Annotated in this window: 60 protein-coding genes (2 of these 60 running past the window's edge); 16 read left to right on the top strand and 44 right to left on the bottom strand. The window is 68.0% G+C overall.

Annotated elements, in window-relative coordinates; translation table 11 throughout:
* From ACTZQ5_RS07970 to ACTZQ5_RS07960, 3 genes are all read left to right on the top strand, one after another.
* Positions 1–452 carry the 3' portion of a prolyl hydroxylase family protein gene (locus ACTZQ5_RS07970; RefSeq protein WP_443584641.1) on the top strand. It extends 256 nt beyond the left edge of the window, so only the last 452 of its 708 coding nucleotides appear in the window; its start codon lies beyond the left edge, outside the window; its stop codon occupies positions 450–452.
* A 423-nt stretch (positions 453–875) separates the two neighbouring features.
* Positions 876–2,786 carry a ribonucleoside-diphosphate reductase subunit alpha gene (locus ACTZQ5_RS07965; RefSeq protein ID WP_443584640.1) on the top strand — a complete coding sequence of 637 codons (1,911 nt, stop codon included), beginning with the start codon at positions 876–878 and terminating at the stop codon, positions 2,784–2,786.
* A 155-nt stretch (positions 2,787–2,941) separates the two neighbouring features.
* On the top strand, positions 2,942–3,334 hold the full coding sequence (locus tag ACTZQ5_RS07960; RefSeq protein ID WP_443584639.1) for an endonuclease domain-containing protein: 393 nt from the start codon (positions 2,942–2,944) through the stop codon (positions 3,332–3,334).
* Positions 3,335–3,411: 77 nt separating this feature from the next.
* On the opposite strand, the gene ACTZQ5_RS07955 is transcribed toward ACTZQ5_RS07960, so the two are convergent.
* Positions 3,412–3,663 carry a DUF2171 domain-containing protein gene (locus ACTZQ5_RS07955; protein WP_443584638.1) on the bottom strand — a complete coding sequence of 84 codons (252 nt, stop codon included), beginning with the start codon at positions 3,661–3,663 and terminating at the stop codon, positions 3,412–3,414.
* An 80-nt stretch (positions 3,664–3,743) separates the two neighbouring features.
* On the opposite strand from ACTZQ5_RS07955, the gene ACTZQ5_RS07950 reads away from it, so the two are divergent.
* Genes ACTZQ5_RS07950 through ACTZQ5_RS07935 form a run of 4 tightly spaced genes read left to right on the top strand, consistent with a single transcriptional unit; the run spans position 3,744 to position 6,424 of the window.
* Positions 3,744–3,944 carry a hypothetical protein gene (locus ACTZQ5_RS07950; protein WP_443584637.1) on the top strand — a complete coding sequence of 67 codons (201 nt, stop codon included), beginning with the start codon at positions 3,744–3,746 and terminating at the stop codon, positions 3,942–3,944.
* Between the two features lie 33 nt (positions 3,945–3,977).
* Positions 3,978–5,039: a ribonucleotide-diphosphate reductase subunit beta gene (locus ACTZQ5_RS07945; protein ID WP_443584636.1), complete on the top strand. Its 1,062-nt coding sequence runs from the start codon at positions 3,978–3,980 to the stop codon at positions 5,037–5,039.
* 5 nt (positions 5,040–5,044) lie between these two features.
* Complete coding sequence (locus tag ACTZQ5_RS07940; RefSeq protein ID WP_443584635.1) at positions 5,045–5,320, top strand: AlbA family DNA-binding domain-containing protein; 276 nt, start codon at positions 5,045–5,047, stop codon at positions 5,318–5,320.
* Between the two features lie 6 nt (positions 5,321–5,326).
* Entirely contained in the window at positions 5,327–6,424 is a 1,098-nt protein-coding gene (locus ACTZQ5_RS07935; protein WP_443584634.1) for an ATP-binding protein, read from the top strand.
* 7 nt (positions 6,425–6,431) lie between these two features.
* Here the strand turns inward: ACTZQ5_RS07935 and ACTZQ5_RS07930 are convergent, their stop codons facing one another.
* Positions 6,432–6,857 (bottom strand): ExbD/TolR family protein, encoded by a 426-nt coding sequence (locus tag ACTZQ5_RS07930; protein ID WP_443584633.1) that lies wholly within the window; start codon positions 6,855–6,857, stop codon positions 6,432–6,434.
* A gap of 117 nt (positions 6,858–6,974) precedes the next feature.
* On the opposite strand from ACTZQ5_RS07930, the gene ACTZQ5_RS07925 reads away from it, so the two are divergent.
* Entirely contained in the window at positions 6,975–7,163 is a 189-nt protein-coding gene (locus ACTZQ5_RS07925; RefSeq protein ID WP_443584632.1) for a hypothetical protein, read from the top strand.
* A 210-nt stretch (positions 7,164–7,373) separates the two neighbouring features.
* Positions 7,374–8,018, top strand: coding sequence for a hypothetical protein (locus ACTZQ5_RS07920; protein WP_443584631.1), 645 nt, complete (start codon positions 7,374–7,376; stop codon positions 8,016–8,018).
* Between the two features lie 66 nt (positions 8,019–8,084).
* Here the strand turns inward: ACTZQ5_RS07920 and ACTZQ5_RS07915 are convergent, their stop codons facing one another.
* The 5 genes from ACTZQ5_RS07915 to ACTZQ5_RS07895 form a co-directional block, all read right to left on the bottom strand.
* The gene (locus tag ACTZQ5_RS07915) at positions 8,085–8,420 is read right to left on the bottom strand and encodes an HNH endonuclease family protein (protein WP_443584630.1); all 336 of its coding nucleotides are present in this window, start codon (positions 8,418–8,420) and stop codon (positions 8,085–8,087) included.
* Positions 8,421–8,523: 103 nt separating this feature from the next.
* Entirely contained in the window at positions 8,524–9,171 is a 648-nt protein-coding gene (locus ACTZQ5_RS07910) for an opacity protein (RefSeq protein ID WP_443584629.1), read from the bottom strand.
* A gap of 190 nt (positions 9,172–9,361) precedes the next feature.
* A complete protein-coding gene (locus ACTZQ5_RS07905) occupies positions 9,362–9,976 on the bottom strand; it encodes a hypothetical protein (protein WP_443584628.1) in 615 nt (204 codons plus the stop codon).
* A gap of 96 nt (positions 9,977–10,072) precedes the next feature.
* Positions 10,073–10,426, bottom strand: coding sequence for a DNA primase (locus ACTZQ5_RS07900; protein WP_443584627.1), 354 nt, complete (start codon positions 10,424–10,426; stop codon positions 10,073–10,075).
* Between the two features lie 63 nt (positions 10,427–10,489).
* Complete coding sequence (locus tag ACTZQ5_RS07895; protein ID WP_443584626.1) at positions 10,490–11,758, bottom strand: multidrug effflux MFS transporter; 1,269 nt, start codon at positions 11,756–11,758, stop codon at positions 10,490–10,492.
* A gap of 105 nt (positions 11,759–11,863) precedes the next feature.
* Here ACTZQ5_RS07895 and ACTZQ5_RS07890 point away from each other — a divergent pair, with 105 nt between their 5' ends.
* Positions 11,864–12,352, top strand: a complete 489-nt coding sequence (locus tag ACTZQ5_RS07890; protein ID WP_443584625.1) for a hypothetical protein — start codon at positions 11,864–11,866, stop codon at positions 12,350–12,352.
* 12 nt (positions 12,353–12,364) lie between these two features.
* Here the strand turns inward: ACTZQ5_RS07890 and ACTZQ5_RS07885 are convergent, their stop codons facing one another.
* Together ACTZQ5_RS07885 and ACTZQ5_RS07880 are read right to left on the bottom strand one after the other, a co-directional pair.
* Positions 12,365–12,820 carry a peroxiredoxin gene (locus ACTZQ5_RS07885; protein ID WP_443584624.1) on the bottom strand — a complete coding sequence of 152 codons (456 nt, stop codon included), beginning with the start codon at positions 12,818–12,820 and terminating at the stop codon, positions 12,365–12,367.
* Positions 12,813–15,488, bottom strand: coding sequence for a bifunctional [glutamine synthetase] adenylyltransferase/[glutamine synthetase]-adenylyl-L-tyrosine phosphorylase (locus ACTZQ5_RS07880; RefSeq protein ID WP_443584623.1), 2,676 nt, complete (start codon positions 15,486–15,488; stop codon positions 12,813–12,815). The genes ACTZQ5_RS07885 and ACTZQ5_RS07880 overlap by 8 nt, the downstream gene beginning before the upstream one ends.
* Positions 15,489–15,546: 58 nt before the next feature.
* Here ACTZQ5_RS07880 and ACTZQ5_RS07875 point away from each other — a divergent pair, with 58 nt between their 5' ends.
* On the top strand, positions 15,547–15,717 hold the full coding sequence (locus ACTZQ5_RS07875) for a hypothetical protein (RefSeq protein ID WP_443584622.1): 171 nt from the start codon (positions 15,547–15,549) through the stop codon (positions 15,715–15,717).
* 15 nt (positions 15,718–15,732) lie between these two features.
* Here the strand turns inward: ACTZQ5_RS07875 and ACTZQ5_RS07870 are convergent, their stop codons facing one another.
* The 3 genes from ACTZQ5_RS07870 to ACTZQ5_RS07860 form a co-directional block, all read right to left on the bottom strand.
* Complete coding sequence (locus tag ACTZQ5_RS07870) at positions 15,733–16,383, bottom strand: sigma-70 family RNA polymerase sigma factor (RefSeq protein WP_443584621.1); 651 nt, start codon at positions 16,381–16,383, stop codon at positions 15,733–15,735.
* Positions 16,384–16,474: 91 nt separating this feature from the next.
* Positions 16,475–16,612 carry a hypothetical protein gene (locus ACTZQ5_RS07865; RefSeq protein WP_443584620.1) on the bottom strand — a complete coding sequence of 46 codons (138 nt, stop codon included), beginning with the start codon at positions 16,610–16,612 and terminating at the stop codon, positions 16,475–16,477.
* 51 nt (positions 16,613–16,663) lie between these two features.
* Positions 16,664–17,473 carry a response regulator gene (locus ACTZQ5_RS07860; RefSeq protein ID WP_443584619.1) on the bottom strand — a complete coding sequence of 270 codons (810 nt, stop codon included), beginning with the start codon at positions 17,471–17,473 and terminating at the stop codon, positions 16,664–16,666.
* A 124-nt stretch (positions 17,474–17,597) separates the two neighbouring features.
* On the opposite strand from ACTZQ5_RS07860, the gene ACTZQ5_RS07855 reads away from it, so the two are divergent.
* The 3 genes from ACTZQ5_RS07855 (at position 17,598) to ACTZQ5_RS07845 (ending at position 19,907) form a co-directional block, all read left to right on the top strand.
* Entirely contained in the window at positions 17,598–17,885 is a 288-nt protein-coding gene (locus tag ACTZQ5_RS07855; protein ID WP_443584618.1) for a NepR family anti-sigma factor, read from the top strand.
* Between the two features lie 8 nt (positions 17,886–17,893).
* Complete coding sequence (locus ACTZQ5_RS07850; RefSeq protein ID WP_443584617.1) at positions 17,894–19,486, top strand: sensor histidine kinase; 1,593 nt, start codon at positions 17,894–17,896, stop codon at positions 19,484–19,486.
* A 286-nt stretch (positions 19,487–19,772) separates the two neighbouring features.
* The gene (locus tag ACTZQ5_RS07845) at positions 19,773–19,907 is read left to right on the top strand and encodes an entericidin A/B family lipoprotein (RefSeq protein WP_443584616.1); all 135 of its coding nucleotides are present in this window, start codon (positions 19,773–19,775) and stop codon (positions 19,905–19,907) included.
* A gap of 87 nt (positions 19,908–19,994) precedes the next feature.
* Here the strand turns inward: ACTZQ5_RS07845 and tatC are convergent, their stop codons facing one another.
* The 31 genes from tatC to ACTZQ5_RS07690 all read right to left on the bottom strand — a co-directional run bounded on the left by tatC (position 19,995) and on the right by ACTZQ5_RS07690 (position 53,277).
* On the bottom strand, positions 19,995–20,774 hold the full coding sequence (tatC, locus tag ACTZQ5_RS07840; protein ID WP_443584615.1) for a twin-arginine translocase subunit TatC: 780 nt from the start codon (positions 20,772–20,774) through the stop codon (positions 19,995–19,997).
* A complete protein-coding gene (gene tatB, locus ACTZQ5_RS07835; protein ID WP_443584614.1) occupies positions 20,771–21,148 on the bottom strand; it encodes a Sec-independent protein translocase protein TatB in 378 nt (125 codons plus the stop codon). The genes tatC and tatB overlap by 4 nt, the downstream gene beginning before the upstream one ends.
* 25 nt (positions 21,149–21,173) lie before the next feature.
* A complete protein-coding gene (locus ACTZQ5_RS07830; RefSeq protein WP_443584613.1) occupies positions 21,174–21,422 on the bottom strand; it encodes a Sec-independent protein translocase subunit TatA in 249 nt (82 codons plus the stop codon).
* Positions 21,423–21,449: 27 nt separating this feature from the next.
* Entirely contained in the window at positions 21,450–22,025 is a 576-nt protein-coding gene (scpB, locus tag ACTZQ5_RS07825; RefSeq protein ID WP_443584612.1) for an SMC-Scp complex subunit ScpB, read from the bottom strand.
* Positions 22,022–22,747 (bottom strand): segregation and condensation protein A, encoded by a 726-nt coding sequence (locus tag ACTZQ5_RS07820; protein ID WP_443584611.1) that lies wholly within the window; start codon positions 22,745–22,747, stop codon positions 22,022–22,024. The genes scpB and ACTZQ5_RS07820 overlap by 4 nt, the downstream gene beginning before the upstream one ends.
* A gap of 2 nt (positions 22,748–22,749) precedes the next feature.
* Complete coding sequence (locus ACTZQ5_RS07815) at positions 22,750–23,751, bottom strand: glycoside hydrolase family 3 N-terminal domain-containing protein (RefSeq protein WP_443584610.1); 1,002 nt, start codon at positions 23,749–23,751, stop codon at positions 22,750–22,752.
* Between the two features lie 80 nt (positions 23,752–23,831).
* The gene (locus tag ACTZQ5_RS07810; RefSeq protein WP_443584609.1) at positions 23,832–24,551 is read right to left on the bottom strand and encodes an SPOR domain-containing protein; all 720 of its coding nucleotides are present in this window, start codon (positions 24,549–24,551) and stop codon (positions 23,832–23,834) included.
* Positions 24,551–26,275 carry an arginine--tRNA ligase gene (argS, locus tag ACTZQ5_RS07805; RefSeq protein WP_443584608.1) on the bottom strand — a complete coding sequence of 575 codons (1,725 nt, stop codon included), beginning with the start codon at positions 26,273–26,275 and terminating at the stop codon, positions 24,551–24,553. The genes ACTZQ5_RS07810 and argS overlap by 1 nt, the downstream gene beginning before the upstream one ends.
* Positions 26,276–26,331: 56 nt before the next feature.
* Complete coding sequence (locus tag ACTZQ5_RS07800) at positions 26,332–27,474, bottom strand: DUF1501 domain-containing protein (RefSeq protein ID WP_443584607.1); 1,143 nt, start codon at positions 27,472–27,474, stop codon at positions 26,332–26,334.
* Between the two features lie 2 nt (positions 27,475–27,476).
* Complete coding sequence (locus ACTZQ5_RS07795; protein ID WP_443584606.1) at positions 27,477–28,952, bottom strand: DUF1800 domain-containing protein; 1,476 nt, start codon at positions 28,950–28,952, stop codon at positions 27,477–27,479.
* A gap of 421 nt (positions 28,953–29,373) precedes the next feature.
* A complete protein-coding gene (locus ACTZQ5_RS07790; RefSeq protein WP_443584605.1) occupies positions 29,374–30,552 on the bottom strand; it encodes a deoxyguanosinetriphosphate triphosphohydrolase in 1,179 nt (392 codons plus the stop codon).
* Entirely contained in the window at positions 30,549–32,450 is a 1,902-nt protein-coding gene (locus ACTZQ5_RS07785) for an SPOR domain-containing protein (protein WP_443584604.1), read from the bottom strand. Before ACTZQ5_RS07785 ends, ACTZQ5_RS07790 begins: the two co-directional genes overlap by 4 nt.
* 216 nt (positions 32,451–32,666) lie before the next feature.
* Positions 32,667–34,187: a cell division protein FtsZ gene (gene ftsZ, locus ACTZQ5_RS07780; protein ID WP_443584603.1), complete on the bottom strand. Its 1,521-nt coding sequence runs from the start codon at positions 34,185–34,187 to the stop codon at positions 32,667–32,669.
* A gap of 124 nt (positions 34,188–34,311) precedes the next feature.
* Entirely contained in the window at positions 34,312–35,574 is a 1,263-nt protein-coding gene (gene ftsA / locus ACTZQ5_RS07775) for a cell division protein FtsA (protein WP_443584602.1), read from the bottom strand.
* Complete coding sequence (locus ACTZQ5_RS07770) at positions 35,574–36,503, bottom strand: cell division protein FtsQ/DivIB (RefSeq protein ID WP_443584601.1); 930 nt, start codon at positions 36,501–36,503, stop codon at positions 35,574–35,576. Before ACTZQ5_RS07770 ends, ftsA begins: the two co-directional genes overlap by 1 nt.
* Positions 36,500–37,438, bottom strand: coding sequence for a D-alanine--D-alanine ligase (locus ACTZQ5_RS07765; RefSeq protein ID WP_443584600.1), 939 nt, complete (start codon positions 37,436–37,438; stop codon positions 36,500–36,502). Before ACTZQ5_RS07765 ends, ACTZQ5_RS07770 begins: the two co-directional genes overlap by 4 nt.
* Complete coding sequence (murB, locus tag ACTZQ5_RS07760) at positions 37,435–38,424, bottom strand: UDP-N-acetylmuramate dehydrogenase (RefSeq protein ID WP_443584916.1); 990 nt, start codon at positions 38,422–38,424, stop codon at positions 37,435–37,437. The genes ACTZQ5_RS07765 and murB overlap by 4 nt, the downstream gene beginning before the upstream one ends.
* 11 nt (positions 38,425–38,435) lie before the next feature.
* Entirely contained in the window at positions 38,436–38,636 is a 201-nt protein-coding gene (locus ACTZQ5_RS07755) for a hypothetical protein (protein ID WP_443584599.1), read from the bottom strand.
* The gene (gene murC / locus ACTZQ5_RS07750; RefSeq protein WP_443584915.1) at positions 38,633–40,036 is read right to left on the bottom strand and encodes a UDP-N-acetylmuramate--L-alanine ligase; all 1,404 of its coding nucleotides are present in this window, start codon (positions 40,034–40,036) and stop codon (positions 38,633–38,635) included. The genes ACTZQ5_RS07755 and murC overlap by 4 nt, the downstream gene beginning before the upstream one ends.
* Positions 40,037–40,187: 151 nt before the next feature.
* Complete coding sequence (murG, locus tag ACTZQ5_RS07745; protein ID WP_443584598.1) at positions 40,188–41,342, bottom strand: undecaprenyldiphospho-muramoylpentapeptide beta-N-acetylglucosaminyltransferase; 1,155 nt, start codon at positions 41,340–41,342, stop codon at positions 40,188–40,190.
* Complete coding sequence (locus tag ACTZQ5_RS07740) at positions 41,327–42,568, bottom strand: FtsW/RodA/SpoVE family cell cycle protein (protein WP_443584597.1); 1,242 nt, start codon at positions 42,566–42,568, stop codon at positions 41,327–41,329. Before ACTZQ5_RS07740 ends, murG begins: the two co-directional genes overlap by 16 nt.
* On the bottom strand, positions 42,568–43,863 hold the full coding sequence (murD, locus tag ACTZQ5_RS07735; protein WP_443584596.1) for a UDP-N-acetylmuramoyl-L-alanine--D-glutamate ligase: 1,296 nt from the start codon (positions 43,861–43,863) through the stop codon (positions 42,568–42,570). The genes ACTZQ5_RS07740 and murD overlap by 1 nt, the downstream gene beginning before the upstream one ends.
* Positions 43,860–44,930: a phospho-N-acetylmuramoyl-pentapeptide-transferase gene (gene mraY / locus ACTZQ5_RS07730; RefSeq protein ID WP_443584595.1), complete on the bottom strand. Its 1,071-nt coding sequence runs from the start codon at positions 44,928–44,930 to the stop codon at positions 43,860–43,862. The genes murD and mraY overlap by 4 nt, the downstream gene beginning before the upstream one ends.
* Positions 44,931–46,328, bottom strand: coding sequence for a UDP-N-acetylmuramoyl-tripeptide--D-alanyl-D-alanine ligase (locus ACTZQ5_RS07725; protein WP_443584594.1), 1,398 nt, complete (start codon positions 46,326–46,328; stop codon positions 44,931–44,933).
* Positions 46,329–46,469: 141 nt separating this feature from the next.
* Entirely contained in the window at positions 46,470–47,885 is a 1,416-nt protein-coding gene (locus ACTZQ5_RS07720; RefSeq protein ID WP_443584593.1) for a UDP-N-acetylmuramoyl-L-alanyl-D-glutamate--2,6-diaminopimelate ligase, read from the bottom strand.
* A 10-nt stretch (positions 47,886–47,895) separates the two neighbouring features.
* Positions 47,896–49,611 (bottom strand): peptidoglycan D,D-transpeptidase FtsI family protein, encoded by a 1,716-nt coding sequence (locus ACTZQ5_RS07715; protein WP_443584592.1) that lies wholly within the window; start codon positions 49,609–49,611, stop codon positions 47,896–47,898.
* Entirely contained in the window at positions 49,608–50,246 is a 639-nt protein-coding gene (locus tag ACTZQ5_RS07710) for a hypothetical protein (protein WP_443584591.1), read from the bottom strand. The genes ACTZQ5_RS07715 and ACTZQ5_RS07710 overlap by 4 nt, the downstream gene beginning before the upstream one ends.
* A complete protein-coding gene (gene rsmH / locus ACTZQ5_RS07705) occupies positions 50,243–51,181 on the bottom strand; it encodes a 16S rRNA (cytosine(1402)-N(4))-methyltransferase RsmH (RefSeq protein ID WP_443584590.1) in 939 nt (312 codons plus the stop codon). Before rsmH ends, ACTZQ5_RS07710 begins: the two co-directional genes overlap by 4 nt.
* A complete protein-coding gene (locus ACTZQ5_RS07700) occupies positions 51,174–51,677 on the bottom strand; it encodes a division/cell wall cluster transcriptional repressor MraZ (protein ID WP_443584589.1) in 504 nt (167 codons plus the stop codon). The genes rsmH and ACTZQ5_RS07700 overlap by 8 nt, the downstream gene beginning before the upstream one ends.
* Before the next feature lie 301 nt (positions 51,678–51,978).
* The gene (locus ACTZQ5_RS07695; protein ID WP_443584588.1) at positions 51,979–52,260 is read right to left on the bottom strand and encodes a hypothetical protein; all 282 of its coding nucleotides are present in this window, start codon (positions 52,258–52,260) and stop codon (positions 51,979–51,981) included.
* A gap of 48 nt (positions 52,261–52,308) precedes the next feature.
* Positions 52,309–53,277: a cysteine synthase A gene (locus ACTZQ5_RS07690; RefSeq protein WP_443584587.1), complete on the bottom strand. Its 969-nt coding sequence runs from the start codon at positions 53,275–53,277 to the stop codon at positions 52,309–52,311.
* A 161-nt stretch (positions 53,278–53,438) separates the two neighbouring features.
* On the opposite strand from ACTZQ5_RS07690, the gene ACTZQ5_RS07685 reads away from it, so the two are divergent.
* A complete protein-coding gene (locus tag ACTZQ5_RS07685) occupies positions 53,439–53,825 on the top strand; it encodes a hypothetical protein (RefSeq protein ID WP_443584586.1) in 387 nt (128 codons plus the stop codon).
* A gap of 81 nt (positions 53,826–53,906) precedes the next feature.
* On the opposite strand, the gene ACTZQ5_RS07680 is transcribed toward ACTZQ5_RS07685, so the two are convergent.
* On the bottom strand, positions 53,907–54,401 hold the full coding sequence (locus tag ACTZQ5_RS07680; RefSeq protein WP_443584585.1) for a DUF2059 domain-containing protein: 495 nt from the start codon (positions 54,399–54,401) through the stop codon (positions 53,907–53,909).
* Positions 54,402–54,549: 148 nt separating this feature from the next.
* Here ACTZQ5_RS07680 and aat point away from each other — a divergent pair, with 148 nt between their 5' ends.
* A protein-coding gene (aat, locus tag ACTZQ5_RS07675) for a leucyl/phenylalanyl-tRNA--protein transferase (RefSeq protein ID WP_443584584.1) crosses the window boundary here: on the top strand, positions 54,550–54,756 show its start. Its footprint extends 525 nt past the window's final position; 207 of the gene's 732 nt are visible here — the first part of the coding sequence; its start codon is at positions 54,550–54,552; its stop codon lies off the right edge, out of view.

The following is a 54,756-nucleotide window of genomic DNA, read 5'->3' as shown; positions in this document are numbered from 1 at the left end:
TGGTGCAGTTGCTCGACCTGCGCATCTCGCTGTTCCTCGGCGTCGGGCCGCAGTTCGGCGAACCGATCCAGGGGCAGCGCTATGCGGAGGGGCAGGAATTCAAGCTCCACACCGATTATTTCGAGGCGCAGCACCCCGACACGCTGACCAACGCCGCCCGCTGCGGCCAGCGCACCTGGACGGCGATGATCTACCTCAACGAACCCGAAGCCGGGGGCGAGACGTTCTTCCACTATCTCGGCCACGATTTCGTGCCGCAGACCGGCACCATGCTGTGCTGGAACAACGTGGATGCCGAGGGCAAACCCAATCCCCACACGCTGCATCAGGGCAAGCCCGTGATCCGCGGCACCAAATACATCGTCACCAAATGGTTCCGCGAACGCCCCTGGACCGGCCCAGCCGCCCCGCCCCCCAACCGCAAGGCACGCGCGATCAAGGGCCGCCGCTGACGCGGCAATGCGGTTCGCCCGGGCGGCGCCCACGTCCGTTTTTGCCCCAAGTCGCCGCAGCTTCCCTGCGCCAAAAAATTTTCGTTCCCGCCCCGTTCCCTTGCACTTTGCGAAACCCGCAGAAGTCCGCGCGTCGTTTGCGATGCGCGCCGCCGTCCGCCCGCTCGGCCACCGGAACCCCATCGCCTCACCGACATTAAGCTCTTGCCTGCGGTGGCTGTTTGCCACAATTTGTAGGGGTTGAGTTCGGGGGCGGACCCAATTGCTGGTAGAGGACAAAGGCCCTATCCCTTGGGGACGGGGTCGCACGGCACGCTGCGGCGTCGCGATGTGCTTATTTTGTTCTCACGGCCGGGCCGCCATGGTGGTAGCATGGAAATGCGCCGCCGATTCGAACACTTAGGGAACAAAGGATCGGTTTCGATGGATTTCAGGGACACGCAGGGTGAGGCCATGACCGACACGATCGAAGCGACCGCCGCCGATGCCGCAGCCGAGGCACCCGCCACGAGCGGCAGCAAGGCGATCCACCCCCGGCCCTATCCGGTCGAGGTGGATCACAGCCGCGATGCGCTGCTCACCGATTTCGGCAAGGAAACGCTGAACGATCGCTACCTGCTGCCCGGCGAAAGCTATCAGGACCTCTTCGTCCGCGTCGCCTCGGCCTATGCCGACGATGCCGCCCATGCGCAGCGCCTGTACGACTATATCTCGCGCCTGTGGTTCATGCCGGCGACGCCGGTGCTGTCGAACGGCGGCACCGGGCGCGGCCTGCCGATCAGCTGCTATCTCAATTCGGTGCCCGACAGCCTCAACGGCATCGTCGACACCTGGAACGAGAACGTCTGGCTCGCATCGCGCGGCGGCGGCATCGGCACCTATTGGGGCAATGTGCGCGGCATCGGCGAGCCTGTGGGCCTCAACGGCAAGACCAGCGGCATCATTCCCTTCGTCCGCGTGATGGACAGCCTCACCCTCGCGATCTCGCAAGGCTCGCTGCGCCGCGGCTCGGCCGCCTGCTACCTCGACATCTCGCACCCCGAAATCGAGGAATTCCTCGAGATCCGCAAACCCTCGGGCGATTTCAACCGCAAGGCGCTGAACCTGCACCATGGCGTGCTGCTCACCGATGCCTTCATGGAGGCGGTGCGCGACGGCAGGGAATGGAACCTGCTCAGCCCCAAGGACCAGACCGTCCGCGCCACCGTCGATGCGCGCTCGCTGTTCCAGAAGCTCGTCGAAACCCGCCTGCAGACCGGCGAGCCCTATATCGTCTTCGCCGATCACGTGAATCGCACGATGCCCAAGCATCACCGCGAACTCGGCCTCAAGGTGTCGACCTCCAACCTGTGCTCCGAGATCACGCTGCCGACCGGCCGCGACCACCTTGGCAATGATCGTACCGCGGTCTGCTGCCTGTCCTCGCTCAACCTCGAGACGTGGGACCAGTGGAAGGACGACAAGGTCTTCATCGAGGACGTGATGCGCTTCCTCGACAACGTGCTGCAGGATTACATCGACCGCCACGAGCCGGGCATGGAGCGCGCCGCCTATTCCGCCGCACGCGAACGTTCGGTGGGCCTCGGCGTCATGGGCTTCCACTCCTTCCTCCAGGCGCGCGGCCTGCCCTTCGAAGGCGCAATGGCCAAGTCGTGGAACCTGCGCATCTTCAAGCACATCAATGCGCAGGTGAACGAAGCCTCGATGCAGCTCGCCGTGGAGCGCGGCCCCTGCCCCGATGCCGCCGACGTCGGCGTGATGGAGCGGTTCAGCTGCAAGATGGCGATCGCGCCGACCGCGTCGATCAGCATCATCTGCGGCGGCACCTCGGCATGCATCGAGCCGATCCCGGCGAACATCTACACCCACAAGACGCTGTCGGGCAGCTTCTCGGTCAAGAACCCCTATCTCGAAAAGCTGCTGGTCGAGAAATCGAAGAACAGCGAAGCGGTGTGGAGTTCGATCCTCGAACATGGCGGTTCGGTCCAGCATCTCGACTTCCTCTCGACCGAAGAAAAGGATTGCTACAAGACCAGCTTCGAGATCGACCAGCGCTGGCTGCTCGAACTCGCCGGCGATCGCACGCCCTATATCGACCAGGCGCAGTCGCTGAACCTGTTCATCCCGGCGGACGTCGAGAAGTGGGACCTGCTGATGCTCCACTTCCGCGCATGGGAGCTCGGCATCAAGTCGCTCTATTACCTGCGCTCCAAGTCGGTGCAGCGCGCCGGCTTCGCCGGCAGCGGCGGCGTGGAGGCCGACAACACCATCGCCGCGCCGAAGTTCGAGATCGGCGAGACGACGGATTACGACGAATGCCTGGCGTGCCAGTGAGGTGATGGGTCGCCGCTGGAGTCATGCCAACTCCCCCTCACCCTTCCGCGGCTGCGCCGCTCCCTCCCTCTCCCACAAGGGGAGAGGGATTGGGTGAATCTCCCTCTCCCCTTGTGGGAGAGGGAAGGGGCCCGCGGCCGCAGGCCGTGGGAAGGGTGAGGGGAAACGACGAAGGTCTGACCAAGCGCCAGCGCCTCCCCGCCACCGTCGCCACCCGCTCGCGAGAGCTACGCCAGCAAGCCGGGGAACCCGAACGCCGTCTGTGGCGAGCCTTGCGTGAGGCCCTGCCGGAGGCGAAATTCCGCCGTCAGGTTCCGCTAGGTTCCTACCACGCCGACTTCTGCTCGCACGGCTACCGCCTGATCGTCGAGGTCGATGGCGACGACCACGACACCAGACTGGAACGGGACGAGGCGCGCACCCGATTCCTCCATGATGAAGGCTATGACGTGATCCGCTTCGCCAATGCCGATGTCATGCAGACCACCGACGGCGTCGTGACCGTGATCGCGTCCGCTATCGCGCACAAGCAAAAGGGCCGCCCATGATGGACGGCCCCCTCGCCTTCCCGCGGCCTGCCGCTGCAGGCCTCTCCCTCTCCCACGTGGGGAGAGGGACAGAAACCTCACTCCGCCTCTTCGAACATGTCGACGGCGTTCTGCGCGGTGGCCGACAGGCGCACCGTGTCGCCCTCGATCTCGGCGACCAGCCCGGCCGGCAGGTAGTGGTGCTTGGCGCCCTGACCGTCCTCGGTGCTCGGCGAATCGTTCTTGGTCAGCTTGATGCGCTCGCCATCGACATGGTCGACGGTGCCGACATGGACGCCGTCGGCGCCGATGACCTTCATATGCTCCTTGATGTTGCTGTGATCGTGCATCGTGCGTCTCCTCAAATGGGTTCGGCGGTGAAACGAGCCGCTCCCCAATTGGATGCATCGATTGCGGGGAGGCTGCACTGATGCCGCTCGAAAGCATCATCATGTTCGCCGTCGCCGCGGTGTTCGGCCTTGCCGGCGCGTGGCTGCTGCTCCAGTTGCGCACGCCCCAGGGGCCGGCGCGCGTCTATGTCTATCGCATGGTCGGCATCATGAGCCTCGCCGCCGCCATCGTTCTCGCCTTTTCGGCCACCGCCATGTGGCGCTGGTCCGTCCAACCCTGATCCGCTTCCCCAAAGTTTACCCGGAGTAACCCCATGCCCCTTCTCGCCGCCTCCAAGCAGTACAAGCCCTTCGAATACCCCTGGGCGTTCGAATTCTGGAAGCGCCAGCAGCAGCTGCACTGGCTGCCCGAGGAAGTGCCCTTGGGCGAGGATTGCCGCGACTGGGCGCAGAAGCTGACCGATCACGAGCGCAACCTGCTGACCCAGATCTTCCGCTTCTTCACCCAGGCCGACGTCGAGGTGCAGGATTGCTACCACGAGAAATACGGCCGCGTGTTCAAGCCGACCGAGATCAAGATGATGCTGACCGCGTTCAGCAACATGGAGACGGTGCACATCGCCGCCTACAGCCACCTGCTCGACACGATCGGCATGCCGGAAAGCGAATATGGCGCCTTCCTCGAATATGCCGAGATGAAGGAAAAGCATGACTACATGCAGAACTTCGGCGTCGACAGCGACGAGGACATCGCCCGCACGCTCGCCATGTTCGGCGGCTTCACCGAAGGCGTGCAGCTGTTCGCCAGCTTCGCGATGCTGATGAACTTCCCGCGCTTCAACAAGATGAAGGGCATGGGCCAGATCGTCACCTGGTCGATCCGCGACGAGAGCCTGCACTGCGAGGGCATCATCAAGATGTTCCACACCTTCGTGAAGGAACGCCAGTGCCTCACCAAGGCGGTGAAGGACGATATCGCCGACGTCTGCCAGACGACGATCCGGCTGGAGGACAATTTCATCGACCTCGCCTTCGAAATGGGGCCGGTCAACGGCATGACGCCCAAGGAGATCAAGAAGTACATCCGCTACATCGCCGATTGGCGGATGGGGCAATTGGGCCTGAAGCCGATCTACATGATCGACGAACACCCCCTGCCCTGGCTCGCGCCGATGCTGAACGGCGTCGAGCACGCCAATTTCTTCGAACAGCGCGCCACCGAATATTCGAAGGCCGCGACCAAGGGCCAGTGGAACGACGTCTGGGACTCGTTCGACAAGCGCCAGAAGGCAAAGAGCGCCAAGCCGGCGAACGAGGATCTGGGGCTGCTGGACGGCGGGGATATGTTCTCGCGGGCTGGGGTTGCGGCGGAGTAACAAGTATGCGCACTGTAAATGTTAGCGCGAGTGAGGCGGCTGCTATCTTACAGCGGAGCGAAAGCCACTTTTTTGATTTCAAATCAAAGAGGATACTTCCATCCAAGTTGTCACGCACCATCAGTGCACTGGCAAATGCGGAAGGAGGTGATTTGTATATCGGCATCGAGGACCCAGCAGACGGAATTGCGATATGGGACGGCTTTACGAATGAGGAAGAGGCCAACTCGTTACTTCAAGTATTTCATGACCACTATCCTGAAGGCGAAGTTTTCTCGTAGCACTTTTTGAAGACCGATCATTATCCAGGACTAGTTCTGGCGTGTGAAATTTTTAAAAATCAGTACATTTGGAAAGATACACAAGGCGACATTTACCTACGACGAGGCGCACAGAGCCTCAAGCAAGATACTTATGAAAAGCAAGAAAGGCTGAAGCTCAATAAGGGCATCTTATCTCATGAAGATGCAAAGGTTGACATGCTAGTGGAAGAACTTTTGGCGTCAGATGCGTTTTTGCAATTTGCAGAAGTGATCGTCCCAAAAGCGGATCCCAAAATGTGGCTGCAAAAGCAGAAGGTTGTTCGTGACTCCAATGCTACCGTTGCTGGCCTTGTGCTGTTTGCCGATGAACCTCAGTCTGTACTACCGAAAGCAGCAGTTAAGATTGCGCGCTACCGGACTTCAGATCAGCCCAGTCGCGCGACTCTTGAAGGTCAACCTTCCACGATAGAAGGTTGCGTGGTCAATCTTATCAAAGATACTGTCGACGAAATCATCAAAATCGTCGAAAGAATACCGGTTATGAAAGACACTGGTCTCAAATCGGTCCAATATCCGCGCAACGCTATACACGAAATCATTACAAATGCCATCATTCACAGAGACTACAGCATCAATGATGACGTTCACGTTAGGATATTTGATAATCGGATTGAGATTTATAGTCCCGGCCCGCTTCCCGCTCACGTGACAGTGGACAATATTTTGGATGAAAGATTCGCTCGCAATCAAAAGATTGTGCGACTGACGAATAAGTTTCCAGATGCTCCCAATAAAGATGTAGGAGAAGGTCTTAATACTGCATTTGAGGCAATGAGAGATTTGCAACTTAAAGATCCAGTCGTAAGTCAAGTGACAAACGGCGTGCTTGTTGTGCTGAAACATGAGAAGCTAGCAGAACCGGAACAGTCCATCATAAACTTCCTCCGGGATAATGATGAGATCAACAACTCAAAAGCTCGCGCAATAACTTTTATTGGATCAGAAAATAAGGTAAAGAATATTTTTCGAAAAATGATGATGGCTAATATTATCGAACGTATACCAGATCGGTCTCAGGCCAAAACGGGATATCGTAAGGGCTCGTCATTTCCGGACAACTGATATCCTCTCACTCCACCATCGCCTCATTCCCCGCGAACCCCAGCCGCGTGATCCCCGCGCGCTTCGCCTCCGCCAGCACCTGGTCGAAGCGTTCGTAACGCGCCTCGGGGTCGGCCTTCATCACCAGCAGCGCCTTGGGGTCGGCGTCCAGCGCCTTGAACCGCGCGGGCATGGCGGCATCGCTCAACGCCGCGCCATCCAGCGTCACCGTGCCGTCGCGGGCCAGCAGCAGCGGGTGCGCCACCGTCTCGGATGGCGGCGCCTTGCCCTGCGGCAGGTCGACGGCCACCTTGTGCAGCACGGTCGGCAGGGTCAGGATCATCATCACCAGCAGCACCAGCATGACGTCGATCAGCGGCGTGATGTTGAGGTCCGACAGCGGCGCGTCGAAGGCGGGGCCGGCCGGGGTGGAGAAGGCACGCTTGCGTGGCATCCTGAGTCTCCTCGTCTATGTGATGGTAGAACATCACTCTTCCGCATTGCCGTCAAGAGGCGGCGCTTAACCGTTCTCCGCAACCGCCCGGCAATCCGCCGCTGCGATAGGGGAACGATGCTCCCCAATCCGCGCCTCTTCCGCAGCCGCTGGGCGGCGCTGCTCTGGGCCGGCGGCATCCTGTGGTTCGCCTATGACGTCGCCGGTTCGGCGCCCGCCGGCAACGGCGCGGCGATCACCGATGCGAGCGGCGCGGAGGCCAATGCCGCGGACCTTGCCGCCATCGCCAACCTGATCGACGACTGACGCGCGCGCATGGCGCCACGCGTTGCGGCGCACGGCGCACCATACGGCGACCGTTGCAGATCGCCCGGACAGCCCGTTGGACCGCCTCCGCCCCGGCCTCGTGCCAGGTCGCTGATCCGCCACGGCTTTCCGCACCGCGCCGAGGCCCCCCTGTCCTACGCATGCTTTTGCGCCTAGCTGAGCCGGTTCCTCACAACAGGAGCACAGCGCATGTCATCGTTCATGGACGGCACCATCCCGATTCCCATTACGCCTGCCGGGCCGGAGGACGTCGATCCGCCCGCGCGCACCGCGCCACACGGCGGCCATCGCCCCAAGGCACCGAGGGAGATCGTCGAGGATCGCCTGACGGTCGAGCTGCGGCGGCGCCGCGACGGCTGGACCGCGGAGCGCCAGCGCATCTTCCTCAACACGCTCGCCAACACCGGCCGCGTCACCGAGGCGGCGGAGATGGCGGATATCACGCCGCGCTCCGCCTACCGGCTGCGCAACCATCCGCAGGGCGCGGCCTTCGCCAGGGCGTGGGACGCGGCGATCATGCGGGCCAGTGGCCGCCTGCTCAGCGTCGCGATGGAACGCGCGATCAGCGGCACGCCGCAGGTCATCTGGCGCGAAGGCCGGATCGTCGCCGAAACCGCGACGCCGTCCGATCGGATGCTGATGTTCCTGCTGCGCCACCTCAACCCGGCGCTGTTCGATCCGAGCGCCACGGCCGGCGGGCGCGCGCATCGGCTCGCCCTTCGCGCCCAGGGCTTCGCGCCGGCGATGGCGGCGATCACCGATACCGATGTCGAGGCGGACCTGCTCGATATCGACGATTACCGCCACCAGCCGCCGTCCGAACAGGCACCGTGACGGCATGCGCGTGGGTGAGACTTTTGTGACTTTCCGAGCCCGACGCCACCCGCCGAGCGGGCGCGCTCAGCGCCGCCGCCGCACCGGCGCGTGGAAATCGGCGGGCTTGTCGGCGATCCAGCGGAGGAAGCGGGCAATGTCGGGATGGGTGCGCAGCACCGCCGGGTCGGCATAATCGCGCGCCAGCGCGGCATTGGGCAGGGTCGCATGAACGGTACGGTGGCAGATCGGATGGACGGCGGCGGTCACGCGGCCGCCCTCCGACTTGGGGACGAGGTGGTGCCACTCCACCTTGGCGCCGAGCGGCCGCCCGCAGATCGCGCAGGGCGGCGGCGGCGCCTCGCGCGCGGCCCGTGCGGCGGCCTCTGCCAGCCCCGCCTTGCGCTTCACCCGTCCGGTCATCGTCAGGGCCATATAGGAAGGCGCGTGCGGCGCCCCAACGGCAAGAGGGCGGGCCTGCGCTGCGCAGACCCACCCTCCCGCTGTTGCCCCTGACGGGAACGGTTTAGAAGTGCGCGACCACGCCGCCCATCGGACGGAAGCTGTGCGCGTCGTCGAACGTCGACACTTCGAGGCGCAGGCGCAGGCCCGAATTGCCGGTGATGCCGCCCAGGCCGATGTCCTTCGGGCCGACTTCGGTACCGATGCCGTACACGGTCGCGTGATAGTCGCGGTTCAGGTTGCCGACCACGCCCGGAGCGAACTTGTCGAAGTTGTTCCAGCGATAGCCGACCTTGCCGTAGAACAGGCCGCTGTCGCCGGCGCGGAAGCCGAAGCGGCCGTAGGCGCCATACTGCCAGTCGATGTCACCCGACACGCCCTTGGCGACCGAACCCTCGGCGCCGACGAACACCGGACCCAGCGGCACGTTGAAGCCGACGATGCCCTCGATCAGCGCGCCGTCCAGGTTGTAGCCCTTGGGCTGCGCGGGGATGCCGGCGACGGCCTGGCGGTCGAACTGCTCCCAGCCGCCCATCACGGCGACGTACGGCTCGATGCCGAACGCGCGGGTGCCATCGGGAGCCTGCGGCGCGGTGTCGACGGGGGCCGGAGCCGCCGCATCGGTCGTGCCGGTGGTCGACATGTCCTGCGCGAACGCGGGGACGGCGAACGACGCTGCCGCAACGGCGGCCGCGAGGGCGAGCTTACGCATATGTGATTACCTTGTGTTGCCTCAACTCGGGCGGCGGCGATGTGATCGCCGGCCTGCCCAGGCCCTTCCAAACCGGCCAATTACGGCTTTGTTGCAGCGCGACGGAACTTTCGGTCGGAACCTGCCGAGTTGTGGCTTTGCCGCAACACTTCCTGTCATGATGATGAACGAAATGCGGCTTTTGCGTGGTTCAGCGTGCCACAGTTGGTGCGACATTGGGGCGCGATGCCATCTCGCTGTTGCGAATACGCCAGGCATGCACGTGCGGATCGTCGCTCGGGATCCCGTCCGCCGCCTTGTGGAGCACCAGATTGTCGGTCAGCCGGAACGGCTTGCCCGATCGCTCCGTGCCGGTGATCGTGACCGGCACGGTGATGTAGCGCTGCCCCGCACCCGCGTCGGGGTCGAAGGGCGTGCCCACCGTCGCCTTGAACCCGGCATAGCGGTCGAACCGCGCCGCCAGCGCCGCCCGGTTCATGCCCGCCGGTGCCCCGGCACTGTCCCACAGGCTCCATGCCTCGTCGTAGCGCCCGGCGGACAGCGCCGCGACGTAGCGGCCGACGACGGCCTCGGGCGGCGCATCGTCGGGCAGCGGCGCCGGCGTGACGGTCGCCGCCGGGGTCGCGACCGTGGCTCTAGCCGTAGGGGCCGTCGCCGGCGTCGCCGCATAATTGGCGATGTCGGTCTGCGCCCGCGATGCCGCCGCCGCGACATCGACACCATTCTGGCGCGAGGAGGAGTCGGGGTCGGAACACCCGACCAGCGCGGCAGCGCATAGCGCGCCGGGTAGCAGGAACTTACGCATGACGGTCAGCATACTCGTCGGCCGTTCAACGAACGGCGATGGGGATGGAGACGGCAATGGGGGCAGCGCCAACGCCGCCCCGCCGCGCACCGTTCCTCAGGGCCGCAGCGCCACGTCGTCGGCATCGTCGACGTCGGCATCATCCTCGGCGTCGTCGCTCGTGCCGTCGTCGAAGTCATCCTGCGCGTCGTCCTCGTCCATGTCCTCTTCGTCCATGGTGACGCTGGCGTCGGTCTCGCCGACCTCTTCGGAATCCATGTCGAGGTCGTCGATATTCTCGTCCTCGGCATCCTCGTCGCCTAGATCGGGGTCGAGGTCGGTCAGCACCAGCCCGTCGCTCGGGCCGTTGCGCGTCGCCTCCAGGATCTCGGCGCGCTGGCTTTCGTCATAGCCTTCCTCGTCGTAGCCGTCGTCGCCCGACCCGTGGCTCATGACCTGGTGTCCGCCCATGGTAACCTCCTTCAGTGTGGAGGTGCGAACGGCGGGACGGCGGCGCGGGTTCCGCGAACCGCGTCAGGCCGGTCGGAACAGGCGGCCGCGCTCGGTGACGATCACCACCAGCAGCGCGACGATCCCGCACACCAGGAAGCCGCCCGCGAGCGGCGCAGTCGTCCCATCGAACGCCTGGCCGATGACGACGCCGATCATCGCACCGAAGGTCACGCTGGTGAAGCCCTGCACGCTGGAGGCGGTGCCGGCGATGCCGCCCATATTCTCCATCGCCATCGACGAGAAGTTGGAGGTGGCAAGGCCGAAGCAGCCCATGGTCAGCGCCTGCAGCGCCACGAAGCCGACCAGCGTCTCATACCCCGCCAGCGCGATGGCGAGGTGGATCGCGCTCAGCACGACCAGCAGGCTGAGCGCGCTATGGCTGATGAGCCGGGTGCCGAGCCGCATCACCAGCCGCGCGTTGGTCAGGTTCGCCGCGGCCATCAGCATGGCGGTGAGCGCGAACATCACCGCCAGCAGCCGCGGCCGCTCGAACGTGTCGAACATGATCTGCTGCACCGAGTTGAGATAGCCGTACAGCGCGCCCATCAGCGAGGTCGAGGCGAGCGTGTAGCCCAGCGACCAGCGGTCCGACAGCGTCTGCCGCCAGCCCGACACGATGCGACCGACGGCGAGCGGCTGCTGCGCCTCGGGGTGGAGCGTTTCGGGCATGCGGACGAAGAACCATGTCCAGATGCCCAGGCTGATGCCGCCGATCACCCAGAAGATGCCGCGCCAGTTGGCGAACAACAGCACCGTCTGGCCGAAGGCCGGCGCAAGGACGGGCACGATCATGAACACCATGAACGCGATCGACATGACGCGCGCCATCGGCCGGCCGTGATAGCAGTCGCGCACCATCGCCACCGTCGCGACGCGGGTCGCGGCGACCATCGCACCGCCGAACACCCGCGCGGCCAGCAACAGGGTGAAGCTCGCCGACACCGCGCAGGCGACGTTGGCGACCGCATAGCCGCCGATCGCCCACAGCAGCACGGTGCGCCGTCCGAAGCGGTCAGCGAGCGGGCCATGCGCGAGCTGCGCGATGCCGAAGCCGAGGACGAAGGCGGTGATGATGAACTGCCGCTCGTTCTCGGTGCCGACGCCCAGCGCCCGGCCCATCGCCGGCAGCGCGGGCAGCATCGAATCGATGCCGAGCGCCGCCAGCGACATCAGCGCCGCCACCAAGGCGACGAACTCGACGAAGCCGATCGGCGCGCCGGCCGGCTCGGCAACGGCGACGGGAGGCGTGCCGGGATCGACCGGCGCCGGGGAGAGGGATGAACGGGTCACGATGCGCCTCCCCTAACCGTTGGAACGGCGGACCGAAACCCCGCTTGAACCATGATGGCCGCTCCCTTACGCGGTATGGTGACATAACACACACGGAGGATCGCCATGACCCGCCTGCTCGCCTGCGCCGCCGCGCTCGCCCTGCCGCTCGCCGCCTGCGACCGCCCGGGCCAGGGCACCTCGGTGACGATCAACGCCGATGGCGGCAACACGCTCGGCTCGATCGATGCGCGCTCGGGCGAGGTGAAGATCGACGTCCCCGGCTTCTCGGGCCAGATCAAGCTGCCCCGGGTTCAGCTCGACGCGACCAACTTCGATCTCAATGGCGTCCGCCTCTACCCCGGCTCGACCATTGATGCGGTGGACGTCGGCGCAGGCGAGAAGGACTCGGGCGTGCGCATCCGCTTCACCAGCCCGGCAACGCCGGATCAGGTCCGCGGCTGGTTCGGCGAACGGCTCGGCAAGGCCGGCTTCACGCTGAAGCAGGACGGCGCCGGCCTCACCGGCACCACCGAAGAAAACAAGCCCTTCCGTCTCGACCTCACCGGCGATGGCGCCACGCGGGCCAGGGGCACGATCGTGCTGGGCGGCTGAACCGCCCGGCCCTCACAACGCGTGCACCGCCTCCAGCACGGCGGCGGCATGGCCCGGCACCTTCACCTTGCGCCACGCCTTCGCCAGTCGGCCGTCCGCGCCGAACAGGAAGGTGGCGCGCTCGATGCCCATATAGGTGCGCCCGTACATCTGCTTTTCGCCCCACACGCCAAAGGCGTCGCAGGCGCTGCCGTCCTCGTCGCTCGCCAGGCTGACGGTAAGGGCATGCTTGGCGATGAACTTGCCGTGCGCGGCGGGCGGATCCTTGCTGATCCCCATCAGGCTGGCGCCCGCCGCGGCGAAGGCCTCGGACAGGGCTGAGAAGTCCTGCGCCTCGCGGGTGCAACCGGTGGTATCGTCCTTGGGGTAGAAATAGATCACCGCGGGCAGCGGCAGGTCGGTCAGCCGGATGGCCACACCGTCCGGAGTCGTCACCGTCACTGCCGGTATCGTCGCGCCGTCATCCATCCGTCTCTCCTGTCATCGCGGTCCACGCCGCCTCGACGTCCCGCCGCGTCGCGGCAAGGGCGGCGAGCACGGCCTCCCAATCATCCAGCCGCAGCGCGCGTGCGATAAGATCGCGTGTCGCCGCCGGCGGCTCCGCGGCATCGGGCGCGACGAGGCGCAGCGTCACCAGCAACCGCGTCAACAGATCGTGCGCCGGAGCCAGCGCCTCCGGCAACAGCCCCTCGCCCGCCAGCGCATGGATCGCATGGGCGAGCCGCGGATCGAAGCCGGTGCGATGGCAGAGCTGCGCCAGATGCACGGTGAATTCCAGGTCGACCAGCCCACCCGGCAGCAGCTTGGCATCGAGCGGCCCGGTCGCCGGTTTGTGCCGCGCCATCTCGGCCCGCATCGCCTTGGCTTCGGTGGCGAGGTCGCGCTCCGGCCGCGCGCCGCCCAGCACCTCGGCGATCACCGCCGCCACCGCGTCGCGTGCCGCCGCCGACCCGAACACCGGCCGCGCCCGGGTGAGCGCCATATGCTCCCACGTCCACGCCTCCTCACGCTGGTAGCGCGCGAAGGATTCGACCGACACCACCAGAGGCCCCTGCGTCCCCGACGGCCGCAGCCGCGTATCGACCGGATAGAGCGGCCCTGCCGCGGTCGGCACCGACAGCGCCGCCGTGATCCGCTGCGCCAGCCGGTTGTAATAGAGCGTCGCGCCCAACGGCTTCGGCCCGTCCGACTCGGCGTGGAAATCGCCGGTGAACAGGTAGACGAGGTCGAGGTCGCTCGCATGGGTCAGCGCCCCGCCGCCCAGCCGCCCGAACGCCAGGATGACCAGCTCGCCGCCCGGCACCTGACCATGCGCGCGCGCGAACTCCGCCACCGTCTCGCCCGCCAGCACCGCGATCGCCGCCTCCGCCAGCCGCGCATAGCCCGCCGCCGCGTCCAGCGGGTCGGCGGCGCCCGCCACCACCTGCGATCCCAGCGCGAACCGTTTCTCGCCGACCAGACGGCGGACATGATCCAGCGTCGCCTGATAATCGCGCCCCTCGCCCGTCCGCATCTCCGCGGCGATGGCATCGACGCTGCCCAGCGGCTCGAACGCGCTCGCATCGATCAGCCAGTCGATCAACTCGGGCCGGGTCGCGAGCGCATCGGCAAGCGGCGCCGCATGGCTGAGGATCGTCGCCAGCAACGCCGCAAGCCCCGGCCGCGCCTCCAGCAGCCGCAGGATGTTGATCGCGCTCGACAGCCGCTCCAGCAGCACGTCGAGCCGCACCAGCGCCGCCGCGGGATCGGGCGCCCCGGCCAGCGCGGGCATCAGCACCGGCAGCACCGCCTCCAGCGCCTCGCGCGCCGCCGGGCTGCGCAGCGCCGGATAGCGCCCCGCCCGCCAGCCCGCGACCCGCGCCGCCGCCGCGACGCCATCGCCGAAGCCGCTCTCCGCCAACCGCGCGGCAAGCGCCTGTTCCTCGTGCGGGAACCCCGCCGGCCGGCCCTCGTCGAGCGCGTCGTAGATGCGGCCGGCACGCTCCACCGGCCCGCGCAGCAGCGCGATCAGCGCGTCGCCCCCCGCCAGCCCGTGCAGCCGCGCCACCCGGTCGAGCGCGTCGCCCGCCGGCAGGGTGTGCGTCTGGCGATCGTCGATCATCTGCACGCGATGTTCGATCGTCCGCAGCAGCGTGTACGACCGGGTCAGCGCCGTGGCCTCATCCTCCCCGATCCACCCTGCCGCCGCCAGCCGCGCCAGTGCGTCCCGAGTCGCCGGCGCCCGCAGCGCGGGATCGCGCCCGCCATGGATCAGCTGATGGATCTGCGCGAAGAACTCCGCTTCGCGAATGCCGCCACGCCCGCGCTTCAGGTCATAGCCCGCGCCCAAGGCCTGGCCGCAGGCATAATGATCGCGGATGCGGCGCGACAGATCGCGGATCTCGCCGATCGCGCCGAAATCAAGCCCCCGCCGCCACACGAACGGCCGGATCGCATCCAGGAAATACCGACCCAGCGCGAGGTCACCGGCGGCGGCGCGCGCGCGAATGAACGCCGCCCGCTCCCACGTCAGTGCCCGGCTTTCGTAATAGGCGATGGCGCCCTCGACCGGCAGCGCGATCGGCGTCGCCTCCGGCGATGGCCGCAGCCGCAGGTCGACGCGCAGCACATAGCCATCGCCGTCGCGCGCCTGCAGCAGCTCGACCACCCTTTTGGCGATCCGCACCGCGGCCTCTTCGGGCTCCTCGCGCGCGCGACGGGGCAGCGTGTGCGGGTCGAACAGCAGGATGGGATCGATGTCGGAGGAATAGTTGAGTTCGCGGCTTCCCTGCTTACCGAGCGCGATGGCGACAAAGCCGCGCGGTTCGGCGCCCGGCGTCCGCTCCTCGATCGCGGCACGGATGGCGCAGTCGAGCGCCCGATCGGCGAAGTCGCTCAGCGCATGGGTGACGGCTGTCAGGTCCATCGCCCCCGCCAGGTCACCGATCGCCGTCGTCAGCGCGAGCGCACGGCGATCGAGGCGCAGCCGCCGGGCGGTCGGCATGTCGGCCGTCGCACTCGACCACGCCGGATCGAACACGCCGGCCGCAAGCCGCTCGGCAAGTTCCGGCTCACGATCGAGCAACAGGGCAAGGAACGGCGCGTTCGCCCGCGCCCGCTCCAGCGCGGCAACCGGATCGACGCCCTCAGCCGACACGGCTTTGACTACCGATCGAACCGGCGCAACGATTTAGCGGGATGGTCGTTGGAAGCGCATGAACACCGATCCGCATATGGCCACCAAGACACATACGGGTGATTATCTGGTCCGCACGCCGCGTGCGACCGATGCACTCGGCCATGTGTTGCGCGGTGTGTTCGGCGACACCCGGATGCCCGACGATTGGGTCGCTTTGCTCCATCGTCTCGACCGCGTCACCCATTGATGAAGGACCGCGGCCTCAGTGGCCGCGGCTGAGTTCGTCGACCTCACCCATGATCGTGTCGAGCGCGGTCTTGTTGACGTCCGTCTCATGCTCGCGGCGCGACGGCAATGCGCCTTCGCTGAGGATGTTCTCGAGCGCCACGCGTCCGCGCGCCACGCGGCTCTTGATCGTGCCGACCGCCACCTGGCAAATCTCGGCCGCTTCCTCATACGCGAAGCCGCCTGCACCGACGAGGATCAGCGCCTCGCGTTGCGGCTGCGGCAGGTGCAACAGCGCCCGCTGCATGTCCCCCAGCTCGACGTGCCGGTCCTGACTGGCCGGCGCGGCGAGGATCCGGTCGGCGACCAGATCGTCCCACTCGCCCTTAAAGCGCGCACGGCGCATCTGCGACAGGTACAGGTTGCGCAGGATGATGAAGGTCCATGCCCGCATGTTCGTACCGGCCTGGAAGCGCTGACGCGCCGCCCAGGCCTTGAGCAACGTTTCCTGCACCAGATCGTCGGCAAGGTCGCGGCTGCCCGACAGCGAGCGGCCGAACGCGCGCAGGTGCGGGATCACCTGCGCCAGCTGCTTCTTGAACTCGGGGTCGGACAGCGCAACGTGTTCGACGGGCTCCACCGGCGTGTCGTCGTCTTCGTAATCGTCGCGCGTAGCGGGCTGGGTCATGCAAATCCGTTCGAAGCCGGGGACAACGTGCCGCCTTTGCCGCAACATAGGTGTCCGCGCCGGCAATTGCCAGTGAAGCGGGGTAACCGCTTTAACGCAGGATGAGGAAAGCGAAGATCACGATGATCAGCACGAGCGAGATGCCGAGGACGTAGCGGGTCACGCCCGGCGTCGCCCCGGCACGGGCTTCGGTGGTGGTCACATGCACTGGTTCGTTCGGATCAGCCATGATCGTGAAAACCCCCGAAGTCCGTTTTGGGTCCGTAACTTTCTTGGGCCGTCAGACGACGGCGGTCGGAATGGTCGCTTCGTCGAAGAACAGCGCCTGGCTGATCGCCGCCTTCACCGTGGAGCGCTGGAACGGCTTGGTGATGAGGAAGGTCGGTTCGGGGCGTTCGCCGGTGAGCAGCCGCTCGGGGAAGGCGGTGATGAAGATCACCGGCACTTCGAATTCGGCGAGGATGTCCTTCACCGCGTCGATGCCCGAACTGTCGTCTGCCAGCTGGATGTCGGCGAGCACCAGGCCCGGGCGATCCTCCATGGCGAGCGCGACCGCCTCGTCGCGCGTCACCGCGACGCCGGTCACCTCGTGGCCCAGGTCGCGCACGATCGTCTCGATGTCCATCGCGATGATCGGCTCGTCCTCGATGATGAGCACGCGGGCGCGGGTCTGCTTCTCGATCTCGGCCAGCGCCTCGGCGACCAGCGTCTCGACCTCGCTGGTGTCGACCTCGATCAGATAGGCCGCGTCCTCGGGCGTGAACCCTTCCATCGCGGTCAGCAGCAGCGCCTGCCGCGACAGCGGCGTCATGCGGGCGAGGCGCGCGCGCGCCACGGCCTCGGTACCCTCGGCATCGCTCTGCGAGGTCTGCTCTTCTCCATCGGCATTGGCCGATGCCCAGATGCCCTGGAACATGCGGTACAGGCCCAGGCGCGGATCGACGTCGCGCGGGAACTGGTCGGGTGCAGCGACGATCGCCTCCAGCGTCGCGCGGACGTATTTGTCGCCCTGATGCTGACTGCCGGTCAGGGCCCGGCCGTAGCGCCGCAGGAAGGGAAGGTGCGGTGCGAGTTGCTGTCCAAGCGACATGGGTGGTGATCACTCCCTGAGATACTGAGCGGGCGCCTGATCTGTGCGGGCGACCGCGGCTTTGCAACGTGTTTGTCGAAGAACCCACCCGCCCCCACGGACCTGCGGAATTTTCGCACAGCCGATGGAACCAACGAACGCGATTTTGGTTTCATCGGCCATTGAACGGGTTAACCGCTCCTCGAAGGCGGCCCCGTTTGTGTTGCGTCGAATGCCTGGACTCGCCGGGCCACCAGGGGGACTGTTGGAATTGCCCAGCGATAAGGACCGGAAAACGTCTTCCAAGAAATCTCCCGCCAAGGTTCAAAGCAAGGATCGCGACATGGGCGCGGCCCTGCGATCGGCCTATCAGCGGACGGTGGATGAACACGTTCCCGACGAAATGCTCGACCTCCTGAACAAGCTCGCATAGCAGGGGGCATGGCCTCCACCTTCGACGCCGCCTCCCATACGCGACGCGCGGCGATGGCGCCCGTGTCCGCGCTCTCCCGCCTGCCGACCGGCGCCAAGCTGTTCATCACGCTCAGCATCGCGCTGCTGCTGCTGGCGCTGATCGCGATCGGCGCGACATTGCAGACCGGCCGCACCGCCGATGCCGAAGCGCGCGCACGGCTGCGCATCGCCGCCAATGAAAGCGCACGCAGCATCGCCATCGAGCTGATCGGCGACATGACCGCGCTGCGCGTCGCGGTGAACGCGTTGCAGGTCGATGCCGCCGACGCGCCGAGCTGCGCACGTGCCCAGGGCGTGTTCGCGCAGCAGGCGACCACCGGCACGCGCTTCTCGATCGTCGACCGCAATGGCCGCCTGCTCTGCGGCGAAGCCTTCGATGGCGGCGCAGCACTCGATTCCAGCACCGCGGTCGGCGCCGCGATCGTGCCGGAGCGCGGGCTGATCCTGTCGATCGCCGGCCCCCGTCGCGGCCCTAGCGCACGCGTGTTCTTCCCGCAGGCTTTTCTCGCCCGCCTCGCCGCGCCGTCCAGCCGGGCGATCCCGCTCGCCAGCGCGCTGGTGCATGGCGACGACACGCTCGACCTCGCCAGCATCCCGGACCTGGGGCCGCTGGACAGGGTGGAGACGGTGGAGACGGACCTCGGCCTCGGCGGCCTCGCCTTGCGGACCAGCATTCGCAGTGCGCCAATCACCTCGTCCTTCCTCGTCGCGCTGCTGCTGCCGCTGCTGATGTGGGCGGCCGCCGCGGGACTGTCGTGGTTCATCGTCGATCGCCTGCTGATCCGGCCGCTGCGCCGGCTGCGCGCCAGCGTCGCCTCCTATACCCCGGGCGAGGTGATCGATCCGGGCAAGCTCGGCCCGCTGCCCGCCCAGGAAATCCGCGAACTCGGCGACACCTTCCGCGCGATCAGCCGCACCGTCGCGCTGCACGAGGCCGGCCTCGCCGAGGCGGTCGTCCGGCAGACCAAGCTGACGCGCGAGGTCCACCACCGGGTCAAGAACAACCTTCAGGTCATCTCCAGCCTCATCAACTTCCACGCGCGCGGGGCGCCCAGCGCGGACGCCAGCGCCGCCTATGCTTCTATCCAACGCCGCGTCGATGCGCTCGCCGTCGTCCACCGCAACCATTTCGCCGAGATGGAGGATAACCGCGGCCTCAACCTGCGATCGGTGATCGGCGAACTCGCCTCCAACATCCGCGCCACGGCGCCGGAGGGCGCGACCAGCCTGTCGATCGCGCTCGATATCGATCCCTACCTCGTCAACCAGGACGTCGCCGTCGCCGTCGCCTTCCTCGTTACCGAGACGATCGAACTTGCAATGACCGCCGATCCGGCTGCGCAAATCCGCGTCGCGATCAAGCCGGGCGATGACGACAAGAAGGCCAAGCTGCGCGTCGTGTCCCGCGCCTTCGTCGAGAGCGAGACGCTGGAGAAGCTTCTCTCCACCCGTTACGGGCGGGTTATCGAGGGCTTGTCGCGTCAGCTGCGCGCGCCGCTGCATCACGATCCGATGACGGGCGCGTACGAGATCGCCATCGCCGTTCTCGGTCGCGACTGACACCCTCGGAAAAGCCCGTAAAAAATTTCGCGAATTTCGCATCTGCTGCGGGAACCGAACATCGGGGGCAGGGTTATGCAGTACGGATCGCGACCTTATGCCCCCCCGCTCTCGCGATCCACGACATAGGCCCGGAAGCATCCACCCCTCCCCCCCCCGGTGATGCTTCCGGGCCTTTAACGTCTTCAGCCATCTTCGTTTCTTTGTCGGCGCCAGGCATTGCGCAGCCGGAACGAAACGGCCCAATCGAACATTTCATCCCCGGCATTCATGCTCAGGAGGTTCTATGCGTAAGGTTCTCGGATTGGTCGTCGTGGCAGGTGCGCTGATGGTCAGCGCGTGCAACACCGTCGAAGGCGTCGGCAAGGACGTGAGCTCGGCCGGCAAGACCGTCGCGAAGACCGCCGACGACGCCAAGTAAAACGGGCGCAGCCCGATCGGCTGAACGAAAAAGGCCTCGCTCTCCATCGAGAGCGAGGCCTTTTTTTCGTGTTCACCCTCCGTGGCTTCAGGCCTCGACGATGTCGGTGCCGGCTTCCTTGGACCGCTTGCGCTCGGTGAACCAGATGCCGATGATTGCCAGCTCGTACAGCACGATCAGCGGCACCGCGAGCAGCACCTGGCTCATCAGGTCGGGCGGGGTCAGCACCGCGGCGATCGCCGTCGCGCCGACGATCGCGTAGCGGCGCGCCCCGATCAGCTGCTTGCGCGTCACGATGCCCGCCCGCTCCAGCAGCATCAGCAGCACCGGCAGCAGGAAGGCGAGACCGAAGGCGAACAGGAACTGCATGACGAACGACAGGTAGTTGCCGATGCCCGGCAACGCCTCCTGCTGCACCCCGCCGATATTCCCCTGAAAGCTCAGCAGGAAGTGCAGCGCCATGGGGATGGCCATGTAATAGGCCAGCGCCGCGCCGGCGACGAAGAGGATGGGCGTCGCCAGCAGGAACGGCAGCAGCGCGCGCTTCTCCTTGCGGTACAGGCCCGGCGCGACGAACTGCCACAGCTGGTTGGCGATCACCGGAAACGCGATCATCATCGCCGCGAAGAACGCGACCTTCACCTTGACGAAAAACGCCTCGAAGATCTGCGTGTAGATCAGCGTCTTCTGCCCCGCCGATAGCAGCGGCTGGACGAGGAAAGCGAAAATATTCTCGGCGAAATAATAGCTGACGCCGAACGCCACGATGAGCGCGGCGATGCAGTACAGCAGCCGCCGACGCAATTCGATCAGGTGATCCAGCAACGGCGCCCGGCTGGCGTCGATCTCGTTCTGGTCGTCGGTCATGACGGCGTACTATCGGGGCGCGGTGCGGGGTGATGCTCGGGGGCCGGCGCGACGACGGGCTTCTCCACCATCACCGGTGGTGCCTCGTCCTCGGCCGGCACCGGTTCGGCTGCAGCCTGCGACTCCGCATCCGACGTGGCGGGATGTTCGGCCATGATGCGCGCATTCTCCGCGGCCCAGCGCTTCTCCATCTCCTCCAACTCGGCCTCGCGGACCATGTTGTCGAAGCCCTGGCGGAAGGAGCGCGCGACGCCGCGCGCCTTGCCGACCCAATAGCCGACGACACGCATGGCTTTCGGCAGGTCCTTGGGCCCGATCACCACCAGCGCCACGAAGGCGACCAGCAGGAATTCGGACGGCGCGATATCGAGCACGCGGGCGCCTTCTGATCGTCAGGCGTTAACGGTCGTCGCCGATGCTATCGCGCACGCGATTGCCATCGCGATCGAAGGCCGGATCGGCGGTCTTCTTGGCTTCGATGCGCGGCGCGGGCTTGGCGGACGCGTCGTCCTCCTCGGCCATGCCCTTCTTGAAGTTCTTCACGCCCTTGGCGACGTCGCCCATCAGGTTCGAGAAGCGACCGCCACCGAGCAGCAGGATCGCGACGACGGCGAGGACGAGCAGATGGATCGGGCTGAAGCTGCCCATGGCATATCTCCTAGAATACCGTCCCATCTAGTCGGTATCGCCGTCGGTTTCCACCTCCAAAGCTGTCATCGTCATGTCCACCGGATCGAGCAGCCCGGCGACCCGCAGGTCGTCGATTCCCGGCAGGTCCCGGCGGCTGGCCAGGCCGAAGTGCGCGAGGAAACCCGGCGTCGTCGCATAGGTCAGCGGCCGCCCCGGCACCTCGCGGCGACCGGCCGGACGAACCCAGCCGGCCTCCATCAGCACGTCGAGCGTGCCCTTGCCCGTCTGCACGCCGCGGATCGCCTCGATCTCGGCGCGGGTGACGGGTTCGTGATAGGCGATAATTGCCAGCGTCTCGATCCCCGCCCGACTCAGCCGCCGCACCTCTTCGCGATTCCGCCGCAACAGATGCGCGAGGTCCGGTGCGGTTTCGAAATGCCAGCGGTCGCCGCGGCAGACGAGGGCGATGCCCCTGCCCGCATAATCCTCCACCAGCCGCGCCAGCGCGGCGCGGACGTCGACCCCGCCGACATGCGCGCGGATCGAATCGATCGTGAGCGGCTCGGCGGCCGCAAACAACACCGCCTCCACCGCCCGCACGCCGTCGTCCGGCGGGGTCACCGCAGCGCCTTCACGTACAAGGGCGCGAACGGGGCATGCTGGCGCAGTTCCACCCGCCCCTGCTTGGCGAGTTCGAGCGCCGCGAGGAACGACGATGCCAGCGCGGACTTGCGCAACCGCCCCGATCCGTCGGGCAGGAAACTCTCCAGCACCGACCAGTCGATCCGCGTGCCGACCAGCCGCGAAACGCGCTCCAGCGCCGCCTCCAGCGTCATCACCTCCCGGTCGGCGACGACGTGCATCACCGGCCGATTGCGGGCGTTGATCTGTCCGTAAGCGGCGATCAGGTCGTAGATCTCCGCCTGCCATTGCGATCGGCGCAACGTCCGCAAACCTTCCGGATTCGGGCGGGCGAACACGTCGCGCCCCAGCCGGTCCCGCGCCATCAAGCGTGCACCGGCTTCCCGCATCGCCGCAAGCCGTTCCAGCCGGCGTTGCAGGCGCATCGCCATCTCCTCGGGATCTGGCTCATCCTCTGCGGCGCGGGGCAGCAACAGCGCCGACTTCAGGTAGGCGAGCCATGCCGCCATCACCAGATAATCGGCCGCCACCTCCAGCGCGAGCGTCTGCCGCTGGTGGATATAGCGGAGATATTGCTCGACCAGCGCCAGGATGGAGATATGACGCAGATCCACCTTCTGCGCGCGAGCCAGCGTCAACAGCAGGTCGAGCGGCCCTTCCCAACCCTCCAGATCGAGCGTCAGTTGTTCGGGTTGCGACACCGTCAGGCGAGGGCGAGGAATGCATCGCGGCGCGCGACGAGATCCGCGAAATCGCCTTGCGGCGCGCCGCGGCCGGCCATGGCCCGATCGAGCCGCGCGCGGGAGGCATCGGCGATCGTCCCGAGCGCTGCGGCGATCGCCACCATCTCGTCCATGCGTGCCCAGCAGTCGAGCACGAGGTCGCAACCGGCGGCGATCGCCCCGGCCGCTTTCTCTGCCGCGGTTCCCGACAGGGCCTTCATGTCGATATCGTCGGTCATCAGCAGTCCGTCGAAGCCGATGGCGCCCCGGATCACGCTGTCGATGACGATCGGCGAGAGCGTCGCCGGACGCGCGCGATCCCATGCCTCGAACACGATGTGCGAGGTCATGCCCATCGGCGCATGCGCCAGCGTGCGGAACGGTTCGAGATCGATCGCGAGGTCTTCCGCGCTTGCGGTGACGGTGGGCAGCAGGTGATGGCTGTCCACCTGCGCGCGGCCGTGGCCGGGCATGTGCTTGACCACACCGACCACGCCGCCTTCTGCCAGCCCTTCCAGCATCGCGCGGCCCAGCGCGGCGACCTGCATCGGCTCGCCGCCATAGGCGCGGCATGCGACCGCCTCCGTCGTGTCGGGCTGCGCCACGTCGAGCAGCGGCGCGCAATCGACGGTAATCCCGACCTCCGCCAGCATCAGCCCCAGCGCCTGACCGTTGGCCCGCATCGCCTGGATCGCGGACATCGGCGCCCGCTCGTAGAGCGCGGCGAACGCGGGGCCGGCAGGAAAGGCGGGCCATTCCGGCGGCCCCATCCGGGCGACACGCCCGCCTTCCTGATCGATCAGGATCGGCAGGTCGTCGCGCCCCGACAGATCGCGCAGCGAGTCGGTCAGCGCACGCACCTGTTCACGATCGCGGATGTTGCGCTTGAACAGGATGTAGCCGGCCGGCTCCGCGTCGGCGAAGAAGGCGCGTTCGTCGGGGGTAAGCGCAAGGCCGGCGGTGCCGAAGATGACAGGCTTCATACCGCCGGATTAGAGCATGATGGCGTGGCTGGAAACGGCTTAGGCCGGCGGCATCACGATCGGAAAGCCCCGGCGCCCCCTCAACTCGCGACGAAGCAGCTTTCGCCCGCGACGCGGAGGCGACCGCAGATGTCGGCGGCCTGATTGGCGCTGCCGGCGTTGACGCGTAGGCGGTACAGGGTGCGACCACCGGTGGCGACCGGCTGGATCGACTGGCCGAGCGGCGCGAGATAGCTGAACCGCTTGGCGAAACCGGCCCAGGACGACTTGGCGACCGCTTCGCTCGGATAGGCGCCGAGCTGGACGAGCGCGCCGCCGCTGGCGGCACCCGGCGCGGCACTGCGCTGGACGGTGACCGGCTGCGCCGCGACGAGGCGACCGCCCGAGGCCGGCACCTGCGCGACGGCGTTGCTGCCGCCGGTCGACGAGGGCTTGGCGGTCGGCACGACACGGCGGCCGTCGATCGGCTTTTCCGGCACCGCGTTGAGGTCGATCGAGCCGCTGCCCGATTTGCCGGCGCTGGTCGCGATGGCGGCATCGCCCTCGCCCTTCACCTTCAGGCCGCCGGGATCGTCCGGCCGCACCTTGTAGTCGCCCTGTTGCGCGGCGATCAGCTGGCCATCGGCGCTCTGCCGCGTCTGCAGCTTGTAGATGCCGAAGATGATCGCGGCGAGCGCGGCGAGGCCGAGCACGACGAAGCCCAGGACCTTGCCGACGGGCGCACCGCGTTCCTCGTCCGGCTCGACGGTTTCGAGCCAAGGCAGGCGATCCTCTTCGCGCAGATCCCTGTCGTCCGCCATCACTTCATCTCCGAAACCGCAACCACGCCCATGATGCTGAGCCCGTTACGGATAATCTGCGCGATCGCGGTCGCCAAGAACAGACGCGCACGAGTCGCATCATGATCCTCGACGATCAGGAAACGCCGGTCCGGCCGATCGTTACCGACATTCCATTGCGCATGAAAGGCCGCAGCCAGGTCATAGAGATAAAATGCAATTCTATGCGGTTCACGCGCCGTTGCCGCAGTTTCGACCACCCGCGGGAACTGGGCGGCGAGCTTCACCAGCGCCAGTTCCTCCGTATCAAGCCGGGACAAGTCGGCACCCCCTGCGGCAATGCCCGCCTCGGCGGCACGCCGGTGGAGAGAGGAGATGCGGGCGTGGGCGTATTGGACGTAGAATACGGGATTGTCCTTCGACGCCTCGACCACTTTGGCGAAATCGAAGTCCATTTGCGCGTCGGAACGCCGGGTCAGCATGGTGAAGCGGACCACGTCCTTGCCGACCTCACGCACCACATCGGCAAGCGTCACGAAGTTGCCGGCTCGCTTCGACATCTTCACCGGCTCGCCGCCACGCAGCAGCCGCACCATCTGGACGAGCTTGACGTCGAACCGCGTCTTGCCGCCGGTCAGCGCGGCGACGGCGGCGACGATACGCTTGACGGTGCCGGCATGGTCGGCGCCCCAGATATCGATCAGCTGGTCGGCGGACTGGCTCTTCTGGAAATGGTAGGCGAGGTCCGCGCCGAAATAGGTCCATTGGCCGTTCGACTTCCTGATCGGCCGATCCTGATCGTCTCCGAAGGCGGTGGAGCGGAACAGCGGCAGCTCGACGGGCTCCCAGTCCTCGGGCGACTCGCCCTTGGGCGCTTCGAGCACGCCGTCATAGACGAGGCCGCGCGCGCGCAATTCCGCCTCGGCCGCCTCGGGCTTGCCCGCCGCCTGCAATTCCGCTTCCGACGAGAACAGGTCGTGGTGGATGCCGAGGAGTGCGAGGTCGTCCTTGATCATCACCAGCATCGCCGCGACGGCACGGGTGCGGAACAACGCCAGCCATTCGCTCTCCGGTGCAGCGACGTAGCGATCGCCGAACTCGGCAGCGAGGGCGGCGCCGACCGGCGCCAGATAGTCGCCGGGGTACAGCCCCTCCGGAATGGCGACGCTCTCACCCAACGCTTCGCGGTAGCGCAGGTGCACCGAGCGGGCGAGCACGTCGACCTGCCCACCGGCGTCGTTGACGTAATATTCGCGGATCACCCGGTGCCCGGCGAATTCGAGCAGGCTGGCGAGCGCGTCGCCGACCACCGCGCCGCGGCAATGGCCCATATGCATCGGGCCGGTCGGGTTGGCGGAGACATATTCGACGTTGACGGTGACGCCCTCGCCCAGCGTCGAGCGACCGTAGGCATCGCCCGCCGCGGTGATCTGCGCCAGCTCGCCGCGCCATGCGGCGTCGGTCAGCGTCAGGTTGATGAAGCCCGGACCGGCGACGCCGACGCCCGCCACCTCGTCGAGCTTGCCCAGTTCCGCGGCCAGCGCCTCGGCGAGCGCGCGCGGATTGGTGCCGGCCGGCTTGGCGAGCACCATCGCCGCGTTGGTCGCGAGGTCGCCGTGGGAGGCATCGCGCGGCGGCTCGACGGTGACGTTGCGGCGGTCGAGCCCTTCCGGCAGCGTGCCGGCGGCGACCAGCGTATCGAGAGCCGTCGCGACATGCGCGGCAAAGCGGGTGTAAAGCGTCATCAGCGTCCGTTCGGCAAAGGCGCCGCGCTCTAACGCAAGACGGGGGCCGGTTCAAATCAGGCGCGCATCAGCCCCTCGATCGCCGCGGTCTTTGCGCTTGCCGGGAACAAGGCCGCCATCGCCCGCGCCGGATCGACGGCGAAATGCTCCGCCACCGCGCCGCCGATCAGCGCGTCGAGCGGCGTGGTCGGCTTGAGATCGCGCGCCTCGTAGAGGTTCGCCTGGGCAAGGCCCGGCCAATCGGCCATGACGCGGCCACCCTTCACGGCTCCACCGAGCAGCATCGTCGCCGTGCCGGTGCCATGGTCGGTACCGTTGGTGCCGTTGACCGCGACGGTGCGGCCGAATTCGGTCGCGACCAGCACCAGGGTATCGTCCCACACCGGGCCGAGGCCCGCCTGCAACGCGCAGATCATGGCGTCGAGCGCCTTCAGCTGCGCCGCCAGCCGGCCGCGCTGGCCGGCATGCGTGTCCCAGCCGCCGGTTTCGATCGTCGCGATCCGCGCGCCATTGGCGGGGCGCAACAGCCTTGCAGCGAGCGTACCGGTGTTGCGCGCGTCCTTGTCGACAAGGTCGCCGGTCAGCTGGCGGGTGGCGAGCGCCTCGTCCCACAAGGCGTGGAGTTGCGCATCGCCCTGGTACAATTGCGTGACGCGGGCGAGCAGGTCGTCGGACGCCTGGGGCAATGCCGAAGGGGCGTAGCTCGCCACCTCGCGCCGGCCGCGTAGCGCCATGGGCACCGTCGCCGCCACCGCGATGGCATGCGCATCCTCGCTCGGCACCAGCCCGAGCAGCCGGTTCATCCAGCCGTCGCGCAACTGGTAGGCGCTGACCCCGCCCGTCTCCAGCACGTTCTGGCCGTCGAAATGCGACCGGTCGCGATAGGGCGAGGCGACGGCATGGGCGAACAAGGCCTGCCCCTGCCTGAACAAGCCGGCGGTGGTGGCAAGCGCAGGGTGCAGCGCGAACATAGCGTCGAGCTTCGTTCCCGCCGCGACATCGGCGGCGAGGTCACCGCGCGCGCCGACGAAGGCCGGATCGCCGACCGGCCCGACGATGCCGAGTCCGTCGGCCGCGCCACGCTGGATGATGAAGACGAAGCGCCGCGCCGTCGCGGCTTTGGCGAACGCGAGCCTGGGGGCGAAGCCGCCGAGCACGCCGAGCGTGCCCGCCCCGCGCAGGAAGGATCGACGGTCCATCACTATCTCCGCATCATTTCGGGCGAGACGAGCAGCAGCGCCAGCGCCTGGTTCGGGCTTTCGGCGCGTTGCAGCGCCTGCGTGGTGCCCGCCGACACCGCCTCGGGGAACAGGCGATCGGCGAGCGCGCGGGCGTCGGTGCCTGCCGTCGCACGCGCGGCAAAGCGCTGTGCCGCCTCGACCCGGCGCATCACCGCATCGGGCCCCGCCCAACTGGGGGCGGTATCGTCCCAGCCGATCGGCTGCCCCGGCTTCCAGACCGGCTGGCCGAGCTGGTTCATCAAGCCCTGCGCCGAAGCCGGCTGGAAGGCACTGCCTCCCAGCGCGCGCCAGGCGGATACCGACCATTCCCACGGCGTCTTGAACTTGACCGGTTGCGGCACCCACGCTTCCGGCGAGGCGATCAGCGCGGCATAGACCGTCGGCAGATCGCCGCCCGAGTGGCGGAAGGCTCCTTCCAGCCGTGCCACCATCGCCGGCGGCGGCGTATCGCCGGCGAAATGCCGGGCCAGCTTGGTCGCGACGTGATGCGCGGTCGCCGGATGGACCGCGAAGTCGGCGAGCACCGCATCAGCCTGCTCGCGGCCGCCGGCCGGATAGGTCTTGCCGAGGATCGTGCGGGCGCCCGGCTCGTGCACCTGATCGACGAAGACGAAGCTGCCGGGCGGCGCTGCGCTCGAAAAGCGCCCCGCCGGCCCGCCGCCGATGCCGCCGACCGTCCAGCCGGTCATCGCACGCGCGAATTCGGTCACGTCGCTCTGGCTGTAGCCGGTGCGCACGCCCAAGGTGTGGAGCTCCATGATCTCCCGCGCCAGATTTTCGTTGAGGCCGACCTTGCGCTGCCCCCGCGCGGTGATCCGCGCGCCAAGGGGGCTGGCAGGCCCGATCGACACCGACTGATCGAGATACAGCAGCATCGCCGGATGCCGCTCCACCGCGAACAGCATGTCGCTGAACCGCCCCGTCAGATGCGGGCGGATCGCCTCCATCTCCAGCGTACCGGCGAGGCCGTTAAGCTCTGCCTTGTCGGCAGACACGGCGAAATGGTTGGCCCAGAAATGCACCAGCCGTTCGGCGAACGGCGTGTCGCTCGCCACCGCCAGCTGCGCACGTGCGGCGATCAGCGCATTATAGTCCTCGCGGTTGAGCTTCCTGGCAGCGGGGTTGGGCGGATCGCCGTTGGGCAGCGGCGTCTTTGCGACCTGGGGCATAGCCGGTGCCGCCGTCATGGCAGGTGCCATCGTCGCATCGCCCCCCGCCGACGCCGCCTTCTGCATCCGGTTCATCCGCCGCTCGGCGCGATAGGCGAGGATGTCGAGCGCCACGGTGGCGCTGCTCGGCGCGGCGTCGAGCGCCGGGGGATGCGGCTGATAGCGTGTCAACTGCTCCGCCAGCCAGCGGCGCGGATTGGCAGGCGGTGGATCACCGGGCCGGGCACCAAGCCCGAATCGGTTCAACGCGACGGCAGCTTCGGACACAGGACGCTCCTCTCTCTCCCGGAACGCCACCGGCTATAAGCCGGGATTGCAAGGACATCATGAGGATGCGGACCTGAACGGGTGATGACCCGCGGTCCGCCCGGCTCAAGTCCTCTTGGCCTACGGCTGAGCGACATTCGACCTGCCCTCGCCAGGGCACGGCTATCGCATATGGCGATGATGGCTGGCGGCTTCGGGAAGGGGCATGCCATCCCGATATTCTTCGTCACCCCGGACTTGGTCCGGGGTCCACCGTGCGGCAAAACCAACAGCGTATGGGTATGCGGCGCGGTGGATGCCGGACCGAGTCCGGCATGACGGGGGATTGAAGAACATCCCCGGATCGGACAGCCCCTATGCGACAGCCCGGCCTGGCGGGGCAGGATGAAGGAGGAGCCCTCATCTTGAAGGTCGATCGGCCCTAGAACCCCTCGGGCAGGTCGATCGGACCGACGATTTCGCGATAGCGGGCGATGGCGTAGCGGTCGGTCATGCCGGCGATGAAGTCGGCGATGTGGCGGCTGCGGCCAGGTTCGTCGGCGGGAACGTCCTCCGCCCAGTCGGCGCTCATCAGGCGGGGATCGGCGCGATAGGCGGCAAACAGGCCGCTGACGATGCCGTGCGCCGCGTCCGCCGCGGCGAGCTGGCGCGGGTGATGATAGAGATTGGCGTACATGAAGCGCTTGAGGTCGCGCTCCTCCTCGCGCATCTGCGGCGAGAACCCGCACAGCGCCTGCCCCGCCTGCCGCACGTCGTCGGCGCTGGCGACGCCGGAGGCGGCGATGCGACGGCGCGTCTCCTCGATCAGGTCGTTGACCATGGTGCCGATCTGGCTGCGCACCAGTTCGCTCGCGAGGCGCTTGGGCGCGACATCGGGGAAGCGCACGCACGCCCCTTCCCAGCCACGCGCGACGATCGGCACCGCGAGCAACTGGTCGAGCGTCAGCAGCCCGGCCCGCAACCCGTCATCGATATCGTGATTGTCGTAGGCGATATCGTCCGCGATCGCAGCGACTTGCGCTTCGAGGCTCGCATGGCTCGCAAGATCGAGGGGGAAGGCCGCATCCGCCTCGCGCAGCGCCCAGCCGGGATGGCGCACCGGCCCGTTGTGCTTGGCCAGCCCCTCCAGCGTTTCCCATGTCAGGTTGAGCCCGTTCCAGCGCGGATAGGGCCGCTCGATATGGGTCAGCGTGCGCAGCGTATGCCCGTTGTGGTCGAAGCCGCCCGCATCGGCGAGCGCCGCCTTCAGCGCATCCTCCCCGGCATGGCCGAAGGGCGGGTGGCCGATGTCATGCGCGAGGCAGAGCGCCTCGGTCAGGTCCTCGTTCAGGCCGAGCACCCGCGCGATCGTACGGCCGATCTGCGCCACCTCGAGGCTGTGGGTCAGGCGGACGCGGAAATGGTCGCCGTCCGGCGCCATGAACACCTGCGTCTTGTGGCGCAGCCGGCGGAAGCTGATCGAATGGATGATCCGATCACGATCGCGCTGGAAATCGTCCCGCGGGCCGCGGACGACGGCGCCCGCGCCGCCCGTCCGCTCTTCGTGGAGCCGGCCCCTGCTCGATCCCGGGTCGGAGGCCCAGGGTGCGCGGGCGGTCACTTGGCGGGCAGCTTCGTCACGACCTGTCCCGCCTCACTGGTGAAGGCGAAGGCGGGAACGCCTGCCTTGGCGAGCTGGTTGACGAAGGCGCGCGCCTCCGCGTCGGTCTTGAACGGGCCGGTCAGCACGCGGTTGGTGGCGCGCAGCGGCGTCGTCCAGCCAGGGCGGCTGCCGAACACCTCGGGCGCCTTGGCCTTCATGATCGCATAGGCCTTGGGCAACCCGCCCTCGTACGCACCGCCGGCGACCTGCACCCAGATCCGTTCCGGATTGGCGCGGGCGGCCTTCTTTTCCTCGGCCGCGGCCTTGGCCTCCGCCAGCTTCTCCGCATCGGCAAGCTTCTTGGCGGCCAGCGCCTTCTTGTCCGCGGCGGCCTTGCGGTCGGCGGCGCGCTTGTCGGCGGCGGCCTTGGCGGCGAGCGCCTTTTCGGCGGCGGCATCGCGCTCTTCCTTCGCCTTCGCTTCGGCGATGACGCGCGCGGCGGTGTCCGGGGCGGGCGCCGCGACCACGGGCGCCGGACGTGCCGGCTCGACGACGCCGAGTTCCGAGGCAGGGATGGTCAGGCCGGCGACGATGCGTGCGAGGACCGAATCGGCCTCCGAGCGCGACGGCGGTGCGGTGAAGGAGGATGCGGGTGCAGCCGCCACGGTCGGTGCGGGCGGCACTGCCGGCTCCACCGCCGCGGTGGCGAAGCCGGGCGCCGGCACCACCGCAGCGGTCACCGCCGACGCAACGCGGGTCGGTTCCGGTGCGGGCGTCGTAACGGCGGTTGCGGGCAGCGGCTGGACGGTCGCTGCGGCCACGGCGGCGCGCGGCGGGGCGGTCGGCACCACCGCCGCGGTGACGGGTTCCTTGGCTACGGGGAGCGGCTGGACGACCGGCGCAGCGCTGGCGAAGGTCACGCCGGGCGCGCGCACCTCGGTCGGCACCGGCTGGACGCGGGCGAGTGCGGCGGTCGCGGCCTGATACGACGGCGCTGCGGCGGCGCGGGCGGTGTTGGCCGCCACCGCCACGGCAGGCGCGGCCTCCTCGCGACCCCGCCGCGTGCGGCCGCGGCGCCGGTCGGGTTGCGCCGGCTGGACCGCGGCGAGCGCCACCGGTGCCGCTTCGGGTGCCAGCTGCGGCAGGACGGGGGCGAGCCGCGCATCCGCCAGCCGCTCGGGCGTCGCGCGCACTTCGCCGAAGTGCACGGCAAAGGCCCGGTCCACTGCGCCGAGCGTCGGCAGCCGCCGGAAAAACGGTTGCAGCCCCTGCGCCATCCCGGTGGGCAGCATGGTGGTGGCGATCTTTTCCGCCCCCGCCTGATCGCCGCCCATCGCCAGCACGAACGCGCGGATGCGCCAGGCGCTGCGGTCGTTCTTGCGGAGCAGCGGATCGAGCTGTTCCAGCGCCGCCTCGCGCTTGCCCGAAATCCCGAGGGACAAGGCGTAGCGACGGATCGTCTCGTCGTCCGGCCTGGTTTTCAGCGCGAGACGATAATCGCGTTGCGCCCGCTCCTGCTGCCCGACCAGGTCATAGGCCAGCCCGCGATCGGCAGCGACGGGGCGGATGTCGAAGCCCGCCGCCTCGGCCTGCGCGAAATAGCGCAGCGCCTCGCCCGGTCGTTCGGAGCGGACCAGGATCGCCCCTTCCCCCGCCTTGATCCGCGGGTCGTTCGGCGCGACCTTTTCGGCGCGGGCGTAGAGCGACGCGGCGCCGCTGAGATCACCGAGCGACAGCGACAGGTCGGCAGCGGTCAGCAGCGCGGTGACGTCGCGCGGGTTGGCCGCGACCGCCCGCATCTGTTCGGCGAGCCGATCGGCATCGGTGGTGCCGGGCAGCGGTTGCACCACCTCCTGCGCGGCAAGAGCGGCGGGCGCGCAGGCGAGCGCCAGGACAGCGGGGATCAAGAGACGCATGGGAGTAACGACGATCTTAGAGCGGAGCGACCCTGAACCGGCAATGTCCGCTCCGCCGCGGCGCGGTGAACGGAGGCTGGCCGGCGACGAAGGAGAGGCGGTCACACTGTGTGTCGTGATCCAGGGCCTCTCGTCACCCCGGCGAACGCCGGGATGACGAAGGGGAGGTCAGAGCCGAAGCCGCCGGGCCTACGGCTCTGGCCTGACGGGCCGTGCTTACTGGTTGTTCTGGCGGTGCAGGAAACGGGGGATGTCGATCGGGTCCTTGGCATCGCCCGCGCCCTCGTCGCGCGCCGGGCCGCGTGCGGCGTTGGACATACGCTCGAACAAGGTGCCGCCCAGCTTGACGCGCGGCTGCGGCGCGGCGTCGGGTGCGGCGGCGGTGTCGCTGCCCGGCGCGATCCACGGACGGCGGCCGGCTTCCGGAGCCGGGGCCGGGGCGCGCGGTGCGGCGGCGGCGGGCTCTTCGGCATAGGCGCGAGGCTGCTGCGGAACGATCGTCTCGGCACCCAGCACCAGTTCGTCATCCGCCGCGTCGGCGCTATCGCCCTTCACCGCATCGGCCGCATCGAGGTCGAGCGGCGCGGGGTCGGCGGTGGCCGGCGCAGTGAAGGACACCGATGGCGCCGGCGCGGAAGCAGGCGCAGCGTCCGACGCAGCGGCGGCCGGCGTGCTCGGACGGAACGAGGTGCTGTCGTCGGTCTTGCGGCCGGTGCCGAAGCTGAACGAACGCGCCGCCTCGGGCGCCGGTGCCGGCACGCCGGGCTTCGCGTCCGAATCGATGCCGGTGGCGACCACCGACACGCGGATGCGGCCTTCCAGCTCCGGGTTGAATGCCGAGCCCCAGATGATGTTGGCGTCGGGATCGACCAGGTCGCGGATGTGGTTCGCCGCCTCGTCCACCTCGAGCAGGCGCATGTCGTCGCCGCCGGTGATCGAGATGATGACGCCCTTCGCGCCCTGCATGCTGACGCCGTCGAGCAGCGGGTTGGCGATCGCCTTCTGCGCCGCCTCCAGCGCGCGGTTGTCGCCGGACGCCTCGCCGGTGCCCATCATCGCCTTGCCCATTTCCTGCATCACCGAACGGACGTCGGCGAAGTCGAGGTTGATGAGGCCGGGCATGACCATCAGGTCGGTGATGCCGCGCACGCCCTGCTGCAGCACCTCGTCCGCCATTTCGAACGCTTCCTTGAAGGTCGTGTTCGCATTGGCGATCAGGAAGAGGTTCTGGTTGGGGATGACGATCAGCGTATCGACATACTTCTGCAGTTCCTCGATGCCGCCGTCGGCGCTCTTGGCGCGACGGTTGCCCTCGAAGCTGAACGGCTTGGTGACCACGCCGACGGTCAGGATGCCCATGTCGCGCGCGGCCTTGGCGATGACGGGCGCCGCGCCGGTGCCGGTGCCGCCGCCCATGCCGGCGGCGATGAAGCACATGTGCGCGCCCTCGAGCCGCTTGGCAAGATCGTCGATCGTCTCTTCGGCCGCCGCACGGCCGATCTCGGGCCGCGATCCGGCACCGAGCCCTTGCGTGATCTTCGCGCCGAGCTGGATGCGCTGCGGCGCGATCGACGATTTCAGCGCCTGCGCGTCGGTGTTGGCGACGAGGAAGTCGACGCCCTGCACGTCGGCGCGCATCATGTTGGCGATGGCGTTGCCGCCCGCGCCGCCGACGCCGATGACCGCGATGCGCGGGGTCAGTTCGTCGACCTCCGGAGTGATGAATTCGATGCTCATGACCTGACTTTCTCCGCCCCTGCCCGGACCGACACCCGGAAAAACGCGCCGGGACCCTGATTAACCTTTTGCCTCAACGAATCACGCGGTTCCACGAAAAAAGCGCGTGAGCCACCACCAAAGCTCAATAATTCGCCCGAGCCGCCTGAATCAGCTTGCGAACCATGCCCATGCCCTTCTGCCGATGGACCGTGGTCTGCTGCGGCGCCACCCCGCGCAAATCGATCGGATCGGCCGCAGCATAGAAAGCGAGCCCCGCCAAGGTCGCGAACGCCGGGCCGCCATGCGCTTCGGGCAGAGCGGTCAAACCGCGCGGCCGGCCGATGCGCACCGAACGACCGAGCGCCTGCTGCGCGTAATCGGCGATACCCTTCAATTCCGCACCGCCGCCGGTCAGCACCACCTGGCGCCCGACCGGCCCTTCGAACTTGAGATGACTCAAGGCCTTACGGATCTCATCCATCTGATGTTCGAGCCGCTGGCGGACGATGCCGATCAGCTGCGCCTTGGTGATCTGCATGCCGCCATGCACGTCGTCTTCGGCGGCGATCGGCATCACCGGGATCATCTCGTGATTGTCGCGCGGGGACGCATTGGCCGAACCGTGGAAGCACTTCATCCGCTCCGCCTGGGCGCGGCGGGTGCCGAAGGCGCTGGCGATGTCGTCGGTGATGTCCTGGCCGCCCATCGGGATCGAGCATAGCCCGACCAGCATGCCGCCGGCGAACAGCGACACATTGGTGATCCCCGCCCCCATCTCGACCAGCGCGACGCCCAGTTCGCGCTCTTCTTCGCTGAGGCAGGCAAGGCCGGTCGCCACCGGCGCGGCGATGATCGACTTCACCTCCAGATGCGCGGAGCGGACGCACAGGTCGAGGTTGCGCACCGGCGACCCATCCGCGGCGACGACGTGGATATGCACGCCGAGCCGGTCGGCGTGCAGGCCGAGCGGCTTCTTGACCCCGGTGAGGCCATCGAGCGTGTAGAGCGCGGGCTGCGCGTGCAGCACCATCCGCCCCTGCGGGTCGATCGAATTGCGCCCGGCCGCGAGCAGCGCGTCGATATCCTGCTGCTCGACGCGGTGGCCGCCCAGCTCGAACTCGACCTCGGCGACGTCGCTGACGAGGCCGCCGGCGGAAAAGCCGACCCAGACGTTCTCGATGTTGATGCCGGCGATGCGTTCGGCCTGCTCCACCGCTTCGCGCACCGCCGCTTCGGTGGCGCCCATGTCGGCGATATAGCCGCGCTTGACGCCGCGGCTCTCACGCTGGCCGGTGCCGAGCACGATCAATTCGCCGCCATCGCCTTTTTGCGCGATCATCGCCGACACCTTTGACGATCCGATGTCGAGCGCGGTTATCAGCCCTTCGGGCGCGACCTTTGCCATTATCCCTCTGCCCCCGTTGCCCCGCCGTCGGTCGTTGCCGGCGGCGTGGTGGTTTCGCTCGGGTCCGGCACGTTATGCGCCATGCTCGCCCCCGGCTTGCGCGCGACCAGTTTGGCGGGATCGCGCATGTCGAAGCGCATCCAGCCCCGTCCGAGCAGCGGCCGCGACCCGTCCAGCTCGGCGAACTTGAGCAGCGCCGCCGGCGCGCCATCCTCGGGCAGCGCCAGCGTCTCGCCGCTGTCGAAGGTGAGATCCCAGCGGCGGTTGCCGATCCACGTCGCCGCCTTGACCCGCGGTTTCAGCGCCGGCGCGGCGGCGAGCAGCGCCTGATAGCCCGCCTCCTGCCGGTCCGCTCCCGGACCGATCACCAGCGGCAGGTCGGGGATCGCCTCCGGCCGCACCGGCTCCAGCAGCACGCCGTTCTTGTCGATCAGCGTCAGCTGGCCGTTGTCCTGCCACACCGCCGCCGGCGTCCGCTCGACGATATCGACCAGCAGCGTATCGGGCAGCCGGCGCGAGACATGCGCATCGGCGATCCAGCCATAGCGCAGCAGCTTCTGGCGCACCGCCTCCAGATCGACGAGGGGCATCGCGCGACTCTGCTGATCCAGCGCGACGGCATAGACGCTCATCCGGTCCATCCGCTTGAGGCCTGTCACCTCGATCTGCTCGACGCGGAATCCCGCCGCGCCCGCTCCTTCGGCGATGGCGGTGCCGATCATGCCGGGGATGCCGATCCAGGTCAGCGCCGCCAGTGCCACGGCGATCCCGCCGCCGGTGATCGTCCAGGTCGCCGCCTTGCGGATCGTATCCTCGCTGACCGGCAGCGCCGCGATCCCGCGTTCGAACAGCCCGACCTTGCGCACCGGCTGCTTGCGCCGCGCGCCCGGCCGCTTGGGCGGCGGCCCGCGCTTGATCGTGCGGCTCATCCCGCGCGCGCCCGTGCGTCGGCGAGAGCCTCGTCAACAATCGCCTGGACCAGTTCGGGATAGCTCATCCCGATATGTTTCGCCTGTTCGGGGACGAGGCTCAAGGGCGTCATGCCCGGCTGGGTGTTGACCTCCAGCAGGAACAGTCCGTCGACGCCGCGCTCGTCGTCCCAGCGGAAATCGGAGCGGCTGGCGCCCTTGCAGCCGAGCAGGCGATGCGCCTCCAGCGCCAGCCGCTTGCAGGCGTCGGCGATCGCGTCGGGGATGTCGGCCGGGCAGACGTGTTCGGTCAGGCCGTCGGTGTATTTGGCGTCGAAATCATACCAGCCGTTTCTGGGCTTCAACTCGGTCACGCCGAGCGCCCGGTCGCCCAGCACCGCCGTGGTCAGCTCGCGTCCGCGCACATAGGGCTCGGCCAGCAGTTCGTCGAACTCTTGCCACGGCCCCTTCACGTCGCGCCCGATCGGGTTGCCGTAATTGCCGTCGTCCGTGACGATAGCGACGCCGACCGACGAGCCTTCGTTGATCGGTTTCAGCACATAGGGGCGCTGCAAGGGATCGCGCTCGTGGATATCGGCGGACTTGACGATGCGGCCACCCGGCATCGGCACGCCGGCCGGGACCAGCACCTGCTTGGTCAACACCTTGTCGATCGCGATCACCGACGTGGCGAGGCCCGAATGCGTATAGGGGATGCCCATCAGGTCGAGCATGCCCTGCACGCTGCCGTCCTCGCCGGGCGAGCCGTGGAGGGCGTTGAAGACGAGATCGGGCTGCGCCTCGGCCAGCCGCGCGGCGACGTCGCGGCCCATGTCGATCCGGGTGACGCGATGGCCGAGCGATTCGAGCGCATCGGCACAGCCGTTGCCCGACATGAGCGAAACGGGACGTTCGGCGGACCAGCCGCCCATGAGGACCGCGATGTGGAGGGTCATAGCTCCCCTCCCGCTTGCGGGAGGGGCTGGGGGAGGGCCTGATTAGAAGCAACGTCGCCTGCGGACAGGCCCTCCCCTATCCCCTCTCGCGAGCGGGAGGGGAACTCACCCACCCGCTGGATTTCCCATTCCAGCGTCACACCCGCATGCGCCTTCACTCTGTCTCGCACCTCTTCGCCCAGCGCCTCGATGTCCGCAGCGCTCGCGCCGCCGAGGTTGAGCAGGAAATTACAATGTTTCTCCGATACCTGCGCCTCGCCACGACGCAAGCCGCGACAGCCGGCGGCATCCACCAGCGCCCAGGCCTTGTGGCCGGGCGGGTTCTTGAAGGTCGAGCCGCCGGTCTTGGAGCGCAAGGGCTGCGAGGCCTCGCGCTCCGCGGCGATCCGGTCCATCTCCGCGCCGATCGCCGCGGGTTCGGCGGGATGGCCGCGGAAGGTCGCGGCGATCACCACCGCCCCTGCGGGCAGTTCGCTGTGGCGATAGGTATAGCCGAGATCGGCGAGGCTCAGCGTGCGCCGCTCGCCCGAACGCAGCACCACGTCGCATTCGACCAGCACGTCCTTGACCTCGCGGCCGTAGGCACCGCCGTTCATCCGTACGAAGCCGCCGACCGTGCCGGGAATCGAGCGCAGGAATTCGACGCCGCCGATGCCCGCATCGCGCGCGGTCGAGGACACGAGGATGCCGCTCGCGCCGCCGCCGCAGCGCAGCGTGGTCGCATCGAGCCGCTGGACCTGCGCAAACGCCTTGCCGAGCCGCACCACCACGCCCGGCACGCCGCCGTCGCGGACGATCAGGTTCGATCCCAGCCCCAGCGCCATCACCGGCACCGCCGGATCGAGGCCGCGCAGGAACTCGGCAAGGTCGTCGGCGTCCTTGGGCTCGAACAGCCACTGCGCCGCCCCGCCCGCCTTGAACCAGACGAGCGGCGCCAACGGCGCGCCTTCGGTCAGCCGGCCGCGAACATCGGGGAGGCGATCGATCACCCCATTCCCTACCACGGCCCGACGCCCCACAATCGCGTCCACGCCTGGAAAGCGGCGAGATTCGCCTCCGCGGCCTTGCGCGTCGCCTCCTGCGCCTGGACCATGGCCTCGCCGGCGCCGACCGCGTGGCCGCCCGCCTCCAGCGATTTGCGTTGCGCGTCGAGCATCTGCTTCTGGAGCTTCAGGCTCGCATCGAACCAGTCGTTCATCGCCGCTCTCCGATCGCGGCGGCGAGGCCCGCCGCCCATTTGGTGATATCGCCCGCACCCAGGCAGACGATCATGTCGTCGGGCTGGATCGTCGCGGCGAGTTCGTCGGCGAGGGCCTCGGCGTCGGCGACAGTCGCCGCCGAACGGTGGCCGCGGCGCTTCAATCCATCGACCAGCGCTTGCGCATCGACGCCCTCGATCGGCGCCTCGCCGGCGGCATAGACCGGCGTCACCAGCACGCGATCGGCGTCGTTGAACGCGGTCTGGAACTCCTCCATCAGATTGCCGAGTCGCGAATAGCGGTGCGGCTGGACGACGGCGATCACCCGGCCTTTCGCGCCCTCACGCGCGGCGGCGAGTACGGCGCGGATTTCGACCGGATGGTGGCCGTAGTCGTCGATGACGGTGGCACCGGCCACCTCGCCGACCTTGGTGAAGCGCCGCTTGACGCCGCCGAACGCCGAGAAGCCCTGCTGGATCGTCGCATCCGGAATGCCGAGTTCGAGCGCCACGCCGATCGCGGCGAGCGCGTTCTGGACGTTGTGCCGGCCGGGCATCGGCAATTCGATGCCCTCGATCGAGCGCGTCGTACCGTCGCGCTCGCGAACGATACATTCGAAGCGGTTACCGCCCGGCACCGGTGTGACGTTGACGCCGCGGATGTCCGCCTGCGCCGAGAAGCCATAGGTGACGACACGGCGGTCGCGCACCCGCGGCAGGACGTTCTGCACCTCGGGATGATCGAGGCAGAGCAAGGCCGCGCCGTAGAAGGGCACGTTCTCGACGAATTCGACGAAGGCGTCCTTCACCGCGTCGAAGCTGCCGTAATGGTCGAGATGTTCGGGATCGATGTTGGTGACGACCGCGATCGTGCCGTCTAGGCGCAGGAAGCTGCCGTCGCTCTCGTCGGCCTCCACCACCATCCAGTCGCTGGCACCGAGGCGGGCGTTGGAGCCGTAGCTGTTGATGATGCCGCCATTGATGACCGTGGGATCGATCCCGCCGGCATCGAGCAGCGCCGCGACCATCGAGGTCGTCGTGGTCTTGCCGTGCGTGCCGGCGACCGCCACCGTCTGCTTGAGGCGCATCAGCTCGGCGAGCATCTCGGCGCGGCGCACCACCGGGATGCGCCGCTCCAGCGCCGCCTCGACCTCCGGATTGGAGCGCGTGATCGCGGTGGAGGTGACGACCACTGCCGCCTCGGCGACATTGGCGGCGGCATGGCCGATGGTGACCGCGATGCCCTTGTCGCGCAGGCCCTGCACGACATAGCCTTCGGCGACATCCGATCCCTGCACGGTATAGCCGAGGTTCTTCATCACCTCCGCGATGCCGGACATGCCGATGCCGCCGATGCCGACGAAATGGATCGGCCCGATGTCGGTCGCGACGCCGCGGATCATAACGATCCTCCCCGGGACGGGGAGGTGGCAGCCGTCAGGCTGACGGAGGGGCAGCCAAGCAGGACCAGCGTGCGGGGCTGCCCCTCCACCACCGACCTCCGGTCGGCGGTCCCCCTCCCCGTGCCGGGGAGGATGTGTGCTTCCCCCCTCATGCGTAGGCCGCCTTGCGCACCGGCTTGCCCACCGGCAGCCGCGAAACCGGCGCATCCAGGCTCTCGACGAGGTCGGCAAGGTCGCGCACCGCGTTCGGGCGGCCGACGCTCTTGGCGCGGACCGCGGCATTTTCGAGCGCGGCGGGGTCCAGCCCCAGTTTCTGCATCTGCTTGGCAAGCTCCACGGCGGTGAATTCGGGCTGCGGGATGGTGCGCGCACCGCCCGCCCTGGTGATCTCGCGCGCGTTGGCGGTCTGGTGGTCGTCGGTCGCCGACGGCAGCGGCACCAGGATCACCGGGCGGCCCGCCGCGGTCAGCTCGGCGATGGTCGATGCGCCGGCGCGGGCGATGACCAGATGCGCCCAGGCGAGCTGTTCGGGCATGTCGGGCAGATAGGTGGCAAGCTCCGCCGGGATCTGGTGCTCGGCATATTGCGCGCGCACCGCGTCGATATCTTCGATCCGCGCCTGATGCGTCACCTGCAGCCGGCGGCGGAAGGTGACCGGCAGCATGGCAAGCCCATCCGGCACCACCTGGCTGAGCACGCTCGCGCCCTGGCTGCCGCCGGTGACGAGGACGCGGAAGATCCCGTCCTCCTCGAGCAGCGGATAGGGACGCGTGCGCAGCGCGAGCACCGCCTCGCGCACCGGATTGCCGACGAGGTGGACCTTGCGCTCGTGCTTGGCGGCGAGCCGTTCGGTCAGCGTGTAGGAGGTGGCGATCGCGCCCACCCGTCCCGCGACGAGGCGGTTGACCCGGCCGAGCACCGCATTCTGCTCATGCACCGCGGTGGGGATCTTGTCGGCGAAGGCGGCGAGCAGCGCCGGGAACGCGGGATAGCCGCCGAAGCCGATCACCGCGGCGGGCTTGAAGGTGCGATAGAGTTCGCGCGCCATCGCCCGGCCGCGCCACATCTCGCGCATCGCGCTCGCCCAGCCCTGCGGCTTCTTCACCTGGAAGCGGCCGGCGGGCAGGACGTGGGTCTGCACGTTGTCGAACAGGCCGGGGAAGCGCACGCCGCGTGCGTCGCTGACCAGCGCGACGCGATGGCCGCGCCGGGTCAGCTCCTCCGCCAGCGCCGCTGCGGGGACCATATGTCCGCCCGTGCCGCCGGCGGCGAGGACGTAATGCTTGCTCAATTCGAACCCCATCTCACCACATAGGGACTGCGCGTCAGAAACGGATTGCGCCGCGTGAAGGCGAGCAGCAACCCCATGCCGATCGACAGCGCGATCATCGACGATCCGCCATAGCTGATGAACGGCAGCGTCATGCCCTTGGACGGCGCCAGCCCGGTATTGACCGCCATCGACACCAGCGCCTGCGCGCCGAACTGCACGGCGAGACCGCTGGCGGCCAACAGCTTGAATTCGTCCTGCTCGTCGAGCAGCTTGACGAACACGCGCACGACGATGGCGAGGAAGACCAGCGCGATGATCGCGCAGGCGATCAGCCCGAATTCCTCGCCGATCACGGAAAAGATATAGTCGGTATGCGCCTCCGGCAGGCCGAATTTGGCGGTGCCGCCGCCGGGGCCGGTGCCGGTCCAGCCGCCGCTGGTGATCGTCGCATGCGCCGCGTTGGTCTGGAAATGGTCGCTCGCGCCCTCCCCCTCGACGCCGGGGAAGAGAAAGGCGTCGATGCGGTTACGCGCCGTGCCGTAGAACATATAGGCCGCGACGAGCCCGACCGGCACCATGCCGACGATCGCGCCGAGCACGCGCATCGGCGTTCCCGCGATCATCAGCAGCGCCATCCACACGGTGCAGAAGATCACCGTCTGGCCGAAATCGGGCTGCAGCATCAGCAGCACCGCGATCAGCCCGGTCATCGCGCCGGTGATGAGCACCGTCGGCAATTCCGGGTCCTTCGCCTTCAACGACAGCAGCCACGCGACGGTTACGATGAACAGCGGCTTGAGGAATTCGGACGGCTGGAACGAGGCGAAGCCATAGCCGATCCAGCGCCGCGCGCCGTTGATGCTGTTGCCGACGAAGGGCGTCAGCGCGAGACAGGCGATCAGCACGGCCGCGCCGACCAATGCCAGCCGCCGCGCCAGCGGCACCGGCAGCATCGACACGCCGAACAGGACCGGCAGCGACACGCCGACCCAGATCAGCTGCCGCCAGAAATAATAGAGGGGCGTGAATTTGTGATGCTCGCCGGAATAGCGCACCGCGGTCGCCGGGCTCGCCGCCGCGACCGCGATTAGGCCGATCGCGATCAGGAACAGCGTCAGCAGCAGCAGCATCCGGTCGATATCCCAGAACCAGGTGCCGAGCGGCGAGCGGTCACCCCGCCCGCCGCGGCGCTTGACCTTGGCGATCAGCGTGTCGCGATCCTGCACCGGCACGCCGGTGTCCGTCCGTGTCGCCATCAGCCCAGTGCCTCCACCGCCGCGCGGAACGCGGCGCCGCGCTCCTCGTAATCGCGGAACTGGTCGAAGCTAGCACAGGCCGGCGACAACAGCACGACCTCTCCGGGCCTGGCGGCAGCGGCGGCGGCCCGGACGGCGCTGGCGAGGTCACCGCTCTGCTCGACGTGCGGGACCTTGCCGGTCAGCAGGTCGGCGAACAGCGCACCCGCTTCGCCGATCGTGTAGGCGGCGGCGATCCGATCGAAATAGGGCGCGCACGCGTCGAGGTCGTCGCCCTTGCGCTTGCCGCCGACGATCCAGTGGATGCGGTCGAAGGCGCCCAGGGCCGGGGCGGCGCTCTCGGGATTGGTTGCCTTGCTGTCGTCGACGAAGGTGACGCCGTTGCGCGTCGCCACGGTCTGCATGCGGTGCGGCAGGCCGGTGAAGCTGGCGAGGCCGCGATCGATGTCCGCCTCCGCGACACCCAGCGCCTTGACGACGGCGATGGCGGCGAGCGCGTTCTGGGCATTGTGCGGCCCTTGCAACGCCGGCCAGCGCGACTGGTCCATGCACACGCCCGGCGCGATCTTGGTGAGGCGCTCGCCACGGGCCGACAGGCCCCGCGCGATCTGCGCCGAGGGCGTGTCGCCGATGCCGACGATCGCGTCGTGCTCCGCCGATTGCATCGCGAACAGCCGCGCCTTGGAGGCGGCATAGGCCTCGAACCCGTCGTAGCGGTCGAGATGGTCGGGCGTGACGTTGAGCAGCACCGCGACATCGCAGTCGAGGCTTTGGGTGAGATCGATCTGGTAGCTCGACAGTTCGAGCACGTAGACGCCGCCGTCGGGCAAGGGCGCCTGCTCCAGGATCGGCAGCCCGATATTGCCGCCCATCAGCGTCGGCAGGCCTGCGGTCTGGAGGATGTGGTGGACCAGCGCGGTCGTCGTCGACTTGCCGTTGGTGCCGGTGATGCCGACCACCTTGTGCGGTGGCAGCGCGGCACGGGCCTGCGCGAACAGTTCGATATCGCCGATCACCGGCACCCCCGCCTCGCGCGCTCGGGCGACGATCGGATGCGTATTGAGCGGCACGCCGGGCGAGACGACGAGGCCGGCCGCGCCGGTGAGATCGAGTTCGGCGATGTCGTGGACGATCACGCCGTCGACCTGCCCCGCCCGCCCGCGCGCGGCGGGGTCGCTGTCCCAGGCCACGACGTACGCACCCGCCGCAGCGAGCGCCCGCACGGTGGCGAGGCCGGAGCGTGCGAGCCCCAGCACCGCGTAGCGTTGCCCTTTCCAGGCGGCCGAGACGATCACCGCAGCTTCAACGTCGAGAGGCCGGCGAGCGCCAGCACCAGGCTGATGATCCAGAAGCGGATGACGACCGTCGGCTCGCTCCACCCCAATTGCTCGAAATGGTGGTGGATCGGCGCCATGCGGAAGATGCGCTTGCCGGTGCGCTTGTAGAAGAACACCTGGATGATGACGCTGAGCGCCTCCACCACGAACAGGCCGCCGACGATGCCGAGCACGATCTCGTGGTGCGCGACCACCGCGATCGTGCCGAGCGCACCGCCCAGGGCGAGGCTGCCGGTATCGCCCATGAACACCGCGGCGGGCGGCGCATTGAACCACAGGAAGGCAAGGCCGGCGCCGATCACCGCGCCGCAGAAGATCGCGAGTTCGCCCGCGCCCGGCACGTGCGGGATGCCGAGGTAGGTCGCGAACTTCACGTTGCCCGCCAGATAGACGATCAGCATGAAGGCGACGCTGGCGATGATAACCGGCATCGTCGCCAGCCCGTCGAGCCCGTCGGTGAGGTTCACCGCATTGCCGAAGGCGACGATGGTGAAGGCCGCGAACACCGGAAAGAAATAGCCGAGGTCGAGGTACAGGCGATCGGTGAATGGCAGGTACAGGTGCGGCCCGTTCTGCCCCATGATAATCCATGAGGCGATGCCGGCGATGGCGAATTCGAGCAGCAGGCGCGTGCGGCCGGAGACGCCGGCGGTGCTCGCCTTGCGCACCTTGTCGTAATCGTCGAGGAACCCGATCGCGCCGAAGCCCAATGTCACGAACAGGCATGCCCAGACGTAGGGGTTGGCGAGATCCATCCAGATCAGGATCGACAGCGCCATGGCGGTGAGGATCATCAGCCCGCCCATCGTCGGCGTGCCGCGCTTGGCGAGGTGCGTCTGCGGGCCATCGGCACGGATCGGCTGCCCCTTGCCCTGGCGGACACGCAGCCAGCCGATGAAGCGGGGGCCGATGATGAGGCCGATCAGCAGCGCGGTCGCCACCGCCGCACCCGTCCGGAAGGACTGGTAGCGGATGAGGTTCAGCAATCCGGTGAAGCCCAGATGCTCGGCGATCCAGTACAGCATTTACGTTTTGACCCCCATGCGATCACCGATCGCATCACCTGCGCCCCGGAGCCCTGCGACGATCCGCGACAGCCCGACCCCGTTCGACCCTTTGACGAGCACCGCGTCCCCGGCGCGGGCCAGGTCTTTCAGCCGGCCGAGCGCTGTCGCAGCGTCGGCCACATGCATGACTTCGATGCGTCCCTCAAGGGCTTGCGCCAGTGGCGCCATCGCTTCGCCGACGAGCAGCGCCGTTTCGACGTTTGCAGCGAGGATCGGTTCGGCAAGCCCGGCATGATAATCGGGCGAGGCATCGCCCAGTTCGCGCATCTCCCCGAGCACGGCGAGGTGGCGGCCCGGCTCCTCCGCCAGCACGGCAAGCGTCGCGCGCATCGAGGCGGGGTTGGCGTTGTAGCTTTCGTCGATCACCAGCATGTCGCCGCCGGCTGCGGGCGCCATGAACCGCAGCCCCCTCCCCGCGAGGCCGCCCATCTCGGCCAGCGCAAGGCCGGCCCGTGCGAGGTCGCCGCCCGCCGCCTCGACCGCCGCCAGCACGGCGAGCGCGTTGGATACCCAATGCATGCCCGGCTGCGACAGGGTGAAGGACAATTCGCGCTCCCCCAGCTTCGCCGTCACGAAGGAGGCGCCGGAGGGCAGCCGCATCGCCTCCACGGCGCGCACGTCCGCACCTTTGCGCAGGCCGAAGGTCACGGTGCGGCCGGCATACGGGGCGGCGGCGGCGATCAGCCGGTCGCGGTGCGGGCTGTCGAAGGGGACGATCGCCGTCCCGCCGGGCTCAAGGCCCTGGAAGATTTCGCCTTTGGCGTCGGCGATGGCGCTTTCGTCGGGGAAGAAGGCGGTATGTGCCGGCGCGATAGCGGTGACGATGGCGATATGCGGGCGGACGATGCGGGTCAGCGCGGCGAGTTCGCCGGGATGGTTCATCCCCATCTCGAACACGCCGACCCGTGTGTCGCGCGGCATGCGGGCGAGGCTGAGCGGTACGCCGGTGTGGTTGTTGTAGCTCTTGACCGAACGGTGCACCTCACCCGGCAGCGACCGGTCGAGCGCGGCGAACAGCGCCTCCTTGGCGCTGGTCTTGCCGACCGATCCGGTGACGCCGATCACCGTGCCCGCCATCCGCGCCCGCGCCGCGCGACCGAGGTCGTTCAGCGCCGCGAAGGTCTCGGCGACGCGGACGTGCGGATGGGGCGTGTCGACGGAGACGATCGCCCCGGCCGCACCTTGCGCGAATGCCTGGGGCAGGAAGCGGTGGCCATCGGTGCTCTCCCCGGTCAGCGCGACGAACAGGTCGCCCGGCCCGACCTCGCGGCTGTCGAAGGCGACGCCGGTGGCGGCGAAATCGGCGGAGGCGATGCCGTAGGTCGCAGCGGCGATCTCGCCTGCGGTCCAGAGCATCCTACATCCTCCCCGGCACGGGGAGGGATACCAGCCACAGGCTGGTGGAGGGGCAGCCGCAGGCGACGGCCTTGCTTGGCTGCCCCTCCGTCACGCCTGCGGCGTGCCACCTCCCCGTTCCGGGGAGGAGTCCATCGCCCCTCACGCCGCGCACTCCCGTGCCACGGTCACGTCGTCGAACGGCAGCTCCAGGTCGCCGACGATCTGCCCCTGTTCATGCCCCTTGCCGGCGATCAGCACGATATCCTGCGCACCCGCCTCCGTGATCGCCGCTGCGATCGCCGCGCGCCGGTCGCCGATCTCGCGCGCGTTGGGCGCGCCCTTCAGGATCGCGGCGCGGATCGCGGCGGGGTCTTCGGTGCGGGGGTTGTCGTCGGTGACGATGGCGATGTCCGCCTGCATCTGCGCGACCTGCCCCATCGTCTCGCGCTTGCCCGCGTCGCGGTCGCCGCCGGCACCGAACACTACGATCAGCCGGCCACCGGCGTGCGGCTTCAACGCGGCGATCGCCGCCTCCAGCGCGTCCGGCGTATGGGCGTAATCGACGTACACCGGCGCACCGCTACGCGCGATGGCCGCGCGTTCCAGCCGTCCACGCACCGGTTGCAGGCGCGCGAGGTTGGCGATCGTCGTCGCCACATCGCCGCCGGTGGCGATCACCAGTCCGGCCGCGACCAGCGCATTGGCCGCCTGATAGCCGCCGATCAGCGGCAGTGTGACGCGGTGCGTCGTGCCGTCCGCCGCGATGACGAGTCCCTGACCGAGCAACGTCGGGTCGCGCCCCACCAGCCGCAGGGTCGCGCCGCGCTCGCCGACCGTCACCAGCCGGTTGCCGCGCGCCTTGGCAAGATCGATCACCCGCGCCGATTCGACATCGTCGGCCCAGACGACGGCGGTACCGGCAGGGCTCAGCACCTCGGAGAACAGCCGCAGCTTCGCCGTGAGATAGGCGCCCATGTCGCCGTGATAGTCGAGGTGATCGCGGCTGAGATTGGTGAAGGCCGCCGCCGCCACCTCCAGCCCCTCCGTGCGATATTGCACCAGGCCGTGGCTCGACGCCTCGAACGCGACGTGCGTCACGCCTTCGCGGGCGAGGCCGGCGACGTTGGAGAGGAAGGTCACCACGTCGGGCGTGGTGAGCCCGGTCGTCACGCGGTCGTCGGCGGTGGTGACGCCCAAGGTCCCGATCGAGGCGGCATGCTCGCCGGCCATCCGCCACAGCTGGCGCGTCATCTCGACGGTGGAGGTCTTGCCGTTGGTGCCGGTGACCGCCACCGCGACCGGAGGGAATGGCGCGAAGAAGGCGGCGGCGGCGCGGGCGAAGCGCTCGCGCGGATTGTCATCGGAAATCGCGACGGCACCCTCCACCACGACGCCGGGGCGCGTCACCACCGCGACCGCGCCCGAGCGGATCGCATCAGCGATATAATCCTCGCCATTCACCCGCGCGCCCTGGAAGGCGCCGAAGACGGTTCCCGGCGCGACCTTGCGGTGATCGATCGCGAAGCCGGTGACGATCGCCTGTTCGTCGCCGCCGGTCAGCGTACCCAGCCTCATCGCCGCGTGCTCAATTGTCGCCTGCCGCCTTGGCGGTCTGCTCCTGCCAGATCAGCGGCATCAGGTCGTTGACGTCGATATCGCGGCGGTCGTCCGGCACCACGCCCAGCATCGCGCCGACGCGCGCAATCGTGCGACCGACGACGGGGGCGGCATTCCAGGCGGCAGTCTTCCAACCGAACGTCTCCTTGGTACCCAGCGGCGAATCGAGCATGGCCAGCACGACATAGCGCGGCGCATCCATCGGAAAAGCCGCGGCGAAGGTCGCGACGTTGCGCGAATGGTCATAGCCGCCGGCGACCGCCGCCTCCGCCGTACCCGTCTTGCCGCCGACGCGATAGCCCGGTGCATCGCCCTTGCGCCCGGTGCCGCGCAGCACGATCAGCCGCAGCATCTGCCGCATCCGCGCGCTGGTCTGCTCGCTGATGACGCGGCGGCCGACGGGCGCATGGCCGGGCTCCACCTTCAGCAGTGTCGCCGGCCGCCAGATGCCGCCGTTGACCAGCGCAGCGTAAGCGGACGCGAGGTGCAGCGGCGTCACCGCGATGCCATGGCCATAAGCGGTGGTCATGGTGGTCGTGCGCGCCCAGTAATGCGGCCACAGCGGGCGACCCTTCTCACGCAACTCGATATCCGGCTTGGTCTCGAAGCCCAGCTTGCGGAACATCGTCTGCATCTTTTCCGGACCCACCTCGTCGGCGATGCGGGCCGTCGCGATGTTGGAGGAATAGATCAGCGTCTCGGGCATCGACAGCCAGCGCTGCGGATCGCCGCGTTCGTCGTGGATGGTGAAGCCGCCGACCTTCAATGGGTGCGTCGCGTCGAATTTGCGGTTGAGCGACACCGTGCCGGTGTCGATCGCGGTGGCGACGGTGATCGGCTTGAAGGTCGAACCGAGTTCGAACACGCTCTGGGTGGTCAGGTTGCGCAGTTCCTCGCTGCCCGCCATGCCGACGCGATTGGGGTTGAACGTCGGCAGCGACACCATCGCCACCACCTCGCCGGTGGCCACGTCGAGCACGATGCCGCCCGCCCCGCGCGCCGAGAAGGTGCCCATCGCCCGGCCGAGTTCGCTTTCCAGCGCCGCCTGCACGCGGGCATCGATCGACAGGGCGACGGGCTGCCCGGCCTTGGTCGGGTCGAGCAGGCGCTCGTCGAGCACCCGCTCCATGCCGCTCATGCCATGGCCGTCGGTGGAGAGGAAGCCGAGGGCGTGCGCCGCCATCGTCGATTGCGGATAGAGCCGCTGCGTTTCGCGCGCGAAGACCAGCGCCGGCTCGCCGATCGCATTGACCTGCTCGACCAGCGCGGGGCTGGCGCGGCGCTGCAGGTAGACGAAGCTGACGTCGCGGCTCAGCTGGCGATAGAACCAGGCCTGGTCGCCGCGGTCGGGCATCAGCGCCGCGAGCCGGCTGGCGATCTCCATCTTGTCGCCGATGATCTTCCTGGGATGGACGGCGATCGTCCAGGCATCGATCGTGCGGGCGAGCGGCGCGCCGTTGCGATCGACGATATCGCCCCGCGCCGCCAGTGCCGCGACGCGCGCCTCAGCCTCGCCGCCCGACAGGACGCCGAGCATCGCCAGCCGCCCGATGACCAGCACCACCGCGGCGGCGAACAGCATCAGCAGCATCATCAGGCGCATATGCGACGTCGCCACCAGCGCATGACGCTGCGTGGCGGTGCGCCGCTGCGCTTGGCTGGGGCGGGCGACGATGACGGTCAACGCTTGCGGGCCTCCGCACGCGCGCTGCTCAGGATGTCACCCAGCGTCGAATCGGACAGCAGCTTCTTGTCGAGCATCGCCACCGCCTGTGGCCGTACCTTGGCGACCGCCACCTTGGCACGCGCCGCCTCGTTCAGCTTGGCGAGCATCGGCGCGCTCTTCTCGATCGCGGCGGCGCGGATGACGGCGCGCTTGGCGTCGGGCAGCGCCGCGGCGACCTGCACCACCGCAGGGATGGCGACGGGCGCGGGCGTGGCGGGCGTCGCGGCGGCGGGCATCGTCGCCAGCGACGGCACGACCAGCGCGGCGACCTTGGTGCCGGGTTCGACGACGTTGACGCGATTGACGTCTAGGCTGGCAAGCGCCCCCTCGTCGGTCACGAACTGGCCGGCGGTCGGCGCGGCCAGCGCCAGCGTCTCGCCATTCCACTTTTCGAGCTGGGCGAGGTTGGCGCGCGTCTCGAACTCGGTCTCCAGCGCGCGGATGTCGCGCTGCGCCGCGTCGATCTTGCGATCCATGCCTTCCAGCTTCTTGCGCTCGGCGGCGACCTGCAGCGACACCAGGTAGAAACCGAGCACGATGGCGACGCAGCCACCGAACCACCCGATCCCCTTCAACCGATACGCCGCCGTCATGACCTCACCTCCGCCAAATCGCTGTTGCCCCACGCGGGCGCTGCCGTGCGCCGTGCGGTCCGTAATGTCGCCGAGCGCGCGCGCGGGTTGCGCGCCACCTCGGCCTCGCCGGCGCGCAGACCGCGGCCGACGTGCTCGAAACTGGGTGCCGCGCCGGCACTCGCCTGCGGCAGGTGGCGCGAGCCGCCCGGCATGTTGCCCGAGCGTTCGCGCAGGAACCGCTTCACCATGCGATCCTCCAGGCTGTGGAAGGTCACGATGGCGAGGCGCCCGCCTGGCTTCAACGCGCGCTCCGCGGCGGCGAGACCGTCGGCGAGTTCGCCGAGTTCCCGGTTCACATGGATGCGGATCGCCTGAAACGTGCGCGTCGCCGGATCCTTCTTGTCATGCGGCCGGTGGCCGAGCGCCTTGCGCACGACGGCGGCGAGTTCGCCGGTGCGGGTCAGCGGCCGCGCCGCGACGATCGCGCGGGCGACGCGGCGCGACTTGGGCTCGTCGCCATAATGATAGAGGACATCGGCGATCGCCGCTTCGTCGGCGGTGTTGACGAAGTCGGCAGCGCTCATCCCCTCCTGCGCCATCCGCATGTCGAGCGGGCCATCCGCCTGGAAGGAGAAGCCGCGCTCCGCCTGATCGAGCTGCATCGAGGACACGCCGATATCCATCGTCAGGCCGTCGACCGGCGCATCGAGCGCTGCCTCCAGCGCGGAGAAGTCGCTGTGCACCAGCGTCAGGCCGGGCAGGTCGGCGGCTTGCCCCTCCCGAATCGCATCGGGATCGCGATCGAAGGCGACGACCCGCGCGCCGGTGGCGAGGATCGCCCGCGTGTAGCCGCCGGCGCCGAAGGTCGCGTCGACGATCGTCTCGCCGGGCGCGGGGGCGAGCGCGGCGATCACTTCGTCGAGCAGGACCGGGATGTGGGGCGCGTCAGTCAAGCGCGATCCCCTTGTCCTGGCAGTAATAGCGGCAGGCGGCCACCATCTGCGGCGCGATGCCCGGGGTGGAGAGCAACGTCCTGGGATCCCAGATCTCGATGTAATCCAGCGTGCCCCAGAAGAAGGCATGGCCGCCAATATTGGCGTAGAAGCGCGGAAAACCGGGCATGATGAAGCGGCCCGAGCCATCGAACGGCACCGCTTCGCCGTTCGCGCCGCCGCGCTTGATATTATGGTCGATCTTGCCGTCGGCGCCACGCGACAGGGCGACGCGCTCGTTCAATTCGCGCTTCAGTTCGGCGACATAGGCGGGATCATAGGCGATAAGGCAGGGCTGATCCTCGTGCGCGGCGATGATGACGGTGCCGCCGTCCTTGCCGTCGGCGCGGGGCGCGTTCTCGGCGAGCGTGCTGCGGAGCGCATTGGGGATGGCGACACGTCCCTTGTCGTCGACAAGAGCGAGGCCGCTTCCCTGATAATCGCCCCTTTCCGACACGTCCGTCTCGCACCCTGACGTGCACGGCCCACCGTTTCGAAAAGCAGCCTGTCGCTGCCCTTCGACCCCTTGCGCGAACGCAAAACGGTGATGCCTGCCCCGTTGTTAGCTGATTGGTATCAACAGCATGTCGGGGAGGCAACGGGATTTTTGGGGATGGCCGGGGAATCGCACCCGATCTGCGGTCAACCGGGCGGGGGTTCGCCCCATTTCGGCAGCCGGACGATGCTGCTCAAGCCCGCGGAATCGCGGCGGTCCGTGGCCCCGGACCAGCCCGTCCCCGGATTTCCCCGGCAAACGCTCATCGGGCGGCCTGGCTGTTGCTGGTCGAGGGGGCGACGCCCAGTTCGGCGAGCGGCTCGCCCGACGAATCGGCAGCGGCTGCCACAGCGCCGGTGTTGGTCATGGCGATGTTGGCGACGACGTCGGGCTGCGCCGAGCCGGCGGCGGCGATCGGCCGCTCGCGCGTCGCCGAGCCGAGAATGGCGCTGGCGACGACGATCAGCAGCACCACGGCGACAAGACCGATGAGGCCGACCTTGATCCGCTGCATCGTCTGGTGAGGGTCTCGCACGGCTCTCATCTTGCCGCGCCTCTGTAACGCTTCGTCACGCGTTTGTCGAACAAAGGCTCAACCGAGCCCCTTGGCCGCGCGCCAATCGGGATCGTACAGCGTCGACAGATAGCGGAAGCCCGTGTCGCACAGGATCGTCGCGATGCGTTTGCCCGGCCCCAGATGCTCGGCGAGCCGGACCGCGCCGGCGACGTTGATGCCCGACGACAGGCCCAGGCACAGCCCCTCTTCATCGAGCAGCCGGCGGACCCAGCGATAGCCCTCCTGATCCGAAATGCGGAACTGCGTGTCGATCGGCGCACCTTCCAGGTTGGCGGTGATCCGCCCCTGGCCGATGCCCTCCGCCACCGACGTGCCTTCGCTGCGCAATTCGCCGTTCTGGTAATATTCGTACAGGGCGGCGCCGTGCGGATCGCTCAACGCGATGCAGATGCCCTCGTCCTTCGCCTTCAGCCCCAGGCCGACGCCGGCGATCGTACCGCCGGTGCCGGCGGCGCAGGTGAAGCCGTCGATCCGCCCGTCCATCTGCTGCCAGATCTCCTCGGCGGTGCCGACGATATGCGCGCGGCGGTTGGCGACGTTGTCGAACTGGTTCGCCCAGAGCGTATTGTCGCGCTCCTCGGCGATGCGGCGGCTGGTGTGCACGAAATGGCAGGGGCTGGCGTAGGGTGCGGCAGGCACCAGGACCAGCTCGGCACCGAGTGCGCGCAGCGTGTCCATCTTCTCGCGGCTCTGCGTCTCGGGCATGACGATGATCGTCCGATAGCCCTTGGCGTTGGCGACGAGGGCGAGGCCGATGCCGGTATTGCCCGCCGTGCCTTCCACGATGGTGCCGCCGGGGTGCAGCAGCCCGCGCGCCTCGGCATCCTCGACGATGCCGAGCGCGGCGCGGTCCTTCACGCTCGCGCCGGGATTGGCGAATTCGCATTTGCCGAAGATATCGCAGCCGGTCGCCTCGCTCGGCCCCTTGAGGCGGACGAGCGGCGTGTTGCCGATCAGGGCGAGTGTGTCAGGCGTCGTGTGCATGCCCGCTAGATGGCCCCTCCCCGCGCGGGCGGCAAGCCAATGCGGCTTGGCCGCGATGAAGCCTGACAGGCAGCAGTTCATCCCATTTTATGGCACGGTTTCACATAGATCGGCCATTTACCTTGATTTGCGAGGTCGCATGCGCAAAGCGTCGAGCCGCTATGAAGAGCCCCCTCCTCCTCTCCGCCACCGCCGCGCTGCTCGCGCTGGCCGCCTGCAACTCCAAGCCCGCTTCGCCCGAGGTGGTCGACAGCAATCCCGATCCGATGGCGACGGAACTCGCCAATCGCGCGCCCGTCGAGCTGCCGCCCGCGATCAAGGCCGACAAGACCTTCCGCTGCAAGGACAACAGCCTGCTGTACGTGACGCTGTTCGAGGGCGACAAGCTGGCCTTCGTCAAGACCAGCCCGACCGGCACGATCAACCGCCTGACCGCCGAAAAGGCCGGCGACCCGCTGACCGCCGAGGGCGGCTGGAAGCTGACCGGCAACGCGGCCAACATCACGGTCACGCAGCCGGGCAAGCCGTCGCAGACCTGCAAGTCGTAAGCGCGCGCACCCTTGCGCTATAGGAGGCCGGCGGAGCGATCCGCCGGCCCCTTTTCGTGCGTGAAGGGAAGAACACGTCCCCTATTTCGCCAAACTAGCTTGCGCCTCAGTCACGATAGCTTCCTCGACATCCTCGGTATTGGTACCGGTATAGGCCTCCATACGCCACCGGCCGTCAAGGTAATGCCTACCCGATGGGCTCTCCAGGAAAGCGACTATCGTGGCGAGTTCTTGCTCTGTGAACTCCCAATTTACGTGATCCTCATAGGCTTGTTGATAAAAAGCGCGGTGCTTGTCGTAAGCACTCCTAAGTGCCGACAACCGCCCGCGCACTCCGCCAACAAAATTCTCATTTACCTGATTTTTCGACTCTGTCCGCCACAGCACGCCCCCCGGCATGGCGTAGCGATCTAGGAAGCTTCCGCTATCAAGCTTCTCTTGCAGGCCGATGGCTCGAAGAAACCGCTTGATAAGAGAACGCTTGTTCGCGCTTGCCGGTTTCTCGATTCCTGCAGCGGGGTAAATCTGATCTGCGCTCATTCGCTTATCATGCTCATCAGTGAAAGCGGTGCTCATTAGCAAAAGCGATCCTCATCAGCGCTGCTAAACCGAGCCAGGGTAGGGTCATGGGACAACTTTTAATTCGAACTGCAACATCTGCAATTGAGTAATACCCCTGCTCTTCGCCTTGCCATCTGCCGTCCCGCCCGCCACCTGTGCCGTGATGGACATGCTCGACCCGAAGACCGTGCTCGGCGCCTATGCGGTGGGGGTGTTTCCGATGGCGGACCATCGCGATGCGGGCAGCGTCTATTGGGTCGAGCCGCGCCGGCGGGCGATCCTGCCGCTCGATGGATTCCACCTGTCGCGATCGCTGGCCAGGACGATCGCGCGCGACCGGTTCCGCGTCACCGCGGATACCGCGTTCGAG

Source organism: Sphingomonas cellulosilytica (genome assembly GCF_052321755.1).
In the GTDB taxonomy this organism is placed as follows: domain Bacteria; phylum Pseudomonadota; class Alphaproteobacteria; order Sphingomonadales; family Sphingomonadaceae; genus Sphingomonas.
The sequence above is the reverse complement of the archived record's forward strand: the minus strand, read 5'-3'. Positions and strand labels throughout refer to the sequence as shown.

Excerpts from the sequence above, each read along its gene's own strand:
- ACTZQ5_RS07905 (WP_443584628.1), bottom strand. The coding sequence starts at position 9,976 with ATGCGTAAGTTCCTGCTACCCGGCGCGCTATGCGCTGCCGCGCTGGTC.
- ACTZQ5_RS07770 (WP_443584601.1), bottom strand. The coding sequence starts at position 36,503 with ATGAGCCGCACGATCAAGCGCGGGCCGCCGCCCAAGCGGCCGGGCGCG.
- ACTZQ5_RS07720 (WP_443584593.1), bottom strand. The coding sequence starts at position 47,885 with ATGAGGCTGGGTACGCTGACCGGCGGCGACGAACAGGCGATCGTCACC.
- ACTZQ5_RS07850 (WP_443584617.1), top strand. The coding sequence starts at position 17,894 with ATGGCCTCCACCTTCGACGCCGCCTCCCATACGCGACGCGCGGCGATG.
- ACTZQ5_RS07685 (WP_443584586.1), top strand. The coding sequence starts at position 53,439 with ATGAAGAGCCCCCTCCTCCTCTCCGCCACCGCCGCGCTGCTCGCGCTG.
- ACTZQ5_RS07785 (WP_443584604.1), bottom strand. The coding sequence starts at position 32,450 with ATGCGTCTCTTGATCCCCGCTGTCCTGGCGCTCGCCTGCGCGCCCGCC.
- ACTZQ5_RS07950 (WP_443584637.1), top strand. The coding sequence starts at position 3,744 with ATGCCGCTCGAAAGCATCATCATGTTCGCCGTCGCCGCGGTGTTCGGC.
- ACTZQ5_RS07710 (WP_443584591.1), bottom strand. The coding sequence starts at position 50,246 with ATGACGGCGGCGTATCGGTTGAAGGGGATCGGGTGGTTCGGTGGCTGC.
- ACTZQ5_RS07865 (WP_443584620.1), bottom strand. The coding sequence starts at position 16,612 with ATGGCTGATCCGAACGAACCAGTGCATGTGACCACCACCGAAGCCCGT.
- ACTZQ5_RS07845 (WP_443584616.1), top strand. The coding sequence starts at position 19,773 with ATGCGTAAGGTTCTCGGATTGGTCGTCGTGGCAGGTGCGCTGATGGTC.
- murG (WP_443584598.1), bottom strand. The coding sequence starts at position 41,342 with ATGGGGTTCGAATTGAGCAAGCATTACGTCCTCGCCGCCGGCGGCACG.
- ACTZQ5_RS07830 (WP_443584613.1), bottom strand. The coding sequence starts at position 21,422 with ATGGGCAGCTTCAGCCCGATCCATCTGCTCGTCCTCGCCGTCGTCGCG.
- ACTZQ5_RS07885 (WP_443584624.1), bottom strand. The coding sequence starts at position 12,820 with ATGGATGACGGCGCGACGATACCGGCAGTGACGGTGACGACTCCGGAC.
- ACTZQ5_RS07810 (WP_443584609.1), bottom strand. The coding sequence starts at position 24,551 with ATGGCGGACGACAGGGATCTGCGCGAAGAGGATCGCCTGCCTTGGCTC.
- ACTZQ5_RS07855 (WP_443584618.1), top strand. The coding sequence starts at position 17,598 with ATGGAACCAACGAACGCGATTTTGGTTTCATCGGCCATTGAACGGGTT.
- ACTZQ5_RS07860 (WP_443584619.1), bottom strand. The coding sequence starts at position 17,473 with ATGTCGCTTGGACAGCAACTCGCACCGCACCTTCCCTTCCTGCGGCGC.
- ACTZQ5_RS07800 (WP_443584607.1), bottom strand. The coding sequence starts at position 27,474 with ATGGACCGTCGATCCTTCCTGCGCGGGGCGGGCACGCTCGGCGTGCTC.
- ACTZQ5_RS07690 (WP_443584587.1), bottom strand. The coding sequence starts at position 53,277 with ATGCACACGACGCCTGACACACTCGCCCTGATCGGCAACACGCCGCTC.
- ACTZQ5_RS07945 (WP_443584636.1), top strand. The coding sequence starts at position 3,978 with ATGCCCCTTCTCGCCGCCTCCAAGCAGTACAAGCCCTTCGAATACCCC.
- ACTZQ5_RS07725 (WP_443584594.1), bottom strand. The coding sequence starts at position 46,328 with ATGCTCTGGACCGCAGGCGAGATCGCCGCTGCGACCTACGGCATCGCC.
- ACTZQ5_RS07875 (WP_443584622.1), top strand. The coding sequence starts at position 15,547 with ATGAACACCGATCCGCATATGGCCACCAAGACACATACGGGTGATTAT.
- ACTZQ5_RS07695 (WP_443584588.1), bottom strand. The coding sequence starts at position 52,260 with ATGAGAGCCGTGCGAGACCCTCACCAGACGATGCAGCGGATCAAGGTC.
- ftsZ (WP_443584603.1), bottom strand. The coding sequence starts at position 34,187 with ATGAGCATCGAATTCATCACTCCGGAGGTCGACGAACTGACCCCGCGC.
- ACTZQ5_RS07900 (WP_443584627.1), bottom strand. The coding sequence starts at position 10,426 with ATGGGCGGACACCAGGTCATGAGCCACGGGTCGGGCGACGACGGCTAC.
- ACTZQ5_RS07925 (WP_443584632.1), top strand. The coding sequence starts at position 6,975 with ATGCTCCCCAATCCGCGCCTCTTCCGCAGCCGCTGGGCGGCGCTGCTC.
- ACTZQ5_RS07680 (WP_443584585.1), bottom strand. The coding sequence starts at position 54,401 with ATGAGCACCGCTTTCACTGATGAGCATGATAAGCGAATGAGCGCAGAT.
- ACTZQ5_RS07940 (WP_443584635.1), top strand. The coding sequence starts at position 5,045 with ATGCGCACTGTAAATGTTAGCGCGAGTGAGGCGGCTGCTATCTTACAG.
- tatC (WP_443584615.1), bottom strand. The coding sequence starts at position 20,774 with ATGACCGACGACCAGAACGAGATCGACGCCAGCCGGGCGCCGTTGCTG.
- ACTZQ5_RS07920 (WP_443584631.1), top strand. The coding sequence starts at position 7,374 with ATGTCATCGTTCATGGACGGCACCATCCCGATTCCCATTACGCCTGCC.
- ACTZQ5_RS07890 (WP_443584625.1), top strand. The coding sequence starts at position 11,864 with ATGACCCGCCTGCTCGCCTGCGCCGCCGCGCTCGCCCTGCCGCTCGCC.
- ACTZQ5_RS07930 (WP_443584633.1), bottom strand. The coding sequence starts at position 6,857 with ATGCCACGCAAGCGTGCCTTCTCCACCCCGGCCGGCCCCGCCTTCGAC.
- ACTZQ5_RS07765 (WP_443584600.1), bottom strand. The coding sequence starts at position 37,438 with ATGACCCTCCACATCGCGGTCCTCATGGGCGGCTGGTCCGCCGAACGT.
- ACTZQ5_RS07740 (WP_443584597.1), bottom strand. The coding sequence starts at position 42,568 with ATGGCGACACGGACGGACACCGGCGTGCCGGTGCAGGATCGCGACACG.
- ACTZQ5_RS07955 (WP_443584638.1), bottom strand. The coding sequence starts at position 3,663 with ATGCACGATCACAGCAACATCAAGGAGCATATGAAGGTCATCGGCGCC.
- argS (WP_443584608.1), bottom strand. The coding sequence starts at position 26,275 with ATGACGCTTTACACCCGCTTTGCCGCGCATGTCGCGACGGCTCTCGAT.
- ACTZQ5_RS07870 (WP_443584621.1), bottom strand. The coding sequence starts at position 16,383 with ATGACCCAGCCCGCTACGCGCGACGATTACGAAGACGACGACACGCCG.
- mraY (WP_443584595.1), bottom strand. The coding sequence starts at position 44,930 with ATGCTGTACTGGATCGCCGAGCATCTGGGCTTCACCGGATTGCTGAAC.
- ACTZQ5_RS07815 (WP_443584610.1), bottom strand. The coding sequence starts at position 23,751 with ATGAAGCCTGTCATCTTCGGCACCGCCGGCCTTGCGCTTACCCCCGAC.
- ACTZQ5_RS07755 (WP_443584599.1), bottom strand. The coding sequence starts at position 38,636 with ATGAACGACTGGTTCGATGCGAGCCTGAAGCTCCAGAAGCAGATGCTC.
- ACTZQ5_RS07915 (WP_443584630.1), bottom strand. The coding sequence starts at position 8,420 with ATGACCGGACGGGTGAAGCGCAAGGCGGGGCTGGCAGAGGCCGCCGCA.
- ftsA (WP_443584602.1), bottom strand. The coding sequence starts at position 35,574 with ATGGCAAAGGTCGCGCCCGAAGGGCTGATAACCGCGCTCGACATCGGA.
- ACTZQ5_RS07965 (WP_443584640.1), top strand. The coding sequence starts at position 876 with ATGGATTTCAGGGACACGCAGGGTGAGGCCATGACCGACACGATCGAA.
- ACTZQ5_RS07910 (WP_443584629.1), bottom strand. The coding sequence starts at position 9,171 with ATGCGTAAGCTCGCCCTCGCGGCCGCCGTTGCGGCAGCGTCGTTCGCC.